This window comes from Rouxiella badensis (assembly GCF_026967515.2).
Taxonomy (GTDB): Bacteria; Pseudomonadota; Gammaproteobacteria; order Enterobacterales; family Enterobacteriaceae; genus Rouxiella; species Rouxiella badensis.
Map to the genome: position 1 here is coordinate 3041164 of NZ_CP114062.1, position 57214 is coordinate 3098377.

Genomic DNA, 57214 nt, shown 5'->3' on the forward strand with positions numbered 1-57214 from the left:
TGATTGCCGCGTCGATACGCGGTCTGAGCAACGACGTTTACTTCCAGGTCGGGCTATTAACGACCATCGGGCTGTCGGCGAAGAACGCCATTTTGATTGTCGAGTTCGCCAAGGACCTGATGGATAAAGAAGGTAAAGGACTGATTGAGGCGACGCTAGAGGCGGTACGTATGCGTCTGCGCCCTATCCTCATGACCTCGCTAGCCTTTATCCTCGGCGTTATGCCGCTGGTTATCAGCACCGGCGCGGGTTCTGGCGCACAGAACGCGGTCGGTACCGGCGTAATGGGCGGGATGATTACCGCGACGCTGCTGGCTATCTTCTTCGTGCCAGTGTTCTTCGTGGTGGTTCGCCGCCGCTTTGGTAAGAAGAATGAAGATATGGAGCACAACCCTAAGGTTGAGACCCCACATCATTAATCAAGACAGACAAGTTAGTCCTGCAAAGGCCGCGTAAGCGGCCTTTTTTATGGCCTGAATTCCCTGCCCGGTTAGCAGGTTGCCCCCTACTCCGATAAAAAAACTTAAAAATGAGGCTTGAAGCGACGGGTTAATACGCGCATAATAATTGTTATAGTATAACATTACATTTTAGGATTTATTATGAGAGAGAACATTCATCCTGCTTATCGCACCGTGGTTTTTCATGACACCAGCGTTGATGAGTATTTCCACGTCGGCTCCACCATAAAGACCGACCGCACCATTGAACTGGAGGGCAAAACCTTCCCGTACGTGACGCTGGACATCTCCTCTGCTTCCCATCCGTATTACACCGGCAAGCAGAAAGAGTTCTCGAAAGAAGGCAGCACCGCGCGCTTCCAGCAGCGTTTCGGCAGCTTCCTCGGAAAAAAATAAGTTTGTTTTTGGAGGGATAAATGCAGGTATTGAGTTCGTTAAAATCAGCAAAAAACAGGCACCCTGACTGCCGCATCGTGAAACGCAAGGGCAGACTGTACGTGATTTGTAAAAGTAACCCGCGTTTTAAAGCCGTACAGGGCGGGAAGAAGAAACGCTGATCCTCAGCGTGGAATGAAAGCTTAGCCAGCCATAAAAAAAGCCCCGTCGCTTGCCCGACGGGGCTTTGTTACGTCATAAAGAAGGGGAGAATTACCTCCCCGTTGGCCATTGCCAGCGGGGAGGTAACGGATTTATTTCATGCTGCCTACAATCGCTTCCACGTTGTGGGTGAAGGCTTTCTCATAGGTTGTTGCCGGGCCTTGCGGGCCAGAAAGTGATTCAGGATAAAGCTCGCCGCCAGGCTGTGCACCCGTGGCCGCAGCAATCTGTTTCACCAGACGCGGATCGGTCTGATTCTCGATGAAGTAGGTTTTCACCTTCTCGTCTTTAATCTGCTTGATAAGTGAGGCAACGCCGCTGGCGCTAGCTTCCGACTCCGTCGAGAAGCCGACCGGTGCCAGGAAGGTCACGTTGTACTCTTTGCCGAAATAACCAAAGGCATCGTGACTGGTGAGCACCTTACGTTTCGCGACCGGAATACCGCTGAACTCTTGCTTGGCCCAGGCATCCAGCTTCTTGAGCTGCTCGATGTACGCACCGCCGTGCTGGCGATAGTAGTCGGCGTCTTCAGGGTCGGCGGCAATCAGCGCGTTCATCACGTTAGTGGCATAAATGACGCCGTTCGCCATGCTGTTCCAGGCGTGCGGATCGGTCACTGTCTTGCCCTCTTCGTCCATCTGGCGCGAGTCTACGCCCTGCGAGGCGACAACGACCTTGCCGTGATAGCCGGAGGCAGTGATCAGGCGATCCATCCAGCCTTCCATGCCCAATCCACTGACAAAGACGACGTCAGACGCGGCCAGCGACTTGCTGTCTCTCGGCGCAGGTTCAAAGCTGTGCGGATCGCCGTTTGGGCCGACCAGGCTGGTGACCTTAACGTGGTCTCCACCCACTTCCTTCACGATATCCCCAAGGATTGAGAAACTGGCGACGGCATTAACCGTCTTGGCCATCGCCAGTGGGCTCGACAGCAGGGCAGCTACTGACAGAGCAACAGGTAAAAGTTTCATTTCCACTCCTTTATAAGTACTTCTTTATTTTCACGACTAACGTCGCGAGGCAGTCAACATCCCACCACGCGTTCCAAACAGAACCGAGATAAAGAAAATGACGTTGGCGCTGAGCACGATGGCTGGGCCAGCAGGCAGCGAGGCGTAGTAGGACCAGATGAGCCCGATAACGCTCGACAGCATGCCAATCAGCATGGCGATCAGCAGGGTGTGCGGTAAATCACGCCCCCAGAAACGGGCACTGGCGGCGGGAAGCATCATCAGGCCTACCGACATCAGGGTTCCGAGAATTTGGAAACCGGCGACCAGATTCACCACCACCAAGGCCAAAAATATACCTTGGATAACCGCCAGCCACTTGCCCGAACTGACGCGTAGGAATAGCGCATCAAAGGACTCAATCACCAACGCACGATAAATGCAGGCGAGGATGATCATCGACACGCTGCTAATAGAACCGACCATCAGCAGGGCGTGAGAATCGATGGCGAGTATTGAGCCAAATAGCACGTGGAGCAGGTCTACGCTGGAACCTTTAAGGGAAACCAGCGTGACGCCGAGCGCCAGAGAACCAAGATAGAAGCCGGCAAAGCTAGCGTCTTCTTTAAGCTGGGTGCGGCGGCTGACGACGCCGGAAAGCATGGCGACCGCCAGACCGGCAATAAAGCCGCCGACGCCCATTGCCACCAGCGACATACCGGAAATCAGATAGCCAATAGCGGCACCGGGCAGCACCGCGTGGCTGAGTGCGTCGCCGACCAGACTCATGCGGCGTAACAGCAGGAAAACGCCCAGCGGCGTCGCGCTAATGGACAACGCGAGGCAGGCAATCAGCGCACGGCGCATAAATCCAAATTGAACAAAGGGGTCGACTAACAGGTGGAATAACATCATGAGATGACTCTCCGCTGCTCGCTGAACTCGTCGGCCAGGATGCAGGCATGATCGCGATGGGGAAAATGGCACAGAACTTCGTCGGCCGTTCCCCAAATATTTTGCTGTTGGCTCAGGAACAGGACCTGAGGGAAATGACGCGCCACCATGGCAATGTCGTGCAGAACGGCGATCACCGTTTTCCCCTGCTCATGCCACTGGCGGATCACTTTTAAAAGCAGTTCGGTGGTCTGGCTGTCGATACCGGTGAAAGGCTCATCGAGCATGATGAGCGGCGCTTGCTGAATCAGCAGTCGCGCGAACAGCGTTCTTTGTAGCTGACCGCCGGAGAGCTCGCCGACCGCAAAGTTGCGCATCTCGCTCATCCCTACGGTTTGCAGCGCATCAAGTACCTGACGCTCAGACTCACGGCTGATGCCACCAAACAGACCACTCTGCGGCCAGCATCCCATTGCCACCAGGTCAAACACGCTGATAGGGAACTGTCGGTCCAGCTCGGCCTGCTGAGGGAGATAAGCCAGCTGCGGACGTTTGTTTTTCGAAGAGGAGCCGCTGAATTCGATTGAACCAGAAATGGCCGGTTGCAAACCTGCGAGGGTCTTCAGGAAGGTCGACTTACCCGCGCCGTTGGCGCCGATAACCGCCGTCAATGAGCCTGCGACGATGCGTCCGCTCAACGGCATGGCAACCGGACGGCGTTCATAGCCCACTTCAAGCTTTGAAATGTTAATCATGGTAACGAGATGGCCCAGTAGATCCCTGACCACAAAATTGCTAATAAAATTAAAGCAATAGCACAGCGGGAGAAAGCAGAAAGGGTAAATAGCGTCTTAGTCATAATGGATTGCTCTAGAGATGTTATAATATAACACCACATTTTGAACGATTTTTCAAGGTAGCAGGTTGTAATCATTCATAAACACGTTGAGTAAACTTCGCTCATTGATCTGGCTCCCAATTTGCAACATTGCTGTCATCATCCTCCGTCAGGAAAGCGTAATTAAATATTAAAAACACATGAAAATACTTTTAAATCATTATGTTAGTAAATTTTCCGTACGGCAATTATTTTGCTCTCATTTCGCACATTAACTAAAAAATATGCAATAATTAATCCTGAAGGCTTTTGTTGCCAATAGCTCTTATGAAAATAGAAAGCATCTATGAAAAAATTGATCCCTTGCGATACTCAGGGAAAAAAACCCGGCATTACGGAACTAAAGCAGATAATAGAATCTAATATCGAAGTGATTGAAGACGCATTAACTGCGGGTTTAGGTTATTATTCCCCTAATGCTCGGTACACACCCGGCTCGCTGGTCATAAAATCCATTGAGCACAGAAATAATCAATCTTATTCAATGACTTACACTTATGACTGGACCATCTTCAATGGTTGCCTTGATCTCAACTCAGCGGAAGACGCTAAAGAGTCCGTATCATTTCTTGTTAAACCCGAAGGATTGGAGTTTGATATAATAGATTTTGATTCGGCCACGACAGAGAATGAATTGTAAGTTTCCGTAATAGGTTTACGCAAGTTTCAGAAATTGGATTATATTTAAATTACAGATTGAAAATGGTCGTTTAAATTTAATAGGGTAATAACGTTTTTACTTAGCAGTCCCTGGTTTAGCACGGATTTTGTTGTTTATTTACAGATTTTGTTTACTCACAGAGTGTTATCACACCGAATAACCATTACGGAGGGGATGATATGGATGAGTACTCGCCTAAGCGACATGATATTGCGCAACTGCGGTTCCTCAACGAAAGTTTGTACGACGAAGGAATTGCAACCCTGGGAGACAGCCATCACGGCTGGGTCAATGATCCAACTTCAGCAGTCAATCTGCAGTTGAATGACCTGATTGAGCATATTGCTTCTTTCGTCATGAGCTTTAAAATAAAATACCCGGATGAAACAAACCTCAGCGACCTGGTGGAAGAGTATCTCGACGATACCTACACCTTGTTCAGCAATTATGGAATAAACGATTCTGATTTACGTCAATGGCAAAAAACCAAGAAACGACTATTCAGAATGTTCTCAGGGGATTATGTCTGTACCCTGATGAAAACATAAAAGATAATTTAATAAAGAAATTAGCTACAGTTGAAAAGGCCATGATGAACAAAATCGACTATTTGATGCGTTTAAGAAAATGCACCACTATTGATACACTTGAACGTGTTATTGAGAAGAATAAGTACGAACTCTCTAATGATGAGTTGGAGCTGTTTTACTCTGCGGCCGATCACCGTCTCGCCGAGCTGACGATGAATAAGCTGTACGATAAAATCCCAACCTCCGTCTGGAAATTCGTACGCTAACGACTTGCTCATGACCTCATTGAGCCGATATTCGTATCGGCTCAATGCGCGTCTGTCACTCTGCCCATTCCCGTCATTAATGACTCACCGTCGAAGGGATAATACATTTATCCTCCTAATGAGTTCCGTTTATTGAAACCATCCTTAATCTTCATTTCCCCTCACTAACGCAGCGGGTTTATTTCACTCTGTCACGAAACGCCTGCAGCAAATATTGAAAACATTGTTCAGTCTGCGGCGAACGAAATGGCGAAGGCGTGCGCAACATCGCAACCGTTCGCGTTAATTCTGGCTGTTGTAGATGCACAATGGTTAATTCATCGTCATTAAGCGTCGACGTATATAATTCGGGAAGAATAGCCAACGCCAGCCTTGAACGCACCAGCCCATAGAGCGTTTCCTGAAAATCGACCCGATAGGCGATATCCAAACTTAAGCGATGGCTCTCAATTAAAGAATTAACCAGACGGCTACCGTTCCCTTTCTGGAACATGGCTATTGGCCGCCGCGAAAGATGACGCCAGGGCAGATGGTGCGCATCTGCCAGCGGGTCGTCCTTGCGCATCACCACCACAAAAGGGTCTTCGAGCAGCGGATACGATTCGATTTGCGGCGGTACCGAGCTGTCGAGAGAACCCAGTCCAAAATCGATCGCCCCTTTCTCCAGCTCAATCAGCAGACGATCGTTGGTCAAGTCATGAAACTCGACGCGCATCGACGGAAATCGCGTGGCGAGCAACTCGGGAACCGCAGGAAACAGCAGCGTACTGACCGACGGAATCAGCCCGATGCGCAGCGTGCCGTCGCCGCCCTGCGCCATGATCTGCTGCATATCGTCAAAGGTGTTGTGCGCGATGTTTAGCATTCTTTCGGCATAGGGCAGAATGGCCAACCCCTGCTCGGTCAGCGTGACCGACTGCGCGGTGCGGTTCACCAGTTTGCCCCCCAATACCGACTCTATCTGGCGCAGTGCGCTACTCAACGCAGGCTGACTGATAGCCAGTCGATGCGCTGTGCCAGTGAAGCTGCGCAGCTCGGCCAGCGTCACGAAATACTGGATCTGTTTAAGCGATAACGCAGGGAGCCTGCGCCAGGGTTCAGACATAATGCCCCGTTGATTCAATGATGCTTAATAAAGTGTTATCCAGCATAACCCCATCTTATCCAGTGATAAAATAAATCATCTGTCAAATGCCCGCCGCCCTGCCTACAGTAAGCCATTCCCCTTTTTAAAGACGATAGTTAATCATGACCACAGACAGTTCAGCCCTCCCTCTGCGGCGACGCGCGGTTCAGGCCGCTATGGGAAAAACGCCCTTCGACAAGCTGCTAAAAAATGCCAATCTGCTGGATATGGTGACCGGTGAAATCCGCCTCGTCGATATTGGCCTGACTGGCTCGATGATTGCCAGCGTTCATCCATGCAGTGACGCATTTGAGGCGGTTGAAACGCTGGATTTAGCCGGTGCCTATCTTTCGCCAGGCCTGATTGATACCCACGTTCACGTCGAAAGCTCGCACCTTTCCGCAGACCGCTACGCGCAGATTGTGGTCGCTCAAGGCACTACAACGATTTACTGGGACCCGCACGAGCTTGCCAACGTACTCGGCGTCGCGGGTGTGCGTTACGCCGTCGAGTCGAGCAGGGGGCTGTCCCTGCGCGTTATCTGCGCTGCGCCTTCAAGCGTCCCTTCTACGCCGGGTCTTGAAACCTCGGGGGCCGATTTCAGAGGGGCTGAGATGCAGACCATGCTCGACTGGCCGGAAGTAGCAGGTGTCGCCGAGATGATGGACATGCACGGAGTGATTAACGGCAGCGAACGGATGCTCGAAATCCTCCAGGCCGGTCTGCAAAGTGGCAAACTGATTGAAGGCCACGCCCGCGGACTCAAGGGAAAAACGCTACAGGCCTATCTGGCGGCGGGCGTTGGCTCTGACCATGAACTGACCTCGGCCGAAGACGCGCTGGAAAAACTCCGCGCGGGTCTTAATTTGCAAATCCGTGGGTCGCACCCTTACCTGCTGCCTGATATTGTTGCCGCACTCAACGCTCTGCCGCACCTGTCGTCGCAAATTACCCTGTGCACCGACGACGTGCCCCCTGATTTTCTGATGGAAAGAGGTGGGATGATTGCGTTGGTCAATACATTGATCGACTGCGGGCTGCGTGCCGAAGACGTGCTGCGGATGGCGTCCTTCAATGCCGCGCTGCGCCTCAAGCGTGACGACCTGGGGCTGATTGCCGCAGGCAGAACCGCTGACTTCTTCACCTTCGATTCACTACAGCATATCCGCCCTGCTCGCGTATTTGTTAACGGAGAATGCGTCGCCGAGGCAGGCCACATGCTGCGTGAAGAAAGCGCGCCACCCAGCGCGATGCAACCGCCTCGCGCCACCGTTCACCTCAACGCGCTACAGGCCACGGATTTCCAGTTACGCATTCCGGGCATTAAAAACGGCAAGGCCACTCTACGCCATATCAAAGGTGCGCGCTTCACTCAATGGAATGAGACCACGGTGGAGGTACGCGACGGCATTGCTCAACTGCCTGCCGGATTTAGTCTGATCTGGGTGCAGCATCGCCACGGCAAATCTCCGGCAAAACCACAGATGGCGCTGCTTGAAGGCTGGGGAGAGCTACGCGGCGCGATTGCTACCACCTATTCCCACGATTCACATAATTTAGTGGTGCTTGGGCGAAACCCGGCCGATATGGTGCGTGCAGCCAATCATCTGATTGCCTGCGGCGGCGGCATGGCGTTGGCGCAGAACGCCGAACTGCTGGCCAGCGTCGAGATGCCGATTGCCGGCATGCTCTCGGATTTACCGGCCAGCGAACTGGCGGCGCAGTTTAAAAACCTGCGAGAGCTTAGCGCACAGATTGCCGACTGGGAGCCGCCTTACCGCGTCTTCAAGGCGATTGAGGGGACCTGTCTGGCCTGTAACGCGGGTCCACATCTGACCGATTTAGGGCTGACCGACGGCGGTACCCGGCAAATTATCAACCCACTGGTCGCCGCGTGGGAAATTGAGTAAACGCGCAAAAGCAGAAATAATCTTTTGATAATCATAAATATTTTATTTTTCAGGGGAACACAGCATGGCAGACACCTCCGTTAAAAGTACCTCACCGCAGGCCGAAGGCAGCTGGTTGCAGAGGCGCTTTAAACTTAATCACCGTCAGACCACGGTTAAAACCGAGTGTCTGGCCGGGGTCACCGGTTTTCTGGCCGCTGCCTATCTTCTGGTGGTGATCCCCGGCTTGCTCTCTGTCGGGGGGATCGACAAAGGCGCAGCGCTCACTGGCACCATTATTATCCTGGTCGTCGGCAGCCTGCTGATGGCCTTCTATGCCAATCTACCGTTTATGGTTGGGCCGGGTATAGGCGGCTCGGTGCTGGTTGGCATCACGCTGGCGGGTGACGGTATCAGCTGGCCGATAGGCCTGGGAATAGCCTGCTGGTCGGGTATTCTGTTCTTTGTGCTCACCGTACTCGGGCTGCGCGAGGTAGTGACGCGCTCGGTGCCCCAGTCGATCAAGCTGGGTCTGACCGCCTCCATCGGCATCTTTGTGGCGCTGCTAGGCTTTCGTAATGCCGGGCTGGTGATAGCCAATGCCAAAACGCACGCCCTTGGCCTCGGCGATTTTACGGCACCGGGTGCGCTGATTGCGCTGCTGGGATTAATGGTCGCCATTGGGCTACAGGCGCGCCGCGTGCCGGGGGCGCTTCTGTGGGCTATCCTGCTGGCGACGCTGGCCGGTATTCCCTTTGGCATCACTCATCTTCCAGGCGAATGGATAGCGCTCCCGCACTCCGTTGGCCCCTTGCTGGGCAAGATTGACCTGTTTGGAGCATTGAATATTGCCTTCCTGCCCTTCCTGTTTATCTTCTTCGCTTCGGAGTTTTTCTCGACCATGGGCACCACGCTGGCGGTGGGTGGCGAGGCAGGACTGCTCGACGAAAAGGGCAACATGAACAATATCAACCGCCCGTTCGTGGTCGACTCCATTGCCGCCGCGCTCGGTCCTATTTTCGGCATTCCTGCGGCAACGGCGCTAATTGAGTCGGCCGCCGCCGCTGAGGCAGGAGGCAAAACGGGTCTGACCGCATTGGCGGCGGCGTTGATGTTCCTGCTGACGCTGCTGTTGACGCCGGTGGCGTTGATGATCCCTAAAGAGGCGACCTCGCCGGCTCTCATCCTTATCGGCCTGAATATGTTCAGCGGGCTGCGCAAGGTGGATCTGGCCAATTTCACCGAGGGTCTGCCGGTATTAATGATGGTGATGGCGACGCTGATTTCGAACAGTTTCGGAACGGGGATTGCGGCGGGTCTGCTGTTTTACGTGGCCATTAAGGTGGTGGCAGGCAAGGCGCGCGAAGTGCCGATCGGTCTGTACGTGCTGGCAATTCCGCTGGTGTACTACTTTGCGACGCTGACGCATCACTGAGAATTTTGGGAGAATGAGCAAAGCGGTAGGGCTGAAATGGTGGAGGCCCTGCCAGCTACATCCCGGCACACACGACACCTGCTATGGCTGCTTCCTTCCGGACCTGACCTGGTTAACAAGTTAGCGTTGCGGGAGAACCAACAGGGCCCCCATTGACGTTGACGGCTTCAGTACTGCGAAGCGGTGGGCATTATCAGGGATGACCATAACAAAAGCAAGTTAACTGCCGACAACCGTTGTTTTCTTATACAATCAACGGCGAATAATTTTAAGAAAGGTGATCGGCATGTCAGAAGTGGACAATTTTCGCCAACGGGTATTTCAGATTCTTGCGGCCATTCCGGAAGGTCAGGTCACGACCTACGGCGACGTCGCGAAGCTCGCAGGCTCTCCGCGTGCGGCGAGACAGGTAGGCGGCGTGCTCAAGAAACTGCCGGAAGGCAGCACTCTGCCATGGTATCGGGTGGTCAATCGTCACGGTGAGATTTCTCTTCAGGGCGAAGATTTTAAAAGACAGCGCCAGGCACTGTTGGCCGAGGGGATTATCTTTCAGAAAGGCAAAATTGATTTACTGAAGTACGGATGGAAGCTTTAAAAACTTCCCCTGCATGCAGGGGAAGTGAGCAGATTAATAGGCTGGCTGGCTAGAGGCCGGAGGGGGAACCGGTGCATCAGCGCCTGCGGAATATGGGTTACCCATAGGGCCAAGGCCGGTTGGCTTGGTCGCAACCGGAACCGATGTGACTGGCACCAACTGCAGGTCCGCACGCGTACCCATCGCGTTATTAATCACTTCTTTGATGTCCTGAGTAATGAACATCAGGCGACCGTTTTCGGATACTGCCGCACTCAGGATGATACGCGCATTCGGTTTAATATCCTGCGGGTTATACGGCAAGATAAAGCTGAATGGCGCCTGTTTGCCTTCTGTACGCGCGACTTTCTGCGCGATGACGCGAGAAGGTGCGTCCGCCATTGACGCATCTGACAGCGTCACGGTTAATACTGCATCAGGCGGCAGAGCGACACGTTGAGAGATATTCACTACACCGGAGACGTTCGGTCCGGTAATCGCTGGCCTCATTGATGGGCTAGCAGTCGAATTGGGTGAATCGGGTGGTGGCATCTGCTGATGTGTAGCACAACCTGCCAGAGCAAAAGACAGTGCGGTCCCACCTACTATCTGCCAAAGTTTCATAATTGATCACTCCTTTATAGTCATCTGCACGGCACCGGTTTTCTACATGCCGATTTGATTGGAATAGTTAATTTAACCACTCGTATAAATAACTATGGCACATAAATCCGAATTATTCCTACCGCAGGTACAAAGCCCTCTTCTGCTGATAAAAAGTATCCACTATCATAAAGTCTATAAATCCTGTTGAGACAGCATAGTAGAATGGATTTCGTCCTCTTTTTACATGGATTTATGAGAACAATCCGACGGGAAAAAACCCTACTTTCGCGAGGCCAGCTATGAGTCAGGCACTAAAGAATTTATTGGATTTGTTGAATCTGGAAGAGATAGAAGAAGGGCTATTTCGGGGGGAAAGTGAAGATCTCGGCCTGCGCCAGGTGTTCGGTGGACAGGTCGTCGGCCAAGCGCTGTATGCCGCCAAGCAGACCGTGCCGAGCGACCGCGGTATTCACTCTTTCCACAGCTATTTTCTGCGTCCCGGCGACAGCACCAAGCCTATCGTCTACGACGTTGAGATCCTGCGAGACGGCAACAGCTTCAGCGCCCGTCGCGTTAAGGCGGTGCAAGGCGGCAAGCCGATTTTCTACATGACGGCCTCGTTCCAGAGCCTTGAGGAAGGTTTTGAGCATCAAAATACCATGCCACAGGTACCTGCTCCCGAGACCCTGATTTCGGAATCTGACATCGCAAAGCAGTTTATCCATATGATCCCCAAGCGTTTTCACGAGAAATTTACCGGCGAGCGGCCGATTGAAATGCGTCCGGTTAAGTTTCACAATCCGCTGCAAGGCAAACATGAAGCCCCTGAGCGCGCCGTGTGGATCAGGGCAAACGGCGCGATGCCGGACGATTTACGCATTCATCAGTATTTGCTGGGCTACGCCTCAGACTTCAACTTCCTGCCTACCGCACTGCAACCCCACGGCGTGGGCTTCCTTGAAGAAGGAATGCAGGTTGCCACCATCGACCATTCAATGTGGTTCCACCGTCCGTTCCGCATTGATGAGTGGCTGCTTTACAGCATTGAGAGCCCGTCAGCCTCAGGCGCGCGCGGCTTCGTGAGAGGACAGTTCTACACCCGCGAGGGCGTGCTGGTAGCGTCGACAGTACAGGAAGGCGTGATGCGCCAGAGAAAGCCGGAATAACCCACGCAGAGCAAAAAAGAAGGGAGACGATAAAATCGTCCCCCTTTTGCGCTATGTCATCATTATCCGTTTGTACGGGATTTTTTTGTTGGCAATCGATATTACTGGTTGTAGGCGTTTTCGCCGTGGCTGTTTACGTCCAGACCTTCACGTTCCTGCTCTTCAGGAACACGCAGACCCACCGCCATGTCAGCAATTTTGTAAGCGATAAAGGCAACTACGCTTGACCACACCAGCGTAACCAGGATGCTCAGCAGCTGGATCCACACCTGATGGCCCATGGTCACGCCTTCTGCATAACCCGTGCCGCCCAGAGAGCTGGCGCTGAAGATGCCGGTCAGGATACAACCCACGATGCCGCATACGCCGTGAACGCCGAACACGTCACAGGTATCGTCAACGTTGAGCCATTTTTTCAGGGTAACAACGCCCCACAGGCCAGCAACACCCCCGACCAGACCAATTATCAGAGCACCACCAACGCCGACCGTACCACAGGCTGGGGTGATAGCAACCAGACCCGCGATAGCACCGGAACATGCACCCAGCAGAGAAGGTTTACCGCGAACCATCCACTCGACCAGCACCCATGACAGGATTGCGCCTGCGGTTGCCATAACGGTGTTCAAGAACGCTAGCGCCGCGATAGAGCTTGCCGCACTTGCTGAACCGGCGTTGAAGCCGAACCAGCCAACGTAGAGGATTGATGCACCGGTGAAGACCATCGGCAGGTTGTGAGGTTTGAACGCTTCTTTACCGAAGCCCGCACGTTTACCCAGCAGATAAGCACCGACCAGACCTGCGCTCGCCGCGTTGATGTGAACCACGGTGCCGCCTGCGAAGTCCAGTGCGCCATCGGCCGCCAGGAAACCGCCAGCCCAGACCATGTGCGCAATCGGCACATAGGAGAAGGTCAGCCAGATAACGGTGAAGATAAGCACGGCTGAGAAACGTACGCGTTCAGCGATACCGCCAACCACCAGCGCAACCGTAATGGCAGCGAAGGAACACTGGAAGGCCACGTGAATCAGCTGAGAGAAAGTGCCGGTCACTGAGGTCAAACCGATGCCTTTCAGCATCGCGTTGCTGAAACCGCCGAAGAAGGCGTTGCCGGTGCTAAACGCCAGGCTGTAGCCGTAGAGCATCCACAGCACGCAAACCAGCGCGAAGGTGACAATGACCTGAGTCAGCATCGACAGCACGTTTTTAGAACGCAACAAACCGCCGTAGAACAGCGCCACGCCTGGAACGGTCATAAACAGCACCAGAGCAGTACAAATCATCATGAAGGCATTATCAGCGCCATTGGCTACCGGGTCGGCAGCCATTGCCAGCGTTGGCAGCATCGCTACCGCAGCAAGCCCCATCATGGATAAAAGTTTTTTCATTATCAATCTACCCCTGTTTCTCAAATTACAGTGCTGCTTCGTCGGTTTCGCCGGTACGGATGCGAATAACGCGTTGCAATTCGGCAACGAAAATTTTGCCATCACCGATCTTGCCGGTGTAGGCCGCTTTGCTAATCACGTCGATGACTTCATCAAGCTGATCGTCAGCGATGGCGATATCTATTTTTACTTTTGGCAGGAAGTTGACGCTGTATTCAGCACCACGATACAACTCCGCATGACCTTTTTGGCGACCAAAACCTTTAACTTCCGTTACGGTCAGCCCTTGAATGCCCACAGCAGACAATGCTTCACGCACGTCTTCCAGCTTGAAAGGTTTGATCACCACAGTAACCAGCTTCATTTTGCCACTCCTTAAATTAAGAGCTTATCGTGATGCGACTCACGCCCGATACGAAGTGGTTAAAGCAAAGGCTGTGCCAAATGTGTCTAAAATTATCGATTCAGCTCATTAACCGCGGGCAGCGCCATTTTCAGATAAACGTTAGGGTTTTTTGGCAAGGAACCTGCGGGGAACAATAAGAAAAGCGTAGCAGAGGAAGCACCAATTTGGTGCGCTGCGTTCAGAAAAGGTGCAAGACGATGAGAGCATGCTGAGGCATTGCATGAAGTTGGTGCGAGCCATCGGCAAAAGGGAAGATAACAAGTTGAAAAAAACGCCGCGTAAAACCGTATCGGCCAGGGTTTTACGCGGAGGGATCAAGGCGTAGTCAGCGCCTCTCCTTGTTCGGCAGTGGCAAGCTCTTCGCCCGCCAGCTGCAACTGATACATCTGATAATAGCGGCCTTTTTCCTGAAGAAGTTGCAGGTGATTCCCCTGCTCTACCGCCTGACCGCGATGCAATACCAGAATATTATCGGCGTCAACGATGGTAGACAAACGGTGGGCAATCACCACCAGCGTGGTTTGCTGCCGAATAGCCCGCAAAGCACGCGAAATTGCCTGCTCGGTCCCGGAGTCGATATTTGCCGTTGCCTCGTCAAGGATCAAAATCTCGGGCGCTTGCACCAGAACGCGCGCCATCGCCAGCAGTTGCTTTTGCCCCACCGAGAGGTTATTTCCCTGCTCGCCAAGACGGGTGTGGACGCCTTCCGGCATCGCCTTAACCAGCGGCGCAAGCTGCACCGTTTCCAGTGCATGCCACACCTGTTCTTCGTCTACGTCACGACCGAGGGTGACGTTAGCCAGCACGGTTTCGGCCAGCACCACGGGGTCTTGTTGAACCATCGCCACGCCTTTGCGCAGGCAGGCGTGAGAAAGCGAGGTTAGTGAACGGCCGTCGATCAGAATATCGCCCCGGTTTAACGGGTAATAGCCCATTAGCAGGTTGGCGAGCGTACTTTTGCCGCTGCCGGTGTGTCCAACCAGCGCGACGAATCCTCGCGAAGGCACGTGCAGGGAGATATTTTCCAGCACCCATTTATCCTGGCGATAGGCAAAGCTCACGTCACGAAAATCTATCTCGCCGCTGGTCAGCGGTTTTTCATCTTCGCCGTACTCCTGCTGAGCACGGTCCATCAGGTCAAAGATACGCTCACCGGCAACCACCGCCTGTTGCAGTATCGACTGCTGGGAGGTCAAGGCAATCAACGGCTCATTAAGGCGTGAAAGGTAGTTAATGAAGGCATAGAGCACGCCGACGCCGATACTGCCCTCCTCACTAAAACCAAACAGCACCAGCAGGCCGCAGAGAATGAGCGACCCGAACAGGCTGAGCAGAGGACGCAGCAAAAAGCCTTCAAGCTTCAACGTTTTCATCCGCGCCAGATAGTGTGACTGACTGGCCCGCGCCAGGCGATCGCCAAAACGTTTCTGCTGGCGGAACTGCTGCACCACGCCCATGCCGTTAATCACTTCGTTGAAACCGTCGTTGATATCAGCAAGGTAACTGCGTACCTCACGTACGATAGGCGTGCTGTAGACCTGATACAGCGCCATCACCACCAGCACCGCCGGGAAAATACAGATGGCAATCAGGGCCATACGCCAGTCGAGCAGGAACATCGCCACCAGCATGGCACCGATCAGCGCAATACTGCGCAGCACGGTGGAAACTACGGTGACGTAAAGGTCGCGGATGACCTCGGTATCGTTGGTCACTCGGGAAATCAGCTGGCCAACCGGCTGGGTATCGAAGGCGCTAAGCGGCTGTCGCAGCGCGGCGTCCATCACGTCAGTGCGCAAACGTTGCACCACACCCACTGCGGCACGATTAAACAACAGCGCCTGCGAATAGTGAAGACAGGCAGCCAAGATTTGCAGCACGATAAAAGTGACAGCCAGCAGGCTGACCTTCCCCAACGGCATCGTGCCCCTGGAGACAAAGTTGTCGATGAAATAGCTGATGAGGATCGGGCCAAGCACTTCGGCGGCGGCGGCAACCCACAGCATGATGACGGCAATCGACAGCGGCTTGCGGTACGATTTTCCATAAACCAGCAGGCGCTTGAGCGTTGGCCACAGTTTTATCTTCTTAGCCGGCGGCGCCTTGGACAAAATTTTACTCATGATCAGACGGGCTCCTCTTGGGCAGGAACGTCATCCAATGCCGCTTCAAGCTGTTGATAACGGTTCATATCACGATACCAGCCGGCGCTGGCGGCCAGCGTTTCATGGTTACCGCGTTGCACCACGGTACCTTTGTTGAACACCAGAATTTCGGCGGCATCTATCAGAGCGGAAAGCCGGTGTGCGCTGATAATCACCGTCTTGTTGTTGCCCCACTGACGCAGATTTTGCAGAATCTGATGTTCGGTGCGGCCATCGACCGCGCTGAGAGCGTCATCGAGGATCAAAATTTCGGCGTCGAGCAGCAGTGCGCGCGCAATGGAGATACGCTGTTTCTGACCGCCGGAAAGCATCACGCCGCGCTCGCCAACCTCGGTTTCATACCCTTGAGGCAGGCGTAAAATATCATCATGCACGCAGGCCATCTTCGCCGCTTGCTCTATCTGCTCGGGCGTCGCGTCCGGTTGCCCCAGCGCAATGTTTTGCGCCACGGTATCGGAGAACAGGAATGGCGTCTGGCTCACCACCGCCATTCGAGCACGCCAGTCGTCGAGCACCACGTCGCTCAACGCTTTCCCCTGATAGGTAATACTGCCCTGAGTCACATCAAACTGACGTTGCAGCAGCGCCAGAAGCGTACTCTTGCCCGAACCTGTCGGTCCACAGAGGCCCAGCATGTTGCCCGGCGCGAGATTGAAATGTACGTCTTGCAGCGCCGAGGCGCTATTTACCGGATAATGGAAGCTGTCGATATTGACCTCCAGCACGCTGCGCTCCGGCGACAGAGGCACCGTGCCGTCAACCACACACGGCGCTTCCTGAAGCAGACTGCGGATACGGCTGTAGGCCGCGCTTCCACGTTCAACTATGTTAAACATCCAGGCCAGCGCCAGCATTGGCCAAATCATCAGCCCCAGATACATCACGAAACTGGTCAGTTGACCCAGCGTCAGATGACCGTTGACCACCATCCAACTGCCGCCCCCGATGGCAATCATGTTTGCCATGCCGATAGAGACATAAATAGTGGGATCGAAACGGGCATCGACGCGGGCGACGCGCATGTTTTTGAGGCCAGTGTCCTGTGCGACCTCGGCAAACTGTGAGGACTGGTGATTCTCCAAACCGAAGGCCTTGATCATGCGAATACTGGTCAGACTTTCCTGCGCCTGATCGTTTAAAGACGAGAATGCCGCCTGAGCGACCTTGAATCGCTGGTGCAGTTGGTCACCGTAGCGTTTGATGACCGCGGCCATAATGGGCATTGGCACCAGCGAGAGCAGCGTCAGCTCCCAGCTTATCTGCGTCGCCATGACAATCAGCACCGCCAGCCCCATCACCAGAGAGTCAACCAGCGTTAATACGCCCTCACCCGCGGCGAAAACCACGCGGTCGACGTCGTTGGTCGCGCGGGCAATCAGGTCACCGGTGCGATGACGCAAATAGAAGGCAGGATGCTGACGACTGAGCTGACGGTAGAAATTCTGGCGCAGTTCAACGGCGAGTTTATAGGATGCCCCAAACAGCAGCACGCGCCAGACATAGCGCAGCAGATAGACCAGAATTGCGGTGCCAAGAATCAGGCCGAGCCAGCCAAACAGCTTCCCTTCGGACAGGGTTTTATTAGTGACGCCATCAATGATGATGCCCACGAGCTTTGGCGGTAATAATTGCAGGATGGCGATGATAATAAGCAGAGCGACAGCTCCGAGGTACCGTTGCCATTCGCGGCGAAAGTACCAGGCCAGTTGGGCAAACAGTCTCACGCAGATTTTTCCATGATTTTAGTTTTTAAATTCTCTTATTTCCTGCGCTAGGATAACACCGATAAGCGCCCATTCTTATGAAACTTTTTTGCCTAAAGAGGCAAATGGGTGGTGGACTTTATTCGTTCCATCGCAAAATTAGAGGTGACGTCAAGCAGCCCCGGCACGGCACTGACCAACTTTTTATAGAAGTTATCGTAGCTCTTCATGTCTGCCACCTGGACCTGCATCAGATAATCATATTCGCCGGCCATTCTATAAAATGACAACACTTCGGGAAAAGACTCGATCTGTTCGACAAAATTCTGATACCACTGGCTGCTATGCTGCTGGGTTTTGATCCTCACAAATGCGGTCAGGCTCAGGCCCAGTTTGTCACCATCCAGAAGCGCCACTTTGCCGAGGATAACTCCCTCCTCTTCGAGTTTTTTGATTCGCTTCCAGCACGGCGTAGAAGTGAGATTCACCGCCTCGGCCAGCTCATTGAGTGACAGCGTGCAGTCCTGCTGCAAAAGCGCTAAAAGTTTACGGTCAGTTTTATCTATCATTTGGCTCCCCAGAAGAAAAATTTTCTCTAAATTGGTTTTTGTACGTTAAAAATAGCAACTTTTTTCCTCGCTGACCAAGGTAAGCTACTGCACATCAACTCAAATATTTTCGGAAGCACGCAATGAACGACTGTTGGGTAAAAAACGCTATTAAAGAGATCGACGCCGATTTTCAACGCTCAGCAGATACCCATCTGATTCGATTGAATATTGCGGACTTTCCAGGCATTTCGCTGTATCTGAAAGACGAAAGCACCCATCCGACCGGCAGCCTGAAGCACAGATTGGCGCGTTCGCTGTTTTTATACGGACTGTGCAACGGCTGGATTAAGGAAAATACGCCGATCATCGAGTCATCGTCAGGCAGCACGGCCATCTCTGAAGCCTACTTCGCCCGCCTGTTGGGCCTGCCGTTTATTGCGGTAATGCCCGCCTGCACAGCGCCGAGAAAAATTCAGCAGATCGAATTTTACGGCGGTCGCTGCCATTTTGTTGAGAACTCAAGCCAAATTTACGCCGCCTCGGAACAGTTGGCCAAAGAGCTTAACGGCCACTATATGGACCAGTTCACCTACGCCGAGCGCGCCACCGACTGGCGCGGCAATAACAACATCGCCGACAGCATTTATCGCCAGATGACGCTCGAGCCGCACCCGGTCCCGCGCTATCTGGTCATGAGTGCTGGAACCGGAGGCACCTCGGCCACGCTGGGCCGCTACATCCGCTATCAGGGGCATCAGACCGAACTGGTGGTGGTTGACCCGGAAAACTCGGTGTTTTACGACTGCTTCCACCAGAGTAATAGAGATTTAGTGGCGCAGTGCAGCAGCCGTATTGAAGGCATCGGCCGCCCGCGCGTTGAGCCGTCTTTCATTCCGAGCGTGATTGACCGCATGGTGCAGGTGCCTGATGCCGCGAGCGTCGCCACCGTGCACTGGCTTGAAACCATGCTGGGCCGCAAGGTCGGCGGTTCGACCGGTACCAATGTCTGGGGTGCGCTGCAGCTGGCCGAAGAGATGCGTGAAAGGGGCGAGACAGGCTCGATTGTTACGCTGATTTGCGACAGCGGAGAGCGCTACCAGCACACCTATTTCAACCCACATTGGGTGGCTGAAAATTTAGGCGACCTCTCGCCTTTCCGCGAAAAACTGCTGGGTCTGCGCTGATAAAACATCAGGCTCGGTGAGCGGCAAAAAATGAAAAAAGCCGACGTTTGGACGTCGGCTGGCCGCAAGACCTTAGTATTCGGGGGAATAACTCAGGTTTGGTGAGTTCAGCCAATGTTGTAAAAAGTGTGACACCGCCTGATCTTTGCAGTGCCCAATGACCGGCAAATGCGCCACGTACTGCTTCAACAGCGGCAGCGCATTGCCCATCACCAGTCCCCGCCCGACGCTTTGCAGCATCTCACGGTCGTTCATCGCATCGCCAAACGCCATACAGTCTTCCAGAGAAATCCCCAAGTCCGAGGTTAACAGCGCCAGCGCACTGCCTTTATTGCTGCCCTTGGGCATAACATCGAGACAGTCGTGGGCAGAGAAACAAACGTCCAGCCGATCGCTAAAATGCTGCTCTAATCTGGGTAACAGGGCCAGCAAGGTTTCGTGGGACGCACAGAAGCAGACTTTGCTATTGCCGCTTTTTGGCACCTGCGCCAGCTTTTTCAGCTGATAGGCAAAACCGCTGAACTGGTGCGCCAACAACAGGTCAGGATTATCGAATTCGGTTACCCACCCTTCGTCCCGAAACACATGCAGACTGGCCGAGGTTTTCCAGTCGCGGCCCACCAGCTCGGAAAATACCTCTTCGGACAGATTACTGGCGTGGAGCAGAGTACCCTCGAGACCATGTACACGGGTGCCGTTGCCGGTAATCAGGTAGCCGGGGATATCGAGGTTGGCGAGGATCTGTTTCATCTCGAGATAATGGCGACCGGTCGCGAACGTCAGCGTAACGCCACGTTCTGCAAGCTGCCGCAGGCTGGAAAGCGTTTTCTCGCCCAGTTGATGATTTGGCATCAACAGCGTGCCGTCCATATCGAACGCCGCCAGACGCACCGCACCGCTCGCTTTCTCAAATCCTTTCTCTTTCAACATTCCGGCTCCTTAATGCCTCGCCTAAATCTGCAAGACGTACTACTGACCCGTCATTAACGGAATAAAAATCTGTAAAAAGTATCGCCTGATATATGCTGAACAAATAGTGACGACTTTGAGAAAAGACTTCCGGATTTATTATGCGCCTGCAAAATCGCCTCAACCAATATCAGCGGCTGTACAACAAGACCGGCCTTGTGCCACAGGCGATCACCGTATCTGCGTTGGCCGCTATTTTTTGCTGTAGCGAACGCCACACGCGAACCCTGCTGGCTCTATTTCAACAGGCCGGATGGATCCGTTGGTCGTCACAGGCCGGGCGCGGCAAACGCGCCGAAATCGCCTGTCTAAAAACGCCGGAAAGCCTGCGCGAATCCTACCTGCAAAAGCTGCTTGATGAGGGCGAACATTCGGCCGCGCTTCAGCTGAGTCAGTTAGACTCACAGCATCTTAATACGCTGTTGGCACCACATCTTGGTGGTCAATGGCAGGAAGACGCCCCGACTCTGCGCATTCCTTATTATCGCGCGATGCAAACATTAGACCCACAGACGCTGACTGGGCGCGCAGAGCAGCACATCGCTCACACCCTTCATGCCGGACTGACGCGTTTCGTCACCGGAGAATCCGCACCGCAGCCGGATCTCGCACACCATTGGCAAATCAGTCATGAGGGTAAGGTGTGGCAGTTCTTTTTGCGCAGCCACCTTTACTGGCACAACGGCGAGCCGCTGTTGACCCGCCAGATTTGCCAGCTGTTTGAAACTTTTCGGCAGTCGCCGCGCAGCCGACACAGCCTCGACAACGTCGAAGCCATTTCGCAGCCGCACGCGCTGTGCCTGCAATTTCAGCTCCAAAAACCCGACTATTGGTTCGCTCATCGGCTCGCCGACCTCAGTTGCCTGCTGTTTCATCCGCATGCGCCCACGGTCGGCGCGGGACCGTTCAAGCTCGCACATTTTGCGCCCGAGCGCGTTCGGCTGGAACAGCATCCTTATTATCATCTGCAGCGCCCCTATCTTTCTGCCATCGAGTACTGGATAACGCCGCATCTGTTCGACAGCGAAATAAAAAACAAGGTGAGCTGCCAGCATCCGGTTCGGATAACCCTGGGAGAAAAAAATCAGATGGCGCTCGTCAGACCGGTGAAGCGCAGTACCAGCCTGGGGTTTTGCTATCTGGCCATCAATCTGCGCAAAAATGCGCTAAGTCCTGCACAGGCTCAAAAAATCGTCGCGCTAATTCGCCACTCCGGCCTGCTCAACAATCTGCCCATCGATCATTCGCTGGTTAAACGCAGCCGAGAGATGCTGCCAGGCTGGCCGCTGCCTGTCGCGTCGACGGAAGCGTTGGAAACACACGATGGTGTACAGCTTCCGAAAAAACTTTCGCTGCTGTTTCACCCACCGATGGAGCTGGAACTGGTCGCCGGAGCGCTGAAGACCCTTCTTGCTGACGAGGGTTGCGAATTAGAAACGCATTATCATCCGGGTCGGCTCTGGAACGACGCCGCACAGCTTACTGCCGTTGACCTGATGCTTGGCGATCGTCTGATTGGTGAAGCACCGGTTGCAACACTGGAGAACTGGCTGCGTCAGGACCCGCTGTGGCCCGCCATCCTCAGTGACGACGCCCTTGACCAACAAAACCAGCGCTTGCTGTCGATTCAGCAGCATCCCTCCGAGTCACTGCGGGAAGAGAAGCTACGGGCGCATTTTTACCAGCTGATGGAACACGGCAGCATTACGCCGCTGTTCAACTATCAATACCAGGTTAGCGCGCCTCCAGGCGTTAACGGCGTTCAGCTTACCGCCTGGGGCTGGTTTGATTTCTGTCGGGCATGGTTACCTCCGCCGGTCAGCCAGCCCGATTGATTTTTGCTATTAACGTGCGTGAAACGCCAGTAACATACCGCCATTAGCCGCAGTTTGGCGGGTAGAGACTTTGAACAGCAGCCTTAATCGCGCTGCTTAAACAGCATATAAAGGGTTTAGAAATGAAAAGAGCCGTTGTGGTCTTTAGTGGCGGACAGGACTCAACCACCTGTCTGGTGCAGGCGCTCACGCAGTATGACGAAGTGCACTGCATCACCTTCGACTATGGACAGCGTCACCGCGCCGAAATCGACATTGCACAAAAGCTGTCCGTCGAGCTTGGCGCGAAAGCGCACAAAGTACTGGACGTCGGCCTACTCAATGAACTGGCCGTTAGCAGCCTGACCCGTGATAACATTCCGGTGCCGCAGTTTGGCGAAAATGCCGAGAACGGCTTACCAAGCACCTTCGTGCCGGGACGCAACATTCTGTTCCTTACGCTGGCGGCTATCTATGCCTATCAGGTTCAGGCAGAAGCGGTGATTACCGGTGTCTGTGAAACCGACTTCTCAGGGTATCCTGACTGCCGCGACGAATTCGTTAAAGCGCTCAACCACGCCGTCACGCTGGGCATCGCGCGCGACATCCGCTTTGAAACGCCGCTGATGTGGCTCAACAAGGCCGAGACCTGGGCGTTGGCTGACTACTATGGCAAACTGCCGCTGGTACGTAATCAGACCCTGACCTGCTATAACGGTATCGCCGGCGACGGCTGTGGTGAGTGTGCAGCCTGCCACCTGCGCGCCAAAGGGTTAGAAGAATACCAACAGGCTCCGGAAGCCATTAATGCCAGCCTGAAAGAAAAAACCGGGCTGGTATAAGAGGCTGGCATCCAAATAGCCAAGTCATTCGTGCTGTAGCAAGGCGGCAACCGAACGAGTCCCCAGGAGCTGACATAAGCCAATGACTGGGGTGAGCGAGGGTAGCCAACGCTGCTGCGGTGCGAAGTACGACGGCTATTCTTCTAACTCACGCAGCTTTTCGAGTAACTCTCCCTCAAGCGGTAACGCCTTTTGGCTGCGTAAGTCGATGCATACAAAGGTTAATATTGCATCGACCACCGTTTCGCCATTGCAGGTGATTATCTGCTTGAGCACGCCGCTCTTATTGTTCAGCTGCTCGAGTCGGCTGTCGATTTGCAGCAGGTCACCCAATACCGCCGGCCTGCGATAATTGATATTTATGTTGACCAGAATAAAAGCAATTTTGTTTTGCGCCATCCATTGGAAACCTTCCTTATTGTCCAGCCACTCCCAACGCGCCGTTTCGAGAAACTCAAGATAACGGGCATTGTTAACGTGCTGGTAAACATCAATGTGAAATCCACGAACTTTAATCAACGTTTGCATAGCGTTACACCTGCTGCTTAAGAAGTTTGTTAACTGGTCAGACTTCTTTCAGATTAGCAGAAGAACGCGGCGACAAAAGTCTTCGCCTCATCGCCGCGATCCGTATCACAATTTCAAACGGTTCTGATTACGCTGGAATAATGACGGTCCAATGCCTGGGACTTCCTGCAATTGCTCAATTTTGGTGAAGGGCCCCATCTCGCTACGGTATTCAACGATGGTCTGCCCTTTCTTAATGCCGACACCGTTTAACGCCTTGGCCAGTTCTTCGGCACTGGCGTTATTGAGGCTGACCTTTTCTTCTTCGGCCAGCCCCTTTTCCGTTTCTTTTGCGGATGCCTTACCGGCCGACTTCTCTTTCCCCACCGACTTTTCTACGCTGCTGGACGCCGTGTTTTTTGCACCGCCGTCGCTCGCGGCCTGAATGCTCAGCGGCATCACCGCCAGACCTAATGCTAATACCATTGTCGTGATTGATAATCTTTGCATGCTGTAATCCTCCATGTTGTTGACAGCACCAACAGAGTGGCGCAGCGCGCTGAAGAGTACAAATGGCAGAATTCAGATGTGGAAAAGGCCGCGAAAGCGGCCTTTGGGTATTGCAGATAGTTACACTACGGCTCCGTGAAGCCTCGCACTTTTACTGGTTCTGTGCGGCGCTGCCAAACTTCACTTTGGCCTGGTGGCGCAGGTTTGCAAGCAGTGCATCAAAGGTGTTGTTTGATGAAGTCTGCTGCAGCTGCTGATTGAACTGTGCGGCTTCGGCATCGGTCAATTTGCCTGGGTTTACGGCGGTCAGCTTGATTATCACGGTATTGCCCCGATCATCCTGAGAAATACCGTAGCTTGGCTTGCCGTTTTGCGGCTGTGGCAGGGCATAAACGTTCTGCTCGAAGTCAGAAGGCTGAGCGGTACGCTGAACCTTCTGCACGTCGCCAAAGCTCAAACCGGCCGCTTTCAGCGCATCGTCGCCTTTACCTTCTTTCAGAGCGATCAGCAGTTTCTGCGCATCAACGCGTGACTGGTCTTCGGCCTTCTGGCGCTTCACAAGCTGAGTCACCTGATCTTTCACTTCGGCAAAAGGTTTCACGCCAGCGGCTTTGTGTGCATCAACACGCACAACAAATGCACGATCGCCGTCAACGGTGATAACGTCAGAGTTACTGCCCGGTGTGCCGTCGTGACCAATCAGTGAACCGTCAAACAACGCCTGTACAACCGGCTTGAAGTTGATGGCAGCAGGCACATTTTGCTGAGTAAAGAAGTCAGTGTGTGAAGCCTTGGTGCCAGCCGCTTGCTCGGCCGATGCCAGAGACTCATTGTCATTGCTGGCCGCATCACTCACTTTCTGCTGCAACGCGTAGTAAGCGTCCAGCGCTTTTTCCTGCTTCAGCTTGTCAACGATACCGTCATGCACTTCTGCCAAAGGTTTAACCTGTTCTGGCATAATGTCATCAAGACGCAGAATGAAGTAGCCGCTGTCAGACTTAATAACGCCTGACATCTGACCTTTGCTGGTCAGGTTGGCGCTCTTGAATTCTGGCAACGTGGTTTCAGGCTCCATCCAACCCAAATCACCGCCCTTCTTGCCGCTGAGAGTATCAACAGATTTGGTTTTTGCCAGGTCAGCAAAATCCGCACCTGCCTTCAGCTGTGCATCGATAGCCTGTGCATCCGCCTGGTCTTTCGCCACAATCACGCTGTAACGACGGCGTTCTGGCTGGCCAAACTCGCTTTTGTGCTGGTCGTAATAGGCTGAAACGTCGGCGTCGGTAACCTGAGTCTTGGCCTGCATGGCCGCTGCATCCATTTCGATGTAGCTAACTTTAATCTCTTCAGGAGCCACAAACATGTTTTTGTTTTGGTCGTAGAACGCCTGTAGTTCGCTGTCGCTTGCCTGCTGCTTGGCGGCAAGGGCGCTGGCGTTGAAGGTCGCCGTGTGAACATCACGTTCTTGCAGAACCAGCTCAGACATGGATTTGGTTTCAATCGGCAGCACGAAATCGCTCTCGCCGTACGCTTGAGCAAGCTGCTGGCTCACCAGCTGTTGCTTCATCAACTGCGCGAAGTTGTCTGCGGTATAACCCATACCCTGAATAGTTTGCAGGTATTTGGCGTTATCGAATTGATTGTTAGTCTGGAACTGCGGTGTGGCAAGAATCGCGTCTTTGATCTGTTGATCGCTAACGGTCACGCCTAATTTTTTGGAGTATTGCTCCAGCAGAGTCACGTCAATCAGGTTGTTGAGCGACTGCTGGCGCAGCTGCTGCATATAACCGTCGCTGCCTGCCAGTGCGGCAAACTGATCGCCTAGCTGTTGCTGTAAACGGCTGCGCTGGTTTTGTACGGCGTCGTCAAGCTGGGCACGGCTGATTTCCTGGCCGTTCACTTTCGCTGCGTAGTCGCTTGACCCACCAATTAAGTAATTGCCTACACCGGTCAAAACAAAAGATAAAACGATCAAACCAAGAATGATTTTGAGCACGACGTGGTTAGCTGCCGCGCGTAAGTTGTCCATCATAGTGAAGCAACACTCCGCTGTATTTGGGGTTTAAAACTTGGGCCGCGTGTAGGATACCAACGATCCCTGTGACACCCATAGGGTGCAGCACAATAAACTGCGTGTTTACACTGACACTTCGTTTTGAGTGGTGTTCAAAAGAATCACTGTTAACAGGCAACATTTAAAACTTTCGGCACGCATAAGTATTTCGGTACACATAAGAAAAAAAGCGCATCTCTTCGATGCGCCCTATATATTACCTTACCAACCCTGAGACGTCAGGTTATTGTTAGTAATTATCCGTTTACTGCATCTTTCAAAGATTTACCCGCGCGGAAGCCAGGTACTTTGGCAGCCGGAATACTGATTTCTTTACCGGTTTGCGGGTTACGACCTGTGCGAGCTGAGCGCTCACGAACTGCAAAGGTACCGAAACCAACCAGTGCAACTTCTTCTCCGGCTTTCAGAGAATCAGTTACGGATGCAAGCACCGCGTCCAGCACACGTCCAGCGGCCGCTTTAGAAATATCCGCACCGGCTGCAATTTTGTCGATCAGTTGTGACTTATTCACGTTTTCATCCCCTCTTAAAATTCTATCGTCACGCCGAAAAATCCCTACGGACGCGACAGCGCAGCTGTTATATCAAGCTTGTCAGGGGTATGCAAGCGACCCAGAACGCGTTACACCCTTCTGACAGGTTTACTAACTTAACGGCACAAAAAAAAGCTGGCAAGTAGGTTTTCACTTGCCAGCCTCAGTTTCGCTTACACTTTATGCATCAGGTCACTATTTTGCCGCCACAGGCAGTGCACCAAACGCCGGATTTTGCAACGCGAGGTTCAGAACGTCGTCGATGCGTTTAACCGGGTGGATCTCCAGGTCGGCCAACACGTTGTCTGGGATCTCTTCCAGGTCACGTTTGTTTTCGTCAGGGATAAGCACCACTTTGATGCCGCCACGGTGTGCTGCCAGCAGTTTTTCTTTCAAACCGCCGATAGGCAATACCTGACCACGCAGAGTTATCTCACCGGTCATCGCCACATCGGCGCGAACCGGGTTACCGGTCAGGCAAGACACCAGCGCAGTGCACATCGCGATACCGGCGCTTGGGCCGTCTTTCGGCGTCGCCCCTTCCGGTACGTGAACGTGAATATCACGTTTCTCGTAGAAGTCAGGGTTGATGCCCAGCTTTTCAGCACGCGCACGAACTACGGTCAGCGCAGCCTGAATCGACTCCTGCATCACTTCACCCAGAGAACCGGTGTAGGTCAGCTTGCCTTTACCCGGCACGCAGGCGGTTTCGATAGTCAGCAGTTCGCCACCCACTTCCGTCCACGCCAGGCCAGTCACCTGACCGACGCGGTTTTCGGTGTCAGCACGGCCGTAATCGACTTTCTGCACGCCCAGATAGTCTTTCAGGTTGTCGCCGTTGATAACAATGTGCTTCAGGGTTTTATCCAGCAGCAGCTGTTTCACCGCTTTACGACACAGTTTGGAAATTTCGCGTTCCAGACTACGAACACCCGCCTCACGAGTATAGAAGCGGATAATGCCGATAATGGCGCTATCTTCAACGGTCAGCTCGTTTTTCTTCAGCGCGTTACGCTCGATTTGTTTCGGCAACAGGTGCTGTTTGGCGATGTTCAGCTTTTCGTCTTCGGTATAACCCGACAGACGAATCACTTCCATACGGTCAAGCAACGGTGCCGGAATGTTCATCGAGTTCGAGGTCGCCACGAACATCACGTCAGACAGGTCGTAGTCAACTTCCAGATAGTGGTCGTTGAAAGCGACGTTCTGTTCTGGATCCAGCACTTCAAGCAGAGCCGAAGCCGGATCACCGCGCATGTCGGAAGACATCTTGTCGATTTCATCGAGCAGGAACAGCGGGTTCTTCACGCCAACTTTAGCCATCTTCTGGATAAGTTTACCCGGCATGGAACCGATGTAAGTACGACGGTGACCGCGGATTTCCGCCTCATCGCGCACGCCACCCAGCGCCATACGGACGTATTCACGGCCGGTAGCACGGGCAATGGACTGCCCCAGAGAGGTTTTACCCACCCCCGGCGGTCCTACCAGGCACAGGATCGGCCCTTTGATTTTGCTGACGCGAGTCTGCACCGCGAGGTACTCAAGGATGCGGTCTTTCACGCGTTCCAGACCGAAGTGGTCGGTATCAAGGACTTCCTGCGCCTTACGCAGGTCTTTTTTCACTTTACTGCGTGCGTTCCACGGCACCTGAAGCATCCAGTCGATATAACCACGAACAACCGTGGCTTCGGCGGACATCGGTGACATCATTTTCAGCTTCTGCAGCTCGGCTTCGGTTTTTTCACGCGCATCTTTCGGCATTTTTGCCGCGTCGATTTTGCGTTTCAGCGCCTCATGTTCGTCCGGCGCATCATCCATCTCGCCCAACTCTTTCTGAATCGCCTTCATCTGTTCGTTCAGATAGTATTCGCGCTGACTTTTTTCCATCTGCTTTTTGACGCGATTGCGAATACGTTTCTCAACCTGCAACAGGTCGATTTCGGATTCCATCATCGCCATCAGGTACTCAAGGCGTTCGGTAATGTCGAACATCTCGAGCACAGACTGTTTGTCGGCCAGTTTCAGCGGCATGTGGGCGGCAATGGTATCTGCCAGACGTGCAGCGTCCTCGATGCTGTTCAGAGAGGTCAGCACCTCAGGCGGGATCTTTTTATTCAGTTTGATGTAGCCTTCAAACTGATTGATTGCCGTTCTTACCAGAACTTCCTGCTCGCGCTCGTCAACCGCCGGCGACTCAAGGTACTCGGCGTGTGCGGCAAAATGCTCGCCGCTGTCGGACAAGGTAGTGATTCGCGCACGCTGCAAGCCTTCAACCAGAACTTTTACTGTTCCATCAGGAAGTTTCAGCATCTGCAAAATAGAGGCTACGGTACCCACTGAGAACAAATCGTTGATACCAGGTTCATCCGTCGAGGCCTCTTTCTGCGCAACGAGCATGATTTTCTTATCATTGTCCATTGCAGCTTCAAGGCAGCGAATTGATTTCTCCCGGCCAACGAACAACGGGATCACCATATGCGGATAAACCACCACATCGCGCAGAGGCAATACGGGGATTTCTATGCGTTCGGAACGCTCAGGGTTCATAGAGCTCTCTCTTAGTTTAGCTTCCGCCAGGTTAAGGAAATCTCGTGAAACACGAGTCAGCGGGTTTCAGCAAGTAGTTAACTGAGTATATGGGGATGAATATCCGACATTCAACGACAAGAATGCGAGGAAAAAAAAATGGGGGAAAAAATCCCCCATTTTTAGTCTAAACCGCTGTAAAACTGGCTAATTATTCACCAGAAGCTTGTTGCGCCTCAGGTTTGCCATAAATCATCAGAGGTTCGGACTGCCCGGCAATCACGGACTCGTCAACCACGACTTTGTCCACGCTGTCAAGAGATGGCAGATCGTACATCGTATCCAGTAAAGCGGCTTCAACAATAGAACGCAGACCACGAGCACCCGTTTTGCGTTCCATTGCTTTCTTAGCGATAGCGGTTAAGGCTTCATCGCGGAACTCAAGCTCTACGCCTTCCAGATTGAACAGCGCCTGGTACTGCTTGGTCAGCGCGTTCTTAGGCTCTTTAAGGATTTGAATCAGGGCTTCTTCGCTCAGTTCGCTCAGCGTTGCCACAACCGGCAGACGACCGATGAACTCAGGGATCAGACCAAATTTGATCAAATCTTCAGGTTCGGCCTGAGCCAGCAGCTGACCTTCGGTTGCTTTCTCGGTCTTGCCTTTCACTTCTGCACCAAAGCCGATACCGGTGCTGGTGTTCAGACGTTGGCCAATCACTTTATCGAGACCGGCAAAGGCGCCGCCGCAGATAAACAGAATCTTGGAGGTATCAACCTGCAGGAACTCCTGCTGTGGATGCTTACGTCCGCCCTGAGGAGGAACAGCGGCCACGGTACCTTCAATCAGCTTCAACAGCGCCTGCTGCACGCCCTCACCTGAAACGTCACGGGTGATGGACGGGTTGTCTGACTTACGAGAAATCTTGTCGATTTCATCGATGTAGACAATGCCGCGCTGTGCTTTCTGTACATCGTAATCACATTTTTGCAGCAGCTTCTGGATGATGTTTTCAACGTCTTCCCCCACATAACCGGCTTCGGTCAGCGTGGTGGCATCAGCCATAGTGAATGGCACATCCAGGAAACGCGCCAGCGTTTCTGCCAGCAGCGTTTTACCGCTACCGGTTGGGCCGATCAGCAAAATGTTGCTCTTGCCCAACTCGATACCGTTGCTGGTATCACCGTTACGCAAGCGCTTGTAGTGGTTATAAACCGCAACAGCCAGAACTTTTTTCGCAGGCTCTTGACCGATAACATAGTCATCGAGGTGTTCACGGATTTCGTGTGGTGTCGGCAGCGCGCTGCGTTCGCGATGCGGTGCGACTTCTTTAATCTCTTCGCGAATAATGTCGTTACACAAGTCGACACATTCATCGCAGATATACACTGACGGCCCGGCAATCAGCTTACGCACTTCATGCTGGCTTTTGCCGCAAAAAGAGCAGTACAGCAGCTTTCCTGAACCGTCTTTGCGCTTATCTGTCATCAGTAAACCTCTTCTTTAATCTCAGTCCCGCGGACAACACACGGCGGTACGACCATTTAACTCAACAGACATGTCACTGACTGACGCTTGGCTGTGTCTATTGAAACAATTCACTCATATCTCATGCTTCAGGTAAAGCATAGGGCGGCGATTTTCACGCCGCCGCACTCAAAAAACATCCGTATGAGTTTAACTATAGACCATCGCGTCAGCAGAAAATTGCCGATTAGAGTTCGCCGCGATGAGTCATTACCTTATCGACTAAGCCATACTCTACAGCTTCGTCGGCTGACAGGAAACGATCTCGCTCAGTGTCACGCTCTATTTCTTCAAGAGATTTGCCCGTATGTTGCGCCATCAGCGTATTCATACGGTTTTTAACCTTCAGGATCTCTCTGGCGTGGATGTCGATGTCCGTCGCCTGGCCCTGGAAACCGCCCAATGGCTGGTGAATCATCACGCGCGAGTTTGGCAGCGCGAAACGCTTGCCCTTGGCACCTGCGGTCAGCAGGAACGAGCCCATAGAGCACGCCTGGCCTAGACAGATGGTGCTGACATCGGGCTTGATGAATTGCATGGTGTCATAAATAGACATCCCTGCGGTGATAACGCCGCCCGGTGAGTTGATATAAAGGTAAATATCTTTCTCCGGGTTTTCGGCTTCCAGAAACAGCATCTGGGCCACAATCAGGTTAGCCATTTGGTCTTCAACCTGTCCGGTCAGGAAGATGATACGTTCCTTCAGCAGACGGGAAAAAATATCATAAGAGCGCTCACCACGTGAAGTCTGCTCTACAACCATCGGTACTAAGGCCATGTTTGGCGCAAATTGTTCTCTTTCACCACTGTATGACATAACCGTCTCCTAATAGAATTCTCTTTAGCGCGAGTTGAAACCGATTCTACTTGAGATAAGCGATGATGACTATGCTCAAGCGGCCAAGTCGCCACATACACGGCTGACGGTTGTTATCAGTCAGAAGCTAACAGCAAAGTTACCCTTGTAGCACAAGACAATTGGGGGGCAAGGACAAGATTTCAAGCCTCTGGTGAAATTCTTTTCTCCTCGCGAATCATTGAGTGATCAAACAGCTCAATTATTGTACTGGCTGGCGATTTTTCGGTTATCACGCTGATAAATATAGTGCAAAGCGAAGAAAATGTAGTGCACGAAAGAGCTAAAAATTACCTTTCAGCTTTGAACATGCAATAAAAAAGCCCGTAGTGCAAACTACGGGCTTGATACCAGGATAAAACAGTTAACCGCAGCGAAAACTTAAGCTGGGGTAGTCTGGTTCATCAGTTCGGTAAAGGTCGTGGCTTTCTCAGTCACTTTAGCTTTAGACAGCAGGGTCTCGACGGCTTGTTCTTCCAGCGCGACGTTACGCATGTTGTTCATCAGCTCTTTGTTTTTGCTGTAGAACTCGATAACTTCTGACGGTTCTTCGTACGCAGAAGCCATCTCTTCGATCAGCGCTTTAACGCGATCTTCGTCAGCTTTCAGTTCGTGCTGGCTGATAACTTCACCCAACAGCAGGCCAACAACAACGCGTTGCTTAGCTTGCTCTTCGAACAGCTCACGTGGCAGTTCCAGAGCCTGTTTCTCGTTGCCACCGAAACGCTGTGCAGCCTGGCGACGCAGAACGTCGATTTCGCTGTCGATCAGGGCAGCAGGCACGTCGATTTCGTTAGCTTTAACCAGACCTTCGATTGCCTGAGACTTGATGCGGTTACGCACTGCGCCTTTCAGCTCACGGTCCATGTTTTTACGCACTTCAGCACGCAGACCTTCTACAGAACCATCAGCCACGCCGAAACGCTTGATGAATTCTTCAGTCAGTTCTGGCAGCTCACGCTCTTCAACTTTCTTCAGAACGATAGTGAACTTGGCCGCTTTACCTTTCAGGTTTTCAGCGTGGTAATCTTCTGGGAAGTTTACGTCGATGGTGAATTCTTCACCGGCTTTATGACCTACCAGACCTTCTTCGAAGCCTGGGATCATGCGGCCCTGGCCCATTGCCAGTACGAAGTCAGAGGCTTTGCCGCCTTCGAATTCTTCACCGTCGATGGAACCAGAGAAATCAACGGTAACGCGATCTTCAGCCTGAACGGCTGCGTCGGTTTCTTTCCAATCAGCCTGCTGCTTGCGCAGAGTTTCCAGCATGGTGTCAACGTCAGATTCGTTAACTTCAACAACTGGTTTTTCTACTTCGATGCTTTCCAGATCTTTCAGTTCAACTTCTGGATAAACTTCGAATTCAACGGTGAAGTTGAAATCTTCGCCCAGTTTGTATTCGCCCGGAACATAGTTCGGTGCGCCAGCCGGGTTGATTTTTTCTTTGATGATTGCATCAACGAAGCTGCGCTGCATCAGATCGCTCAGAACGTCCTGGCGAACGCTTGCGCCATAACGTTGTTCGATGATGTGGTGTGGTACTTTGCCCTTGCGGAAGCCGTCAATACGTACAGTTTTAGACGCTTTAGCCAGCTCGCTTTTTACTGCTTTCTCAATGCTTTCAGCAGGAACAGTAATAGCGATACGGCGACCAAGGCCTTGAGTGGTTTCAACAGAAACTTGCATCTTGTTACCTCAAAAAAATCACAGTGCTCGGTCAACCCCGAACCGGCTCGCTTCATGCAGAACCCTGATTCAGTATTCGAGGAAGTCCCGAAACCATTCCGGAAAAATAAGACGCGACATTATAGCGGCGCAACCGCTGCGAGTCGAGGACGCGTGTCTTAAAACCAAAAACCTCAACAACAAACCCCAAAATAAAAAACGGCCCGCAGGCCGTTTCAAAATTCGCCTCTACTAATACCGCATCTCGGGGGCAAAGTTCCAGAGATACTGTCGATTAATAGGGTTTTAGTGACGATTTTGCTGAAAATACGCTATTTCAGGCAAGTGTGCCTGCACCTCGGCACGGCGGAGAAGCTGGCACCGTATCCTGCAGGCCTTCCCACTCTTTCAGCGTGTAGGTGTGTAGCGCCAGCGCGTGAACGCTGCCCGCCAGTTCTTCCGTTAGAACTGAATAAATTGAACGATGGCGCGACAAAAAGCGTTCGCCAACGAACTTATCGCTCACCATCACCACCTTAAAGTGGCTTTCGGATCCTGCCGGAACATTGTGGCGATAACTCTCATCGGTTACGTCCAAGTGCGTTGGTTCAAACGCTGCAGCTAACTTTGCTTCTATTTGCTCGCGAATCATAGCCATCTCCTTAAAACACGTCTTACAGAGAACTGCGCCCAACTATTTCGCCGTCTGATACTAAATAATAGGCTGTTTTCTGTATTATTCTTACTTTCACCAAGAAAATATTACTTATGTGAACAAAATAGTCGTTTGAGATGCAGATTAGAACTTCTTATGACTATTTTTTTGCTCACCGGCGATAAATTACCTATTTCCGAGGTCCAATCCCATGGCACGCTAAACGGTGGCAATGCTATGATGCTGCCCATTCTACAATCAAAACACGCTAACTTTTTATCTTGAAAAGATGGAAAATTGAGAAAATGACCATGTTGAAGAAAATTCTTTTCCCTGTACTGGCAGTCTTTATGCTTGCAGGTTGTGCTACCAGCAGCAACACACTGAACATTTCCCCGAAAATTGCCCTGCCAACGCAGGATCCAACCCTGATGGGTGTGACTATCAGCATTAACGGCGCCGACATGCGTCAAGACAAGGCACTCGCGAAAGTGAACCGCGACGGCCAGCTGGTCTCCCTGACACCGTCACGCGATCTGCGTTTCCTGCTGCAAGAAGCGCTGGAAAAACAGATGACCGCACGCGGCTACATGATTGGTCCTGATGGCGCGGTAGACCTGCAAATCGTGGTTAACCGCCTGTATGCCGACGTTCAGGAAGGCAACCTACGCTACAACATCACCACCAAGGCCGACATTTCCATCATCGCTACCGCGAAGAATGGCAACAAACAGGTCAAGAACTACAACACGACTTATAACGTGCAGGGCGCATTCACTGCGACCGACGCTAAAATCACCAACGTCGTTAACACTGCGTTGGGTGACGTCATCTCCGACATGGCACAGGACACCAGCGTGAGCGACTTTATCAAAGCCAACTCGCACTAATCCTGCCCTCTGCCCGGCCATGCCGGGCAGAACCTTTTGATTCCTCTGCCCAATCCCTCCTTTATTCTCCGCGTTTATCCTTTATGATGCCCTCAGCCCCCCTCTTTAACGGCCTGCAGGAACACGGATGCCATGCTAAAACAGTACTTCACTATCTTTACCCAACGTAATACCGCGATTTTGCTCCTTTTAGGCTTTGCATCCGGCTTACCGCTCGCGCTGACCTCGGGCACCCTTCAGGCGTGGATGACGGTCGAAAACCTCGACCTCAAGACTATCGGCATTTTCTCCCTGGTCGGTCAGGCCTATGTGTTCAAATTCCTCTGGTCGCCGATGATGGACCGCTACACGCCGTCGTTCTTTGGCCGACGCCGCGGCTGGCTCATCATCACTCAGCTGTTACTGGTGCTGGCTATTTTTGCCATGGGTTACATGGATCCTAAAAGCAGCCTGTTCTGGCTGGCAGCGCTGGCGGTGCTGATTGCCTTCGCGTCGGCGTCGCAGGATATTGTGTTCGACGCCTATAAAACTGACCTGCTGAGCGCGGAAGAGCGCGGCAACGGTGCGGCGGTGTCGGTGCTCGGCTATCGGTTGGCCATGCTGGTGTCGGGCGGGCTGGCGCTGTGGCTGGCCGACCGTTATCTGGGTTGGCAACATACCTACTGGCTGATGGCCGTGCTGATGCTGATTGGCGTCGCGGCAACGCTGTTTGCCCCTGAGCCTGATATTCATCAGCCCGTACCCGCGACGCTCGAGATGGCGGTCGTCGCCCCGCTGAAAGACTTTTTCGGGCGCAATAACGCCTGGCTCATCCTGCTGCTTATCGTGATGTACAAGCTGGGTGACGCCTTCGCCGGTAGCCTGAGCACCACGTTCCTGATTCGCGGCGTCGGCTTTGACGCCGGAGAAGTCGGGCTGGTCAACAAGACGCTGGGATTACTGGCGACTATCTTCGGTGCACTGCTTGGCGGCGTACTGATGCAGCGTCTCAGCCTGTTTCGCGCATTAATGCTGTTCGGGATTTTACAGGGCGCGTCGAACGCCGGTTACTGGATACTCGCCGTCACCGACAAACATCTCTATTCGATGGGCACCGCCATCTTTTTCGAAAACCTGTGCGGTGGCATGGGCACGGCAGCCTTCGTCGCACTATTGATGGCACTGTGCAACAAATCGTTTTCGGCGACGCAGTTCGCGTTGCTGTCGGCGCTTTCGGCGGTGGGTAGGGTCTACGTAGGCCCGATTGCCGGATGGTTTGTCGAGGCGAACGGCTGGTCGGCGTTTTATCTCTTCTCAATTGTTGCCGCCGTTCCTGGCTTGCTGTTGCTGGCTATGTGTCGTCAGACGCTGGAATATACCCAGCGCACGGACAGCTTCTTGCCGCGAGTGCATTTCGCAGGCTCATATCGTTGGGCGTTACGTTTGTTGCTGACGGGCAGTTTATTGTTAGCGCTGTGGGTGGTCATGCTGATTACCGACGGATTAGACTGGACGCATCTGGCGACGCTTGCCGGTAAAACCGTCCAGCTGGGCGCCCTGCTTTGCCTGCTTGGCATCGTACTCGGCAGCGTGCTGGACTTCCTCGCCCTGCGCCGCCAGGAAAAAATTTAGCGTTTGCCTGGCACGATCCATAATCTCCTCTACACTGTTTTTGTCATTCGCGTCCAAAACGCCATCAATCCCCCCTTCTCCAGGCGACATAAATGTTGTGTATCCTGGGGAATTCTTGTTGTTATTTGGTTAATATCCTGATTTACCCTGATCTGGATCAATAAACCTCTTAACATAAATAAAAAAATATTAACCATTTACACCTTGTTTCATTCTGACCTTTTTTTAATCTTTTTATTAAATTTAATTTCACTCAATTTCAACATTCTGTTTACATAATTTATACCTAGCATAAACATTTAAAAAAGGCACTAAATATCCATTCCCTTGCTACGCCTTGTTTTTTCTCGTCATAGCGAATGAAAATAGCGCAAGGCATTGTTGCCATTCAGAAATTGTCACTTCACGTAACATGTGTGACCACGTTAACATAAAGTGTGGGACGGGCATTTACACAGCTTTAAGCGTGTTTACAGTACCGTAACCTTCCCGTAAAATGCCCGTACACATGAAGCGACAATAGAGCCCTGTTATTGAGGTCGTTAGATGAGACTTAAGAAATACAATAAAAGTATTGGGATGTTGTCTATATTTGCATCCACTGTAATGTTAAGTGGTTGCAATACGGCAATTATGGATCCCAAGGGAGCAATTGGACTGGAGCAGCGGACGCTGATACTGACAGCCATCGGCTTAATGCTGATCGTCGTTATACCAGTGATCGTGATGGCTTTTGCTTTTGCATGGAAGTATCGCGCTTCTAATACAAACGCTAAGTACAGTCCAAATTGGTCACACTCCAACAAAGTGGAAGCCGTGGTATGGACCATTCCAATTATCATTATTGCCATCCTGGCAACGATAACCTGGAAAACCACACACCAGCTTGATCCTTTCAAACCTATCGTTAGCAATGAAAAACAAATGACCGTAGAAGTCGTCTCACTCGACTGGAAATGGTTGTTTATTTATCCAGAGCAGGGTATCGCAACGGTTAATGAACTGGTTATTCCTAAAGATGTGCCTGTTCAGTTCAAAGTAACGTCTAACTCTGTTATGAACTCCTTCTTTATCCCGCAGTTAGGTGGACAGATTTACGCGATGGCCGGTATGCAGACTCAGTTGCACTTGATTGCAAACGAGGCTGGTACCTATAAAGGCATCTCGGCAAACTACAGTGGTCGCGGCTTCTCTGGTATGAAGTTCAACGCTATTGCAACACCTACCCGTGCCGATTTTGATGCGTGGGTTGCGAAAGTTAAGCAAGCTCCGAATCAGCTCGCAACACCAGATGATTTCAAGAAATTGGCCGCGGACAGTATCGACAACCCAGTCGAATACTTCTCTACCGTTCAGCCAGACTTGTTTAAAGAGATCATTCATCAATATTCACATGACATGAACATGTCAACAGGCCAGACAATGCCTATGCCAGCAGGCACAGACATGAAGGGCATGGATATGGGTGATAAGTCTCACACTGCCGGAGCCGGGGAATAATAAGATGTTCGGAAAACTAACGCTAAGTGACATTCCATTTGACGTACCAATCGTTATGGTCACCGTTGGCGCTATCATCGTGGGCGGTCTCGCCCTGTTAGCGGCAATTACCTATTTCGGTAAATGGAAATATCTGTGGTCAGAGTGGATTACCTCTGTTGACCATAAAAAACTGGGTATCATGTACATCATCCTTGCGATTGTCATGCTTATCCGTGGCTTTGCCGATGCCATCATGATGCGTAGCCAGCAGGTGCTGGCATCTGAGGGTAGTCCCGGCTTCCTGCCGCCGCACCACTACGACCAGATCTTTACCGCGCACGGCGTAATCATGATCTTCTTCATGGCGATGCCTTTCGTTATCGGTCTAATGAACGTAGTTGTACCGCTACAAATCGGTGCGCGCGACGTTGCTTTCCCGTTCCTGAACAACATCAGCTTCTGGTTCACCGCCGTTGCTGTGGTACTGATCAACATCTCTCTGGGTATTGGTGAGTTCGCACAGACTGGCTGGCTGGCCTATCCGCCGTTGTCAGGTAAGGAATACAGCCCTGGCGTGGGGGTCGACTACTGGATATGGAGTCTACAGATATCCGGTATCGGGACCTTGTTGACCGGCGTTAACTTCTTCACCACTATTCTGAAGATGCGCGCGCCAGGCATGCCTCTGATGAAGATGCCAGTGTTCACCTGGGCCGCGCTGTGTACTAACGTCCTGATCATCATTTCGTTCCCGATCCTGACTGTGACTATTGCACTGCTGACTCTTGACCGCTACGTGGGCACCCATTTCTTCACCAATGATATGGGCGGCAACATGATGATGTACATCAACCTGATTTGGGCCTGGGGCCATCCGGAAGTGTACATTCTGATTCTGCCTGTGTTCGGTGTGTTCTCTGAAGTTACTGCGACCTTCTCCAAGAAACGCCTGTTTGGTTACACCTCATTAGTATGGGCAACCATTGCCATTACTTTGCTGGCGTTCATTGTTTGGCTGCACCACTTCTTCACCATGGGTTCAGGCGCTAACGTCAATGCCTTCTTCGGTATCATGACGATGATCATTTCTATCCCAACAGGGGTAAAAATCTTCAACTGGCTGTTCACCATGTACCAGGGTCGTATTACGCTGAACGCAGCAATGTTGTGGACCATCGGCTTCATCATCACCTTCTCTGTGGGTGGTATGACCGGCGTTCTGCTGGCAGTACCTGGCGCTGACTTCGTATTGCACAACAGTCTGTTCCTGATTGCTCACTTCCATAACGTTATTATCGGCGGTGTGGTATTTGGTTGCTTCGCAGGTCTGACTTACTGGTTCCCTAAATCCTTCGGCTTCACGCTGAACGAGAAATGGGGCGTGCGTGCGTTCTGGTTCTGGATTATCGGTTTCTTCGTTGCCTTTATGCCGCTGTATGCACTGGGCTTTATGGGGATGACCCGTCGTCTGAGCCAAAACATTGACCCGCAGTTCCACACCTTGCTGGTTGTGGCCGCTGGCGGTGCAGCACTGATCGCCTGTGGTATCGCGTGTATCTTCATCATGTTCTACGTTTCTATCCGTGACCGTGAGCAGAACCGTGACCTGACCGGTGACCCGTGGGGTGCACGTACCCTGGAGTGGGCAACCTCTTCTCCTCCTCCGTTCTACAACTTCGCTATCGTGCCACACGTACACGACCGTGATGAGTTCTGGGACATGAAAGAGAAAGGCACTGCTTACAAGAAACCGGCTAAATATGAAAAAATTCATATGCCTAAAAACAGCGGCGCGGGCTTTGTTATCTCCGTGTTCAGCCTGGCCTTCGGTTTCGCAGCAATCTGGGACATGTGGTGGTTAGTCGTCGTTGGCCTGCTTGGCATCGTCATCACCTGGATCTGGAAAAGCTTCGACGAGGATGTTGATTACTACGTTCCAGTTGAAGAAGTTGAACGTATCGAAAACCAACATTATGAAAATATCAGCAAAGCGGGCGTGAAACATGTCAACTGATTCTCTGACTAACCATGCGGCCCATGACGATCATGGGCACCACGATGCGGGTGAGACCAAAGTCTTCGGCTTCTGGATCTACCTGATGAGCGACTGCGTGTTGTTTGCAAGCCTGTTTGCAACCTACGCAGTACTGATGAACGGGACCGCTGGCGGTCCCTCTGGTAAAGACATTTTCGACCTGAAGTTTGTGTTGGTTGAAACCTTCTGCCTGCTGTTAAGTTCTATTACTTACGGCTTCGCAATGCTGAACATGAGCAAAGGTAAAGCAGGCGCCGTTAAAGGCTGGCTGTTCATCACCTTCCTGTTTGGTCTCGGCTTTATCGGGATGGAGCTCACCGAGTTCCACCACCTGATTGTCGAAGGTTACGGCCCGCAGCGCAGTGGTTTCCTGTCTGCATTCTTTACCCTGGTTGCCACGCACGGTCTGCACGTAACCGTCGGTCTGATTTGGATAATCACCATGATTGTTCAAGTTAGCCGCCGCGGTCTGACCGCCGTGAACCAAACGCGCCTGATGTGTCTGAGCCTGTTCTGGCACTTCCTTGACGTAGTCTGGATTTGTGTATTCACCGTTGTCTATCTGTTGGGAGTCCTGTCATGAGTCATTCAGCAACCTCTCACGGCGGTGCAAGCCACGGTAGCGTCAAGTCGTACATGATTGGCTTTGTGCTGTCGGTAATTTTGACGGTTATCCCATTTGCGATGGTAATGAGCGGTACTGCCTCTCACTCACTCATCCTGGGGACAGTCGTTGCGTCGGCAGTAATCCAGATCGTTGTTCACCTGGTGTATTTCCTGCACATGAATACATCATCTGAAGGACGTTGGAACCTGATTGCGTTCCTGTTCACCGCTGTGATTATCTTTATCGTCGTTGTGGGCTCACTGTGGATTATGTATAACCTCAACCTCAATATGATGGTCAGTTAAAAGCCGAGCTGCATGTGATGATTAAGAAATACCTGCAAGTAACTAAGCCAGGAATTATTTTCGGTAATTTAATTTCTGTCGTCGGGGGATTCCTCCTTGCTTCCAAAGGAAGCATCGACTTCCCTCTCTTTCTCGCTGCGTTTGTTGGCGTCTCGTTGGTCGTCGCATCGGGCTGTGTGTTTAACAACTACATAGACCGCGACATTGACAAGGTAATGGAAAGAACGAAGAACCGAGTTCTGGTAAAAGGACTTATACCGCCGAAAACCACCCTGGTTTACGCTACTCTCCTGGGTATTTTAGGCTTTGCGTTGCTGTATGTTGGTGCTAACCCGCTGTCTATGTGGTTAGCAGTGATGGGCTTTGTGGTTTATGTTGGGATTTATAGCCTGTACATGAAACGCAAATCCGTCTACGGCACGCTGATTGGTAGCTTATCCGGCGCTGCGCCGCCGGTTATCGGATACTGTGCCGTCAGCGGCCAGTTCGATACCGGTGCGTTGATCCTGTTACTGATCTTTAGCCTGTGGCAGATGCCGCATTCCTATGCGATTGCCATCTTCCGCTTCAAAGATTATCAGGCAGCGAATATCCCGGTTCTTCCGGTTGTTAAAGGCGTTGCGGTTGCCAAGCATCATATTACGGTCTGGATCCTGGCCTTTATGATTGCCACACTGATGCTGACCCTGAGTGGCTACGCAGGTTATAAATACCTGATTGTTGCAGCAGCGGTAAGCGTTTGGTGGCTGGGCATGGCACTGCGCGGATACAAAACTGAAAATGACATCGTATGGGCAAGAAAGCTGTTTGTTTTCTCCATCGTTGCCATCACGTCACTGAGTGTCATGATGTCTATCGACTTTAACGCGGCAGCACCGAGCAGCTTACTGACCTACGTTTGGTAAGCTCGGCGGTTAACGTCAAATGAGAAATGGCCGGTCTTGACCGGCCATTTTTTTTAAGCTTTTTTAGTCCCCTCTTTACCTGTGCGTTTCGTTGTATAATTAATTTTTCAGCCCTCCTTGAGAAACCTGAAATATCTGCTAAACATCCAGCAATTTACCTGCACACAAAAAAGACACTACAATGTCGTTGTTTGTAATTTTGAGGTAGCAATGAACGATAACCAAATGACCCGTCAGGAAAGTCGGGCGACCTGGGGACTAGGGACAGTATTTTCACTTCGCATGCTCGGCATGTTTATGGTTCTCCCGGTTCTAACCACTTACGGCATGTCATTAGCCGGCGCAAGCGAAACACTCATCGGTATTGCCATCGGTATCTACGGACTGGCCCAGGCCATCTTCCAGATCCCGTTCGGCCTGCTTTCTGACCGCATCGGGCGCAAACCGCTTATCGTATTCGGGCTGCTTATCTTCACCGCCGGTAGCGTGATAGCAGCCAGCACCCACTCTATCTGGGGCGTCATTATCGGACGCGCACTCCAGGGCTCCGGGGCGATAGCCGCTGCCGTGATGGCGCTGATGTCCGACCTGACCCGCGAGCAGAACCGGACCAAAGCAATGGCGTTCATCGGCATCAGCTTCGGGATTACTTTCGCCATTGCGATGGTACTCGGCCCGATCATTACCCATGCCTGGGGCCTGCACGCACTGTTTTGGGCGATTGCGGTTCTGACCCTTTGTGGCATCGTCATTACTCTGACCGTGGTCCCCTCCCCTGCGACTCACCTGCTCAATCGTGAATCGAGCGTGGTGAAAGGCAGCTTCGGCAAGGTGCTGACCAACGGGAAACTGCTGAAACTCAACTTTGGCATCCTTTGCCTGCACATCCTGTTGATGTCGAGCTTCGTGGTCCTACCGCAGGTGATGGAAAAGGCTGGATTCCCACCGAGTGAACACTGGCGCGTCTATCTGGTCACCATGCTGACCTCATTCGTTGCCGTGATCCCGGTTATCATTTACGCCGAGAAAAAGCGCCACATGAAGCAGGTGTTCATGGGCTGCGTCGCGGTGCTGCTGCTGGCAGAGCTGGTGCTGTGGGCTGCCGGTCTTCATCTGTGGGCGATCATTACCGGGATTCAGCTGTTCTTCCTGGCCTTCAACGTGATGGAAGCCATTCTGCCGTCGCTTATCAGTAAGGAATCCCCTGCGGGCTATAAAGGTACCGCGATGGGTCTTTACTCGACGAGCCAGTTTATCGGCGTGGCAATCGGCGGTAGCCTCGGCGGCTTTATCTTCGGTCATGCCGGTGCCGGTGCCGTATTCATGGCCTGTGCGGCGATTGCCGTAGTCTGGTTCTTTGTGAGTGCCACGATGTCTGAACCGCCTTACGTCAGCAGCCTGCGTATTACGCTGTCTGAAGATGTGGCGAAAGACGCAACGCTGGCAACGCGCATGAAATCGCAGCCGGGCGTAGCCGACGTGGTCGTGGTAGCGGAAGAGCTGAGCGCCTACGTGAAGGTGGATACCAAGCAGACAAATCGACAGGCATTAGAGGCGTTCGTTAGCCAGGCCTGATGAGAGATAAAGGGGGGAGCCGCGCTGAAACAGCGTCTCCCCCTTCTACTTTCCCCCGCAGAATAAAGGCGGGGAAAGCCCGTTTTAGTCGCGGAAGTTCTTGAACTGGAACGGCTGTCCCAAATCCCCACCGCGCACCAGCGCCATCACGGCCTGCAAATCATCGCGCGCCTTACCGGTTACGCGAACTTCGTCACCCTGAATCTGCGCCTGAACCTTCAGCTTGCTGTCTTTAATCAGCTTTACAATCTTCTTCGCCAGCGCACTTTCGATGCCGGAATGCAGCTTGGCATCAACGCTGTAGGTTTTGCCGCTGTGGGTCATCTCTTTCGGAATCTCCAACGCACCGCCTTCAATGCTGCGCTTCAGCAAGGCAGCGCGCAGGATGTCTAGCAGCTGCTCAACCTGAAAATCAGAAACGCTGGCAACCTTGATGCTCTCGTCTTTCTCGTTTAACTCGAAGCTGGCTTCGACATTACGAAAATCCCAACGGTTAGCCAGGTCGCGGGTCGCGTTTTCGACCGCGTTGCGAACTTCCTGCATATCAATTTCAGAAACAATATCGAAAGATGGCATTGTCGCTTCTCCCTTAAATTTATTTGTACGTACTCTGCGATGGCAGACATGATACCGTCTTCCCTGAACATTGCCAAAAGCAGGCGACACAAACTGACGTCGTTAGCAGTTTTTAGGACTATTTTAAGCCAATTTGGCGCAGTCCAGCGCTCACGGCTGCGGCAACCAGAATCACCACAATCAACGGCTTTTTACGCCAGGCAAGAAATGCGGCGACCGCCACGCCGACAGGACGGGCATACCCCGCGAATCCGCCCCCCTCATAAAGGGTTGCTACCGCGGCTACCGCCAATAATAACGTCGTCGCCGCGTCGCCAAGCAATGCGTTCGCCCCAGGGGAGAGCGTCAGGCGACTGCCGAGACGAAATCCCGCCAGTCGTAGCAGATAGGTTCCGGTCGCCAACACCGCAATTCCGGCGATAATCAGGCCATGTTCGGTCATTTGTGTCGCCTCCACAGCGCCAGGCCAAACAGTGAAAACAGCACCGGCAGGCCCGCGGGCACCAGCGGCACCGCAGCCAGAGACAACGCCATGCCGGTCAGAGCACGGCGCAGCGTTTGCCGATGTTTAAGTGCCGATGCCGTCAAGGCAACCAGAATGGCGGGGAACACCGCATCGAGGCCAATCACCTTGATATCAGGAATCATTGTGCCGAGGGTTCCACCAATCAATACCCCAAGCGGCCAGCAAACTACGATCCCCAACCCGCAGAGCCAATAGGCGGCACGGCTTTTCGCCGGACTTTTCTGCGACACGCCAAACACCACGCTTTCATCGTTCATGATGTGGCACCCCAGCAGTCGATAGGCCAGCCCTTGACGCGCTGCGTCCTCACTGTCAATCAAATCTTTTACCGCCATGCCAAACGGCAGATGACGCGCATTGACTAAGAGCCCGGCCGCCGCTGCCGCAAACGGGCTACCGCCGCCCGCGACGATACTGATAAACAGAAACTCCGAGGCACCGGCCAGCACCAACAGCGACAGCGTCATTGGCACCCACAGCGGGAAACCAACGGCCGTCGCCATCGAGCCATAAGAAATGCCAACAATTCCGTCGGCCAGACACACCAGTGCAATGGCCTTGATAACATCACCGCCCAGCGGTGAAATCCAGCTAACACGCATCATACCTATCCCATATCGAACGCGAAGGCTGTTATAATGAACAATTCACAGCAAACTTACAAGACGAACGATCGTTCGATATAAAAAACACCGGTGGCCACTATGACGCAACCCATCAGCATTATTGCCAAAGCACTCGTACGCGAACGCCAGCGCACCGGCCTGTCGCTGGCCGAGATCTCTCGCCGCGCCGGGATAGCAAAATCCACGCTGTCACAGCTGGAGTCAGGGAACGGCAATCCCAGCATCGAGACCCTGTGGTCCCTGTGCGTGGCGTTGGATATTCCCTTCGCCCGCTTGATGGAACAGGAAGTCAGCACTTCGCAAGTGATTCGTTTTGGCGAAGGACCGTCGGTGACCGCAGAGATGGCGCATTACAAGGCGATACTCTTAGCCACCTGCCCACCGGGTGCGAGAAGAGATATCTATCAACTGATCACCCAGCCGGGTGAAGACCGCCATTCGCATCCGCACTCTCCCGGCTCGATTGAACATCTGATCGTGACTCAGGGCCGGGCGCTGGTTGGCCCAACCGATTCAGCTACCGAACTGAATCCCGGCGACTATATCTGTTACCCAGGCGATCAACCTCACGTTTTCAAAGCGTTAGAACCCAACACCCATGCCATCCTCATCTCCGAGCAGAATTAATGTTTGCAGCAAAAGTGTGACCTGGCCCACAAAAGACTATACTTGAGGTATAGATTTAACGTTTTGGCAACATTCCAACGTCTCTTTTGATTTTGGGACACTGTCTGTACTCCGGTAGATTTTGTGTGGCGGCAAGGCGGCGGCGCGAAAGCTGCGGGGGTAAATAGGAGCAAAGATGAAGATTAGTGTTTTGGGGTGTGGCGCGCTGGGCCAACTCTGGCTCTCGACGCTGTACCAGCAGGGGCACGACGTGCAAGGATGGGTACGCATTCCACAACCGTTCTGCGCCGTCAACGTCATCTCTCCCGACGGCACCGCGTTCAATCGTAATTTGCCGACCAACGATCCCCAGCATTTAGCCGACAGCGAGTTGCTTATCGTGACGCTGAAAGCCTGGCAGGTATCCAGCGCGCTCGGTACGCTGCTGCCAAAGCTCAACGAAAACTGCAGCGTACTGCTGCTGCACAACGGTATGGGAACCGTCGATGAACTCCCAGCACATCGCCAGCCGATTCTACTGGGAGCGACGACCCACGCGGCGCGACACGAAGGAAATGCGATTATTCACGTCGCGGCGGGCATCACGCATATCGGTCCGGCAAATCAGCGCGGTGCGGGGGCAAGCTACCTGGCCGATCCTCTGCACAGCGCCCTGCCTGACGTCGCGTGGCACGACAATATTCTGCCGTCACTGTGGAATAAACTGGCGGTAAACTGCGTGATCAATCCTTTGACTGCGGTGTATAACTGTACCAACGGCGACCTCATAGCGCACGGTGAGATGATTGAAAGCATCTGCGGTGAAGTGGCAGAAGTCATGGCAATTGAAGGCTATCAGACCCACAAAGAGTCGCTGCTGAGCTATGTTTATCAGGTTATCGATACTACCTCGGCCAACCATTCCTCGATGTTGCAGGACATTCGCACCCAACGTCACACCGAGGTTGACTACATCACCGGTTACGTTTTGCGTCGTGGTCGCAGCCACGGTTTGCAGCTGCCGATGAACAATAAATTATTCGAAATGATTAAAAGAAAGGAAAGTGATTATGAGCGTTTCGGCTCTGGTATGTCTGGCACCTGGCAGTGAAGAACTGGAAGCCGTCACCGCGATAGACCTGCTGGTTCGCGCCGGGGTTAACGTCACCACCGCCAGCGTGGCGGGTGATGGCAACCTTGAGATCCGCTGTTCGCGCGGCGTGAAAATCCTCGCCGACGTCGCACTGGTTGACGTCGCAGACGAAGAATTTGACGCCATCGTGCTGCCCGGTGGCCTGAAAGGTGCAGAATGTTTTCGCGACAGTCCGCTGCTGGTCGAAAAGGTACGCCACGTTAACGTCACCGGAAAACTGGTTGCCGCTATCTGCGCCGCACCCGCGCTGGTGCTGGAATATCATGACCTTTTCCCGGTCGGCAATATGACCGGTTTCCCCGGCCTGAAGGACAAGGTGTCACCTGATAAGTGGATGGATAAACGCGTAATGTTCGACCCGCGCGTCAACCTGCTGACCAGCCAGGGGCCGGGCACGTCGATCGAATTCGCGCTTAAAATGATTGACTTGCTGATGGGCAAAGCTAAAGCCGCCGAGGTCGCCTCGCAGTTGGTGCTTTACCCGGGTGTACACAACTATCAAGACTGAATCTTGATCCGCAGCGCCATGCTCTGGCGCTGCGGATTAACTGATTTTGAGGATTGAGCGAAAGATAAAAGCGACTCAATATAAAGGGATTATAATTATCTCTTTTCAAGAGGTTATCGTGATGATTATCCCCCCTATTCTCCCCTCCTCTTTGCCGGACTGCCCCAATCCTCCAGGCTATTTTAATTCCGAGATAGCTCAGACGTGCATCCTGATGACCGCCAGAATCGACGGACTGTATCTCAGCATGGCGGCCATACACAGCAACACACAAAACCTTCAGAAAAAATGCACCCGCGCGAAAGAGGTGCTGAAAAACATCGAAATTGTTGCCTGCAAAAACAATTTGCTTGCGACATCTAGCTGGGGCACAAAACTGGTCAAAAAGATTGATAGCGTGAGTAGAGAAGCCTACATGCTGGGCCAAAATGAAGCGCTAATACAGGAATTTACCGAAGTTTCTAACGCTCTTATGTGGTGCTACGTGGATCTGATTAAGCAGCAAATTTGGCCTGATACTGCCATAGAGTAGAAACATAAACCGGTTAACGGGAGCGCCATCACAATCAATAGTCTTCTCCGTTGCAGTAAGTCTGGCGGTTGATATCATTTTATTTCCAAATGTTTCGAAATTTAAAGCATCTTTTAAACACGATAGGGAAATAAAACGTGATAAAACTGACCTCTGCCCTGTTAATCAGTCTGGTACTGACCGGCTACGTGCAGGCCGCTGACAAGCATTATCTGACGCTGCAAGACACCGCCGACAGCGTGCAGCTACTCCCGCCGCCTCCGGCCTTTGACAGCGTGGCCTTCCAGGCCGATAAAGCTGCCTACGAGCAGGGCAAATACCTGCGTAACACCCCACGCGGCACACAAGCCTACAGCGACGCCGACTCGTCGGCCGATAACGTCACCAAAAACTTCTCCACCCCGTTCGGCTTCGAGATAACCGAGCAGAATACCCCGGCAATCTATGAGCTCATCGCCACCATGAAGGAAGACGCCGGAGACTATGCCACCAAATCCGCCAAGGAAAAATATAACCGTATTCGTCCTTTCGCCTTCTTCCACGAACCTACCTGCCGCCCGGATGATGAAAGCAAGCTCGCCAAGAACGGATCCTACCCGTCAGGCCATACCGCCATCGGCTGGTCGATTGCGTTGGTGCTGGCAGAAATTAATCCAACGCGCCAAAACGAGATCCTCAAACGTGGCTTCGAACTGGGCCAAAGCCGCGTGATTTGCGGCTATCACTGGCAGAGTGACGTCGATGCGGCGCGCGTCGTGTCGTCGGCGGTCGTCGCCCGACTGCACAACAACCCACAGTTCGTCAGCCAGCTGGCGAAAGCTAAAGAAGAAATCGCCAAACTGCGGCAAAACGCAAAGTAACCCTGCCCGGGACCGGATTGCTAAAATCTGCGCATAAAAAAGGGATTGCCACGGCAATCCCTTTTTCTACCTCGTTATCGCACTCAGCGCTGATGGCCTATGGACGATAAACCTTCACATTTTTATAGCCCTGCTCGTGCAGATAAAGCGCCTGTAGGCGGCTCATCACCCCACGATCGCAGTAAAGCAGGTAGGTCTTACTCTGGTCGAGCGAGCCAAAAGCGCCGCCGAGTTTGTAGAACGGAAGCACCGCTGTTTCAACCCCTTCAAGCTGCAGCGGATTCTCTTCCTGTTCGTCCGGTGCTCGGATATCCAGCACGACGTCGGTCGCGGCAAAATCGGCCACGGTTTCGACTTCGGCCACTTCCTGCTGCGACTCTTCGGCAATGGTGCGAATATCCTGATTCTTGGCTTCGGAAATGACTTTTTCCAGAATCGAGAAATCAAATAGCGCTTCTTCGGCTTCGATTTTTGCTTTAATCGCTTTTACGGTCGGGCTTTTGGAAATCACGCCGCAGTATTCAGGCATGGTTTTCGCAAAGTCCTCGGTGCCGATTTCGCGGGCGATATCGATGATGTGCTGCTTGTCATGAGAAATTAGCGGGCGCAGGATAAGGGTATCGGTCGCGTTATCGATCAGTCGCAGGTTGGACAACGTTTGGCTTGATACCTGGCCAAGTGCTTCCCCTGTCACCAAGGCCTGCACACCGTAGCGCTCGGCAATGGCAGAGGCGGCGCGAACCATCATACGCTTGAGCACGACGCCCATCTGACCGTCTTCGATCTTTTCGAGGATTTCGCCAACCACCGGTTCGAAATCGATAGAGATAAAGCGTACGCGGTGCGAGCTGCCGAAGCGGTTCCACAGATAATAAGCGACCTGTTTCACACCGATTTCATGCGCGGAACCGCCCAGATTAAAGAAGCAGTAATGCACGCGGCTGCCGCGACGCATCAGCATGTAGCTAGAGACGCCGGAGTCAAAGCCACCGGAAATCAGTGACATGACGTCTTCCTGCGTGCCGATAGGGTATCCGCTCAGGCCCTGATAGCGGCGCTTGATAAGCACCAGCTGGTCATCGTTGATTTCGAGCTTAACGGTGACTTGCGGGCTGGTCAGATCAACCTTGGCCGACGCGATATGCTGATTCAGGCCGCCGCCGACGTAGCGCTCTACGTCGCCAGAGCTGAAACTGTGCTTGCCACGACGTTTAACGCGCACGCAGAAGGTTTTACCTTCGAGCTCTTCGCGGTAGGCTTCCAGCGTCTGCTCGAAAATATGGTGAACATCATTAAACGGGCGGTCTTCGACCTCCAGTACGTGATGGATACCGGGAATGCGGCAGAGCAATTCAACAATCTGGTCATGTTTGCTTTCGTCTTTGCTGCGAACTTCGATATGATCCCAGTGGCGCACGACGGCCAGGGTCTCATCGCTGCTCTTCACAACGTTACGAATGCTGCTTGCAAGTATCTTAATGAAGCGCAAACGCACAGATTGGCTCTTGATGGTGATTTCTGGGAACAATTTAATGATAAACTTCATGGCATTCTTTTGTTAGCGGGTGAGAATACTGGGTCGTAAGTGTGAGAATAAGGATCTAGAATCAACTATTGGTAAACGTATGATTCACGAATACTGCGCTTACCAATATATTCTGCGGCGCGGAGTATAGCACTTTAATCGGGTACTTTGCGCGCAAAAGGATGCATCATAATAGCTGGTTACCTGCGCCGACGTTATCATAGGGATATCCTACGGCTCCCAGACCTTCGATATTGAAAGAGAATTATGCCAAAAAAAGCTGCACCACCTGCCAATTTCGAAACTGCATTGGCTGAACTTGAACAAATCGTCGCTCGCCTTGAATCAGGAGAACTTCCGCTGGAGGACGCGCTGAATGAGTTTGAACAGGGCGTACAGCTTGCCCGTCAGGGACAACAAAAGTTACAGCAGGCAGAGCAGCGCGTGCAGATCCTGCTCGACAGCGATAACGATGCCCCTTTGCAACCTTTTACACCGGAAGCTGAGTAATTCCTGATGTCCCAAATAGAACAACAAAGCGAAGCGAAAAGCTTCAGTCATCAGCTCCGTGAGCTGCAAAAGCGTGTCGATGGCGTTCTTGAAGGCTATGTCGCCGAACTGCCATTTTCCGACACGCCGCTGGTTGCCGCGATGCACCATGGTTCATTGCTGGGTGGAAAGCGCCTGCGTCCTTATTTAGTGTATGCCAGCGGACAACTTTTTGGCCTGCAATTAACCAGCCTGGACGCGCCTGCCGCTGCCATCGAATGCATTCACGCTTATTCACTCATTCACGATGACCTGCCTGCGATGGACGACGACGACCTGCGTCGCGGCCAGCCGACCTGCCACGTGAAATTCGGTGAAGCCAATGCCATTTTGGCCGGTGATGCCCTGCAAACGCTGGCGTTTTCGATTCTGGCCGACGTAGAGATGCCCGAGGTCGCGGTGAGCGATCGCTTGTCGATGATCTCCGAACTGGCGCGCGCCAGCGGCGTAGCGGGCATGTGTGCGGGTCAGGCCTTAGACCTCGAGGCCGAAGGCAAGCAGGTTGATTTACAGGCGCTGGAGCGTATCCATCGCCATAAAACCGGCGCGCTCATTCGCGCCGCCGTTCGCATCGGCGCTCTGGCAGCCGGTGCTCGCGGTCGAGCTGCGCTACCGCTGCTTGACCGTTACGCCGAGGCCATCGGTCTCGCCTTCCAGGTTCAGGACGATATTCTGGATGTCATTGGTGATACCCACACGCTGGGCAAGCGTCAGGGTGCAGATCAACAGCTTGGTAAAAGTACTTATCCCGCCCTGCTTGGGCTGGAAGGCGCACAGACCAAAGCCAAAGACCTTTATCAGGAAGCCGTTGCCGCCCTGGACGAGCTGGCCACACATTCTTACAACACGGCCCCATTGCTGGCATTAGCCCGCTTTGTTATTGAGCGTGACAGCTGATTGCCCGTAAACCGCTGTCGTCGCGATATTTCCATACTGCTTGGATGAGCCTCTTATATGAGTAACCAATGAGTCTTGATATAGCCAAATACCCCATGCTGGCACTGGCGGAGAACCCCGAAGAACTCCGCTCGCTTCCGAAAGAAAGCTTACCGAAGCTCTGTGACGAGCTGCGCCAGTACCTGCTGGACAGCGTGAGCAAGTCGAGCGGCCACTTTGCGTCCGGTCTCGGCGTCGTAGAGCTGACTGTCGCCATGCACTACGTCTACAACACCCCTTTCGACCATCTGGTTTGGGACGTAGGCCATCAGGCCTATCCCCATAAAATTCTGACCGGCCGTCGCGACAAGATTTCGACCATCCGCCAGAAAGAGGGTCTGCACCCGTTCCCGTGGCGCAGCGAGAGTGAGTACGACGTACTGTCGGTCGGCCACTCCTCAACCTCCATTAGCGCGGGGCTCGGCATGGCCGTTGCCGCCGAACGCGAAGGTAAAGGCCGTCGAACGATCTGTGTTATTGGTGACGGTGCCATCACCGCCGGTATGGCCTTCGAAGCGATGAACCACGCCGGAGATATCAAATCTGACATGCTGGTTGTGCTTAACGATAACGAAATGTCGATTTCCGAAAACGTTGGCGCACTGAACAACCACCTGGCGCAGCTGCTGTCGGGCAAGCTCTATTCGCGCCTGCGCGAAGGCGGAAAAAAGGTGCTGTCGGGTGTTCCACCTATCAAGGAGCTCATCCGTCGTACCGAAGAGCACCTGAAAGGCATGGTCGTGCCGGGTACGCTGTTTGAAGAGCTGGGCTTTAACTACATCGGACCGGTTGACGGCCACGACGTGGTGGCGTTGACCCAGACGCTGAAAAACATGCGCGACCTGCAAGGCCCTCAGCTGCTGCACGTCATGACCCGCAAGGGCAAAGGCTATGCGCCAGCCGAGAATGACCCCATCAGCTTCCATGCGGTACCGAAATTCGACCCGGCCAGCGGAACGCTGCCTAAGAGCAAAGAAGGCCTGCCGAGCTATTCGAAAGTCTTCGGCGACTGGCTGTGTGAAACGGCCGCCGGAGACAGCAAGCTGATGGCCGTCACGCCTGCGATGCGCGAAGGCTCAGGCATGGTCAAATTCTCCAAGACCTATCCGCAGCAATATTTTGACGTGGCGATCGCCGAGCAACACGCGGTGACTTTCGCGGCAGGTCTGGCCATCGGCGGCTACAAACCGGTGGTGGCGATTTATTCGACCTTCTTGCAACGTGGCTACGATCAGGTGATCCACGACGTCGCTATCCAGAATCTGCCGGTGCTGTTCGCCATCGACCGCGGCGGCATTGTCGGCGCAGACGGACAAACCCATCAGGGCGCATTCGACCTGTCGTTCCTACGCTGCATCCCGAATATGATAATCATGACGCCAAGCGATGAGAACGAGTGCCGTCAGATGCTGCACACTGGTTACCACCACCAGCAGGGTCCGGTCGCGGTGCGTTATCCGCGCGGTACCGGCACCGGTGCAACCTGTGAGCCGCTGGCCTCGCTGCCTATCGGTAAGGGCGTGGTTCGCCGTGAGGGTGAGAAGATTGCCATTCTCAACTTCGGTACCCTTTTGCCGGAGGCGCGAGAAGCCGCAGAGCAGCTTAACGCTACGCTGGTCGATATGCGCTTCGTCAAACCACTGGATAACGAACTCATCCTTTCTCTGGCTGCCAGCCACGATTCACTGGTGACCGTAGAAGAGAACGCTATCATGGGCGGTGCGGGCAGCGGCGTTAACGAACTGCTAATGTCTAAACGTGTCTGTGTCCCGGTGCTGAACATCGGTCTGCCTGACCTGTTTGTGCCGCAGGGTACGCAGGAAGAGATCCGCAGCGACCTCGGTCTCGATGCCGCAGGCATTGTGCGCCAGATAAACGACTGGCTCGCCTGATAACTCCCCGCTAATAGGCCGTCATCCTCCCCCTTTTTCTTTAGCAAAAAGGGGGATTTACCTTCCCCCGCGGTGCCCCTTTCCTCGCGCCCTCTCAGACTGAGCTACAGTTAAGGCTTAACTTTATGCGTAAGTTTTTAAGCTGATGCGGGAGAAATCATGCAATTTACACAATTTGGAACCACCGGGCTGAACGTGTCGCGCCTGTGCCTCGGCTGTATGACCTACGGTGAACCTTCACGCGGGAAACACGCCTGGACACTGCCGGAAGAGAGCAGCCGCCCTCTCATCAAACAGGCGATAGACGCCGGCATCAATTTCTTCGACACCGCCAACAGTTATTCCGACGGCAGCAGCGAAGAAATCGTCGGTAGAGTCCTGGGTGAATACTTGAAGCGTGACCAGTACGTGCTGGCGACCAAGGTGTTCTTCCCGCTTTCCAACCTCAAGGGCGGACTGTCGCGTGCGTCGATTATGCAATCCATCGACGACAGCCTGAAACGACTGGGCACCGACTACGTTGACCTGCTGCAAATCCACCGCTGGGATTACGACACGCCTATCGAAGAGACGCTGGAGGCGCTCAACGACGTGGTTAAGGCCGGGAAGGCACGTTTTATTGGCGCATCATCGATGCACGCAGCGCAGTTCAGGCAGGCACTGGATCTGCAGCAACAGCACGGCTTTGCCTCATTCGTTTCGATGCAGGACCAGTACAATCTTATCCAGCGCGAGGAAGAAAAAGAGATGCATCCGCTGTGCCTCGAGAGAAACATCGCGGTGCTGCCCTGGAGCCCGCTGGCACGCGGACGACTCACTCGCCCATGGGGTGAAAGCACCGCGCGTTCCGTTTCCGATGAGGTGATCCCAACGCTGTACGGCGATACCGAAGAGGCGGATGCCAAAATTGCCGAACGGGTTGCCAAAATCGCCGAAGACCACGGCGTTCCCCGTGCCCAAATCGCCCTGGCGTGGATCCTGAGCAAACCGGTGGTCACCGCACCCATTATCGGAGCATCACGCGCCGGGCATTTGGAAGATGCAATAGCCGCACTGGACGTGGTGTTGAGTATTGAAGAGATTGCCGAGCTGGAGATGGCCTATCAGCCACATCAGGCGACAGGCTTTAAATAATTTCAAGACTCGTTAAAAGCAAAACGGGCGTCGGGGAAAACCCCAGACGCCCGTTTTTTATTGCGCTACCGACTAAAGCAGGCCGGTTGGCCAGTGATGTCCGATGAAATAGATAATCGCCGCGCCGATGACCCCGGCCACCACGTCATCAATCATGATACCCATACCGCCCTGCACGTTGCGGTCGAACCAGCGGATCGGCCACGGCTTCCAGATATCCAGCACGCGGAATACCACGAAACCTATCACCACCCACTGCCAATCGTTGGTCGGCAACGCCATGAGGGTTATCCACATGCCGACAAACTCATCCCATACGATGCTGCCGTGGTCGTGAACCCGCATGTCTTTTGCCGTCTGGCGACACAGGTATACGCCGATACAGATGCTGAACATCACCACCAGCGAGTAAACCTGCCACGGTAAATAGGTCAGCACAATCCAGAACGGGATTGCCGCAATCGACCCTGCGGTACCCGGTCCCACCGGGAACAGACCGCTGCCGAAACCGGTCGCCAACAGGTGCCACGGGTTGCGCAGGTTCAGCCTTTTTTTTGCTGCCGCCATATCCACTGCGTCATTGCCGGTGCGGCCCTTGTGGCGCATCGGACGTTTCTTGCTTCCTGCGTTGCCGCGAGCGTTATTTTCGACGGTCATGAGGCAACCTCCTGTGCGAAATGATCGAATCCCTGCCATTCAAGCTCTACGGTTTCACCGGAGCGCTGATATTTAATGCCTTCGGAAAGCGGCGCAATTTGGCCGACGCAGGTGAAGCGCACGCCCAGCTGTGCCAGCGCAACTTCCAGCGCTCCTCGGTTGATTTCCGGCACCGTGAAGCACAGTTCGTAATCTTCTCCCCCGGTAAGCGCCCACTTCACCGCTTGCTCAGGGTCGACGTACTGCTGCATCTCCTGCGAGTATGGCAGCAAATCGAGGTCGATACGTGCACCACAGTCGCTGGCCTTGAGAATATGGCGTAGATCAGAGATAAGGCCGTCGGAAATATCAATAGCAGAGTTCGCCAGCTGACGTAGCGCCTGGCCTTGTAAAACGCGGGGCTGGGGACGCAGATGACGTTTAATTAATGCCTGACTCGCCTTGTCGTCATTGACCGCGAGGCGGTCCTGCAGGATGGCGAGTCCGGCGGCACTGTCACCGAGGGTGCCGGTGACGAAGATCCAGTCGCCTACCCGTGCGCCGCTGCGCAACAGCGCGCGTCCTGCCGGAACCAGGCCCTGAATGGTCAGCGTCATGCTTAACGGGCCGCGCGTCGTATCGCCGCCAATCAGCTGCATGCCGTAATAATCGAGTTGTTCAAACAGGCTGTCACTGAAGGCTTCAAGCCAGTCGGTATTGACCTCCGGCAGCGTTAACGCCAGTGAAACCCAGGCCGGATCGGCACCCATCGCGGCCAAATCGCTGAGGTTAACGGCCAGCGCTTTATAGCCTAAATCGGCGGGTGAAATGGTTTTGAGGAAGTGAATGCCTTCGACAAGGGTGTCGGTACTGACTGCTATTTGCTGCTTGTCAGTGACGGTCAGCAGGGCGCAGTCATCGCCAATGCCTAACTGTACATCCTGACGAGCCGTTCTATAACGGTTGAAATAGCGCGCAATTAAATCAAATTCGCCGCATGCCATAGTATTATTCCAAAAAATTTCGATCCTGCGTTTTACAATGCATTAAGGCCGGATATCCGGCCTTAATGAAACGCGTTCTTTGATGAGGAACGTTACTTCTTACGAATGTGCGGGCCTGCTTTGTCCAGCACACCGTTGACAAACTTGTGGCTGTCTTCTGCACCGAAGGTTTTAGCCAGTTCGATAGCTTCGTTGATAGCCACTTTGTAAGGAACGTCCTGACGCTTGCTCAACTCAAACAGTGCCAGACGCAGAATTGCACGTTCAACCTGACCCAGTTCATCAAGCTGACGAGACAAATACGGAGCCATCAGCGCGTCGAGCTTGTCGGCCGTGGTGGCAACACCAGACAGCAGCTCACGGAAATAGGTAATGTCGACATCTTTGACATCCTGCTCGGTCAGGAACTGTAATTCAACATCGGCGATGTCGTTTTTAGACAACTGCCAAGAGTAAAGCGCCTGAACGGCACATTCACGGGCGCGGCGACGAGCAGCAGGTTTCACGGAATTCCCCTTAACTAGATTCAGGCCTTGATGGCCTTGATAACGTTGATCATTTCAAGCGCGGTAAGGGCAGCTTCTGCACCTTTGTTACCGGCTTTGGTTCCCGCGCGTTCGATGGCTTGTTCAATGCTTTCTGTTGTCAGCACACCAAAGGCAACCGGAATTTCACTGTTCATCGCAACGCTGGACAGGCCAGAGCTGCATTCGCCAGCAACGAATTCAAAATGGGCGGTACCCCCACGGATAACAGTGCCCAGCGCGATGACGGCGTCATACTTTTTGCTGTTAGCCAGCGCACGTGTCGCA

At 53.0% G+C, this 57214-nt stretch carries 58 protein-coding genes and 1 other RNA gene (2 of these 59 running past the window's edge); 30 read left to right on the plus strand and 29 right to left on the minus strand.

What is annotated here, in order from left to right:
• The 3 genes from acrB to ykgO form a co-directional block, all read left to right on the plus strand.
• On the plus strand, window positions 1-419 hold the final stretch of the coding sequence (gene acrB, locus O1V65_RS14080; RefSeq protein WP_017492286.1) for a multidrug efflux RND transporter permease subunit AcrB. The gene continues 2731 nt to the left of window position 1, outside the view; only the last 419 of its 3150 coding nucleotides appear in the window; its start codon lies off the left edge, out of view; the stop codon is at window positions 417-419.
• Between the two features lie 183 nt (window positions 420-602).
• Window positions 603-857, plus strand: coding sequence for a type B 50S ribosomal protein L31 (locus O1V65_RS14085; protein WP_009639086.1), 255 nt, complete (start codon window positions 603-605; stop codon window positions 855-857).
• A gap of 20 nt (window positions 858-877) precedes the next feature.
• Window positions 878-1018, plus strand: a complete 141-nt coding sequence (gene ykgO, locus O1V65_RS14090; protein WP_009639085.1) for a type B 50S ribosomal protein L36 — start codon at window positions 878-880, stop codon at window positions 1016-1018.
• Window positions 1019-1150: 132 nt separating this feature from the next.
• On the opposite strand, the gene O1V65_RS14095 is transcribed toward ykgO, so the two are convergent.
• Genes O1V65_RS14095 through O1V65_RS14105 form a run of 3 tightly spaced genes read right to left on the minus strand, consistent with a single transcriptional unit; the run spans window position 1151 to window position 3657 of the window.
• The gene (locus O1V65_RS14095) at window positions 1151-2029 is read right to left on the minus strand and encodes a metal ABC transporter substrate-binding protein (RefSeq protein ID WP_017492284.1); all 879 of its coding nucleotides are present in this window, start codon (window positions 2027-2029) and stop codon (window positions 1151-1153) included.
• Window positions 2030-2065: 36 nt separating this feature from the next.
• Complete coding sequence (locus O1V65_RS14100) at window positions 2066-2923, minus strand: metal ABC transporter permease (RefSeq protein ID WP_017492283.1); 858 nt, start codon at window positions 2921-2923, stop codon at window positions 2066-2068.
• Window positions 2920-3657, minus strand: coding sequence for a metal ABC transporter ATP-binding protein (locus O1V65_RS14105; protein WP_017492282.1), 738 nt, complete (start codon window positions 3655-3657; stop codon window positions 2920-2922). Before O1V65_RS14105 ends, O1V65_RS14100 begins: the two co-directional genes overlap by 4 nt.
• A gap of 429 nt (window positions 3658-4086) precedes the next feature.
• Here O1V65_RS14105 and O1V65_RS14110 point away from each other — a divergent pair, with 429 nt between their 5' ends.
• The 3 genes from O1V65_RS14110 (at window position 4087) to O1V65_RS14120 (ending at window position 5257) form a co-directional block, all read left to right on the plus strand.
• Window positions 4087-4440 (plus strand): hypothetical protein, encoded by a 354-nt coding sequence (locus O1V65_RS14110; protein WP_017492281.1) that lies wholly within the window; start codon window positions 4087-4089, stop codon window positions 4438-4440.
• Window positions 4441-4640: 200 nt separating this feature from the next.
• Window positions 4641-5009 (plus strand): Hha toxicity modulator TomB, encoded by a 369-nt coding sequence (gene tomB, locus O1V65_RS14115; protein ID WP_017492280.1) that lies wholly within the window; start codon window positions 4641-4643, stop codon window positions 5007-5009.
• 44 nt (window positions 5010-5053) lie between these two features.
• The gene (locus tag O1V65_RS14120; RefSeq protein WP_026110585.1) at window positions 5054-5257 is read left to right on the plus strand and encodes an HHA domain-containing protein; all 204 of its coding nucleotides are present in this window, start codon (window positions 5054-5056) and stop codon (window positions 5255-5257) included.
• Window positions 5258-5435: 178 nt separating this feature from the next.
• Here the strand turns inward: O1V65_RS14120 and O1V65_RS14125 are convergent, their stop codons facing one another.
• Window positions 5436-6362: a LysR family transcriptional regulator gene (locus tag O1V65_RS14125; protein ID WP_017492278.1), complete on the minus strand. Its 927-nt coding sequence runs from the start codon at window positions 6360-6362 to the stop codon at window positions 5436-5438.
• 143 nt (window positions 6363-6505) lie between these two features.
• On the opposite strand from O1V65_RS14125, the gene O1V65_RS14130 reads away from it, so the two are divergent.
• Window positions 6506-8293 carry an adenine deaminase gene (locus tag O1V65_RS14130; RefSeq protein WP_165429737.1) on the plus strand — a complete coding sequence of 596 codons (1788 nt, stop codon included), beginning with the start codon at window positions 6506-6508 and terminating at the stop codon, window positions 8291-8293.
• 64 nt (window positions 8294-8357) lie between these two features.
• Complete coding sequence (locus tag O1V65_RS14135; protein WP_269129821.1) at window positions 8358-9707, plus strand: NCS2 family permease; 1350 nt, start codon at window positions 8358-8360, stop codon at window positions 9705-9707.
• A 46-nt stretch (window positions 9708-9753) separates the two neighbouring features.
• Here the strand turns inward: O1V65_RS14135 and ffs are convergent.
• Window positions 9754-9850: signal recognition particle sRNA small type (gene ffs / locus O1V65_RS14140), an RNA gene on the minus strand.
• 143 nt (window positions 9851-9993) lie between these two features.
• Between ffs and O1V65_RS14145 the strand changes: the two genes are divergently transcribed.
• A complete protein-coding gene (locus O1V65_RS14145; RefSeq protein ID WP_017492275.1) occupies window positions 9994-10302 on the plus strand; it encodes an MGMT family protein in 309 nt (102 codons plus the stop codon).
• Between the two features lie 33 nt (window positions 10303-10335).
• Here the strand turns inward: O1V65_RS14145 and O1V65_RS14150 are convergent, their stop codons facing one another.
• On the minus strand, window positions 10336-10905 hold the full coding sequence (locus tag O1V65_RS14150) for a YbaY family lipoprotein (RefSeq protein ID WP_026110583.1): 570 nt from the start codon (window positions 10903-10905) through the stop codon (window positions 10336-10338).
• Window positions 10906-11186: 281 nt separating this feature from the next.
• On the opposite strand from O1V65_RS14150, the gene tesB reads away from it, so the two are divergent.
• The gene (gene tesB / locus O1V65_RS14155; protein ID WP_269129822.1) at window positions 11187-12053 is read left to right on the plus strand and encodes an acyl-CoA thioesterase II; all 867 of its coding nucleotides are present in this window, start codon (window positions 11187-11189) and stop codon (window positions 12051-12053) included.
• 101 nt (window positions 12054-12154) lie between these two features.
• On the opposite strand, the gene amtB is transcribed toward tesB, so the two are convergent.
• The 5 genes from amtB to O1V65_RS14180 form a co-directional block, all read right to left on the minus strand.
• Window positions 12155-13441: an ammonium transporter AmtB gene (gene amtB / locus O1V65_RS14160; RefSeq protein ID WP_084911934.1), complete on the minus strand. Its 1287-nt coding sequence runs from the start codon at window positions 13439-13441 to the stop codon at window positions 12155-12157.
• Between the two features lie 25 nt (window positions 13442-13466).
• Window positions 13467-13805 (minus strand): P-II family nitrogen regulator, encoded by a 339-nt coding sequence (gene glnK / locus O1V65_RS14165; protein ID WP_009639071.1) that lies wholly within the window; start codon window positions 13803-13805, stop codon window positions 13467-13469.
• A 356-nt stretch (window positions 13806-14161) separates the two neighbouring features.
• The gene (locus O1V65_RS14170; RefSeq protein ID WP_084911937.1) at window positions 14162-15970 is read right to left on the minus strand and encodes a SmdB family multidrug efflux ABC transporter permease/ATP-binding protein; all 1809 of its coding nucleotides are present in this window, start codon (window positions 15968-15970) and stop codon (window positions 14162-14164) included.
• Between the two features lie 2 nt (window positions 15971-15972).
• A complete protein-coding gene (locus tag O1V65_RS14175) occupies window positions 15973-17736 on the minus strand; it encodes a SmdA family multidrug ABC transporter permease/ATP-binding protein (RefSeq protein ID WP_017489792.1) in 1764 nt (587 codons plus the stop codon).
• 92 nt (window positions 17737-17828) lie between these two features.
• Entirely contained in the window at window positions 17829-18284 is a 456-nt protein-coding gene (locus O1V65_RS14180; protein WP_017489793.1) for an Lrp/AsnC family transcriptional regulator, read from the minus strand.
• A 122-nt stretch (window positions 18285-18406) separates the two neighbouring features.
• Between O1V65_RS14180 and O1V65_RS14185 the strand changes: the two genes are divergently transcribed.
• Window positions 18407-19450 (plus strand): PLP-dependent cysteine synthase family protein, encoded by a 1044-nt coding sequence (locus O1V65_RS14185; RefSeq protein WP_017489794.1) that lies wholly within the window; start codon window positions 18407-18409, stop codon window positions 19448-19450.
• A gap of 72 nt (window positions 19451-19522) precedes the next feature.
• Here O1V65_RS14185 and cof read toward each other — a convergent pair whose 3' ends face one another.
• On the minus strand, window positions 19523-20380 hold the full coding sequence (gene cof, locus O1V65_RS14190; RefSeq protein ID WP_017489795.1) for an HMP-PP phosphatase: 858 nt from the start codon (window positions 20378-20380) through the stop codon (window positions 19523-19525).
• Between the two features lie 140 nt (window positions 20381-20520).
• On the opposite strand from cof, the gene O1V65_RS14195 reads away from it, so the two are divergent.
• Together O1V65_RS14195 and queC are read left to right on the plus strand one after the other, a co-directional pair.
• Window positions 20521-22254 (plus strand): SgrR family transcriptional regulator, encoded by a 1734-nt coding sequence (locus O1V65_RS14195; RefSeq protein ID WP_165429740.1) that lies wholly within the window; start codon window positions 20521-20523, stop codon window positions 22252-22254.
• Window positions 22255-22376: 122 nt separating this feature from the next.
• Window positions 22377-23075 (plus strand): 7-cyano-7-deazaguanine synthase QueC, encoded by a 699-nt coding sequence (gene queC, locus O1V65_RS14200; RefSeq protein WP_017489797.1) that lies wholly within the window; start codon window positions 22377-22379, stop codon window positions 23073-23075.
• Window positions 23076-23210: 135 nt separating this feature from the next.
• Here the strand turns inward: queC and O1V65_RS14205 are convergent, their stop codons facing one another.
• The 9 genes from O1V65_RS14205 to bolA form a co-directional block, all read right to left on the minus strand.
• Window positions 23211-23603 (minus strand): YbgC/FadM family acyl-CoA thioesterase, encoded by a 393-nt coding sequence (locus tag O1V65_RS14205; RefSeq protein WP_017489798.1) that lies wholly within the window; start codon window positions 23601-23603, stop codon window positions 23211-23213.
• Between the two features lie 105 nt (window positions 23604-23708).
• Window positions 23709-24092, minus strand: coding sequence for a ComEA family DNA-binding protein (locus tag O1V65_RS14210; RefSeq protein WP_165429741.1), 384 nt, complete (start codon window positions 24090-24092; stop codon window positions 23709-23711).
• Window positions 24093-24243: 151 nt separating this feature from the next.
• Window positions 24244-26124 carry a peptidylprolyl isomerase gene (gene ppiD / locus O1V65_RS14215; RefSeq protein WP_017489800.1) on the minus strand — a complete coding sequence of 627 codons (1881 nt, stop codon included), beginning with the start codon at window positions 26122-26124 and terminating at the stop codon, window positions 24244-24246.
• 278 nt (window positions 26125-26402) lie between these two features.
• Window positions 26403-26678 (minus strand): nucleoid-associated protein HU-beta, encoded by a 276-nt coding sequence (hupB, locus tag O1V65_RS14220; protein WP_009638628.1) that lies wholly within the window; start codon window positions 26676-26678, stop codon window positions 26403-26405.
• Window positions 26679-26894: 216 nt separating this feature from the next.
• Complete coding sequence (lon, locus tag O1V65_RS14225) at window positions 26895-29249, minus strand: endopeptidase La (protein ID WP_017489801.1); 2355 nt, start codon at window positions 29247-29249, stop codon at window positions 26895-26897.
• A gap of 190 nt (window positions 29250-29439) precedes the next feature.
• Window positions 29440-30714 (minus strand): ATP-dependent protease ATP-binding subunit ClpX, encoded by a 1275-nt coding sequence (clpX, locus tag O1V65_RS14230; protein WP_017489802.1) that lies wholly within the window; start codon window positions 30712-30714, stop codon window positions 29440-29442.
• Between the two features lie 226 nt (window positions 30715-30940).
• The gene (gene clpP / locus O1V65_RS14235) at window positions 30941-31570 is read right to left on the minus strand and encodes an ATP-dependent Clp endopeptidase proteolytic subunit ClpP (RefSeq protein ID WP_017489803.1); all 630 of its coding nucleotides are present in this window, start codon (window positions 31568-31570) and stop codon (window positions 30941-30943) included.
• Between the two features lie 420 nt (window positions 31571-31990).
• Window positions 31991-33295 carry a trigger factor gene (gene tig, locus O1V65_RS14240; RefSeq protein WP_269129823.1) on the minus strand — a complete coding sequence of 435 codons (1305 nt, stop codon included), beginning with the start codon at window positions 33293-33295 and terminating at the stop codon, window positions 31991-31993.
• A 316-nt stretch (window positions 33296-33611) separates the two neighbouring features.
• Window positions 33612-33926: a transcriptional regulator BolA gene (gene bolA, locus O1V65_RS14245; RefSeq protein WP_017489805.1), complete on the minus strand. Its 315-nt coding sequence runs from the start codon at window positions 33924-33926 to the stop codon at window positions 33612-33614.
• Between the two features lie 314 nt (window positions 33927-34240).
• Between bolA and O1V65_RS14250 the strand changes: the two genes are divergently transcribed.
• The 8 genes from O1V65_RS14250 (at window position 34241) to O1V65_RS14285 (ending at window position 43339) form a co-directional block, all read left to right on the plus strand.
• Window positions 34241-34819: a lipoprotein gene (locus tag O1V65_RS14250; RefSeq protein WP_026110240.1), complete on the plus strand. Its 579-nt coding sequence runs from the start codon at window positions 34241-34243 to the stop codon at window positions 34817-34819.
• A gap of 132 nt (window positions 34820-34951) precedes the next feature.
• The gene (ampG, locus tag O1V65_RS14255) at window positions 34952-36430 is read left to right on the plus strand and encodes a muropeptide MFS transporter AmpG (protein WP_017489807.1); all 1479 of its coding nucleotides are present in this window, start codon (window positions 34952-34954) and stop codon (window positions 36428-36430) included.
• Window positions 36431-36976: 546 nt separating this feature from the next.
• The gene (cyoA, locus tag O1V65_RS14260; RefSeq protein ID WP_017489808.1) at window positions 36977-37930 is read left to right on the plus strand and encodes a cytochrome o ubiquinol oxidase subunit II; all 954 of its coding nucleotides are present in this window, start codon (window positions 36977-36979) and stop codon (window positions 37928-37930) included.
• Window positions 37931-37934: 4 nt separating this feature from the next.
• On the plus strand, window positions 37935-39926 hold the full coding sequence (cyoB, locus tag O1V65_RS14265) for a cytochrome o ubiquinol oxidase subunit I (protein WP_017489809.1): 1992 nt from the start codon (window positions 37935-37937) through the stop codon (window positions 39924-39926).
• Window positions 39916-40530: a cytochrome o ubiquinol oxidase subunit III gene (locus O1V65_RS14270; RefSeq protein ID WP_017489810.1), complete on the plus strand. Its 615-nt coding sequence runs from the start codon at window positions 39916-39918 to the stop codon at window positions 40528-40530. The genes cyoB and O1V65_RS14270 overlap by 11 nt, the downstream gene beginning before the upstream one ends.
• Window positions 40527-40859, plus strand: coding sequence for a cytochrome o ubiquinol oxidase subunit IV (locus O1V65_RS14275; protein ID WP_017489811.1), 333 nt, complete (start codon window positions 40527-40529; stop codon window positions 40857-40859). The genes O1V65_RS14270 and O1V65_RS14275 overlap by 4 nt, the downstream gene beginning before the upstream one ends.
• Before the next feature lie 17 nt (window positions 40860-40876).
• Window positions 40877-41764, plus strand: coding sequence for a heme o synthase (gene cyoE, locus O1V65_RS14280; RefSeq protein WP_017489812.1), 888 nt, complete (start codon window positions 40877-40879; stop codon window positions 41762-41764).
• A 144-nt stretch (window positions 41765-41908) separates the two neighbouring features.
• Window positions 41909-43339: an MFS transporter gene (locus tag O1V65_RS14285; RefSeq protein WP_225741563.1), complete on the plus strand. Its 1431-nt coding sequence runs from the start codon at window positions 41909-41911 to the stop codon at window positions 43337-43339.
• An 84-nt stretch (window positions 43340-43423) separates the two neighbouring features.
• Here the strand turns inward: O1V65_RS14285 and O1V65_RS14290 are convergent, their stop codons facing one another.
• The 3 genes from O1V65_RS14290 to O1V65_RS14300 form a co-directional block, all read right to left on the minus strand.
• Window positions 43424-43915 (minus strand): YajQ family cyclic di-GMP-binding protein, encoded by a 492-nt coding sequence (locus O1V65_RS14290; RefSeq protein ID WP_017489814.1) that lies wholly within the window; start codon window positions 43913-43915, stop codon window positions 43424-43426.
• Window positions 43916-44033: 118 nt separating this feature from the next.
• On the minus strand, window positions 44034-44357 hold the full coding sequence (locus O1V65_RS14295; RefSeq protein ID WP_017489815.1) for an AzlD domain-containing protein: 324 nt from the start codon (window positions 44355-44357) through the stop codon (window positions 44034-44036).
• Window positions 44354-45043 (minus strand): AzlC family ABC transporter permease, encoded by a 690-nt coding sequence (locus O1V65_RS14300; protein WP_084912007.1) that lies wholly within the window; start codon window positions 45041-45043, stop codon window positions 44354-44356. The genes O1V65_RS14295 and O1V65_RS14300 overlap by 4 nt, the downstream gene beginning before the upstream one ends.
• A 102-nt stretch (window positions 45044-45145) precedes the next feature.
• On the opposite strand from O1V65_RS14300, the gene O1V65_RS14305 reads away from it, so the two are divergent.
• From O1V65_RS14305 to O1V65_RS14325, 5 genes are all read left to right on the plus strand, one after another.
• Window positions 45146-45694, plus strand: a complete 549-nt coding sequence (locus O1V65_RS14305) for a helix-turn-helix domain-containing protein (protein WP_017489817.1) — start codon at window positions 45146-45148, stop codon at window positions 45692-45694.
• Window positions 45695-45869: 175 nt separating this feature from the next.
• Window positions 45870-46784, plus strand: a complete 915-nt coding sequence (gene panE / locus O1V65_RS14310) for a 2-dehydropantoate 2-reductase (RefSeq protein WP_017489818.1) — start codon at window positions 45870-45872, stop codon at window positions 46782-46784.
• Entirely contained in the window at window positions 46744-47334 is a 591-nt protein-coding gene (gene yajL, locus O1V65_RS14315) for a protein deglycase YajL (RefSeq protein WP_017489819.1), read from the plus strand. Before panE ends, yajL begins: the two co-directional genes overlap by 41 nt.
• A gap of 118 nt (window positions 47335-47452) precedes the next feature.
• On the plus strand, window positions 47453-47866 hold the full coding sequence (locus O1V65_RS14320) for a hypothetical protein (protein ID WP_165429743.1): 414 nt from the start codon (window positions 47453-47455) through the stop codon (window positions 47864-47866).
• Between the two features lie 140 nt (window positions 47867-48006).
• Window positions 48007-48726, plus strand: coding sequence for an acid phosphatase (locus tag O1V65_RS14325; protein ID WP_420066655.1), 720 nt, complete (start codon window positions 48007-48009; stop codon window positions 48724-48726).
• A gap of 97 nt (window positions 48727-48823) precedes the next feature.
• On the opposite strand, the gene thiI is transcribed toward O1V65_RS14325, so the two are convergent.
• Window positions 48824-50272, minus strand: coding sequence for a tRNA uracil 4-sulfurtransferase ThiI (gene thiI, locus O1V65_RS14330; protein WP_017489822.1), 1449 nt, complete (start codon window positions 50270-50272; stop codon window positions 48824-48826).
• A gap of 246 nt (window positions 50273-50518) precedes the next feature.
• Here thiI and xseB point away from each other — a divergent pair, with 246 nt between their 5' ends.
• From xseB to O1V65_RS14350, 4 genes are all read left to right on the plus strand, one after another.
• Window positions 50519-50761 (plus strand): exodeoxyribonuclease VII small subunit, encoded by a 243-nt coding sequence (gene xseB, locus O1V65_RS14335; RefSeq protein WP_009638651.1) that lies wholly within the window; start codon window positions 50519-50521, stop codon window positions 50759-50761.
• Between the two features lie 6 nt (window positions 50762-50767).
• On the plus strand, window positions 50768-51697 hold the full coding sequence (ispA, locus tag O1V65_RS14340) for a (2E,6E)-farnesyl diphosphate synthase (RefSeq protein WP_017489823.1): 930 nt from the start codon (window positions 50768-50770) through the stop codon (window positions 51695-51697).
• Between the two features lie 68 nt (window positions 51698-51765).
• On the plus strand, window positions 51766-53628 hold the full coding sequence (dxs, locus tag O1V65_RS14345; protein ID WP_026110244.1) for a 1-deoxy-D-xylulose-5-phosphate synthase: 1863 nt from the start codon (window positions 51766-51768) through the stop codon (window positions 53626-53628).
• Window positions 53629-53787: 159 nt separating this feature from the next.
• Entirely contained in the window at window positions 53788-54762 is a 975-nt protein-coding gene (locus tag O1V65_RS14350; RefSeq protein WP_017489825.1) for an aldo/keto reductase, read from the plus strand.
• A 72-nt stretch (window positions 54763-54834) separates the two neighbouring features.
• Here the strand turns inward: O1V65_RS14350 and pgpA are convergent, their stop codons facing one another.
• The 4 genes from pgpA to ribH form a co-directional block, all read right to left on the minus strand.
• On the minus strand, window positions 54835-55329 hold the full coding sequence (gene pgpA, locus O1V65_RS14355; RefSeq protein ID WP_026110245.1) for a phosphatidylglycerophosphatase A: 495 nt from the start codon (window positions 55327-55329) through the stop codon (window positions 54835-54837).
• Window positions 55330-55415: 86 nt separating this feature from the next.
• Window positions 55416-56402 carry a thiamine-phosphate kinase gene (gene thiL / locus O1V65_RS14360; protein ID WP_017489827.1) on the minus strand — a complete coding sequence of 329 codons (987 nt, stop codon included), beginning with the start codon at window positions 56400-56402 and terminating at the stop codon, window positions 55416-55418.
• Window positions 56403-56494: 92 nt separating this feature from the next.
• Window positions 56495-56908, minus strand: coding sequence for a transcription antitermination factor NusB (nusB, locus tag O1V65_RS14365; RefSeq protein WP_017489828.1), 414 nt, complete (start codon window positions 56906-56908; stop codon window positions 56495-56497).
• Between the two features lie 20 nt (window positions 56909-56928).
• Window positions 56929-57214 carry the 3' portion of a 6,7-dimethyl-8-ribityllumazine synthase gene (ribH, locus tag O1V65_RS14370; protein ID WP_017489829.1) on the minus strand. 185 nt of this gene lie beyond the right edge of the window, so the window shows 286 of its 471 coding nt (coding positions 186-471); its start codon lies beyond the right edge, outside the window; the stop codon is at window positions 56929-56931.

Coding starts and splice junctions, on each gene's coding strand:
- clpX (WP_017489802.1), bottom strand. CDS start 30,714: ATGACAGATAAGCGCAAAGACGGTTCAGGAAAGCTGCTGTACTGCTCT.
- O1V65_RS14180 (WP_017489793.1), bottom strand. CDS start 18,284: ATGATAGATAAAACTGACCGTAAACTTTTAGCGCTTTTGCAGCAGGAC.
- O1V65_RS14095 (WP_017492284.1), bottom strand. CDS start 2,029: ATGAAACTTTTACCTGTTGCTCTGTCAGTAGCTGCCCTGCTGTCGAGC.
- O1V65_RS14110 (WP_017492281.1), top strand. CDS start 4,087: ATGAAAAAATTGATCCCTTGCGATACTCAGGGAAAAAAACCCGGCATT.
- yajL (WP_017489819.1), top strand. CDS start 46,744: ATGAGCGTTTCGGCTCTGGTATGTCTGGCACCTGGCAGTGAAGAACTG.
- pgpA (WP_026110245.1), bottom strand. CDS start 55,329: ATGGCGGCAGCAAAAAAAAGGCTGAACCTGCGCAACCCGTGGCACCTG.
- amtB (WP_084911934.1), bottom strand. CDS start 13,441: ATGAAAAAACTTTTATCCATGATGGGGCTTGCTGCGGTAGCGATGCTG.
- ppiD (WP_017489800.1), bottom strand. CDS start 26,124: ATGATGGACAACTTACGCGCGGCAGCTAACCACGTCGTGCTCAAAATC.
- bolA (WP_017489805.1), bottom strand. CDS start 33,926: ATGATTCGCGAGCAAATAGAAGCAAAGTTAGCTGCAGCGTTTGAACCA.
- ykgO (WP_009639085.1), top strand. CDS start 878: ATGCAGGTATTGAGTTCGTTAAAATCAGCAAAAAACAGGCACCCTGAC.
- O1V65_RS14170 (WP_084911937.1), bottom strand. CDS start 15,970: ATGAGTAAAATTTTGTCCAAGGCGCCGCCGGCTAAGAAGATAAAACTG.
- O1V65_RS14100 (WP_017492283.1), bottom strand. CDS start 2,923: ATGATGTTATTCCACCTGTTAGTCGACCCCTTTGTTCAATTTGGATTT.
- O1V65_RS14120 (WP_026110585.1), top strand. CDS start 5,054: ATGAACAAAATCGACTATTTGATGCGTTTAAGAAAATGCACCACTATT.
- O1V65_RS14270 (WP_017489810.1), top strand. CDS start 39,916: ATGTCAACTGATTCTCTGACTAACCATGCGGCCCATGACGATCATGGG.
- ispA (WP_017489823.1), top strand. CDS start 50,768: ATGTCCCAAATAGAACAACAAAGCGAAGCGAAAAGCTTCAGTCATCAG.
- xseB (WP_009638651.1), top strand. CDS start 50,519: ATGCCAAAAAAAGCTGCACCACCTGCCAATTTCGAAACTGCATTGGCT.
- thiI (WP_017489822.1), bottom strand. CDS start 50,272: ATGAAGTTTATCATTAAATTGTTCCCAGAAATCACCATCAAGAGCCAA.
- O1V65_RS14305 (WP_017489817.1), top strand. CDS start 45,146: ATGACGCAACCCATCAGCATTATTGCCAAAGCACTCGTACGCGAACGC.
- O1V65_RS14290 (WP_017489814.1), bottom strand. CDS start 43,915: ATGCCATCTTTCGATATTGTTTCTGAAATTGATATGCAGGAAGTTCGC.
- lon (WP_017489801.1), bottom strand. CDS start 29,249: ATGAACCCTGAGCGTTCCGAACGCATAGAAATCCCCGTATTGCCTCTG.
- clpP (WP_017489803.1), bottom strand. CDS start 31,570: ATGTCATACAGTGGTGAAAGAGAACAATTTGCGCCAAACATGGCCTTA.
- O1V65_RS14135 (WP_269129821.1), top strand. CDS start 8,358: ATGGCAGACACCTCCGTTAAAAGTACCTCACCGCAGGCCGAAGGCAGC.
- dxs (WP_026110244.1), top strand. CDS start 51,766: ATGAGTCTTGATATAGCCAAATACCCCATGCTGGCACTGGCGGAGAAC.
- queC (WP_017489797.1), top strand. CDS start 22,377: ATGAAAAGAGCCGTTGTGGTCTTTAGTGGCGGACAGGACTCAACCACC.
- O1V65_RS14210 (WP_165429741.1), bottom strand. CDS start 24,092: ATGCAAAGATTATCAATCACGACAATGGTATTAGCATTAGGTCTGGCG.
- panE (WP_017489818.1), top strand. CDS start 45,870: ATGAAGATTAGTGTTTTGGGGTGTGGCGCGCTGGGCCAACTCTGGCTC.
- O1V65_RS14350 (WP_017489825.1), top strand. CDS start 53,788: ATGCAATTTACACAATTTGGAACCACCGGGCTGAACGTGTCGCGCCTG.
- O1V65_RS14125 (WP_017492278.1), bottom strand. CDS start 6,362: ATGTCTGAACCCTGGCGCAGGCTCCCTGCGTTATCGCTTAAACAGATC.
- O1V65_RS14195 (WP_165429740.1), top strand. CDS start 20,521: ATGCGCCTGCAAAATCGCCTCAACCAATATCAGCGGCTGTACAACAAG.
- O1V65_RS14150 (WP_026110583.1), bottom strand. CDS start 10,905: ATGAAACTTTGGCAGATAGTAGGTGGGACCGCACTGTCTTTTGCTCTG.
- cof (WP_017489795.1), bottom strand. CDS start 20,380: ATGTTGAAAGAGAAAGGATTTGAGAAAGCGAGCGGTGCGGTGCGTCTG.
- cyoB (WP_017489809.1), top strand. CDS start 37,935: ATGTTCGGAAAACTAACGCTAAGTGACATTCCATTTGACGTACCAATC.
- O1V65_RS14250 (WP_026110240.1), top strand. CDS start 34,241: ATGTTGAAGAAAATTCTTTTCCCTGTACTGGCAGTCTTTATGCTTGCA.
- ampG (WP_017489807.1), top strand. CDS start 34,952: ATGCTAAAACAGTACTTCACTATCTTTACCCAACGTAATACCGCGATT.
- O1V65_RS14145 (WP_017492275.1), top strand. CDS start 9,994: ATGTCAGAAGTGGACAATTTTCGCCAACGGGTATTTCAGATTCTTGCG.
- tig (WP_269129823.1), bottom strand. CDS start 33,295: ATGCAAGTTTCTGTTGAAACCACTCAAGGCCTTGGTCGCCGTATCGCT.
- O1V65_RS14085 (WP_009639086.1), top strand. CDS start 603: ATGAGAGAGAACATTCATCCTGCTTATCGCACCGTGGTTTTTCATGAC.
- tesB (WP_269129822.1), top strand. CDS start 11,187: ATGAGTCAGGCACTAAAGAATTTATTGGATTTGTTGAATCTGGAAGAG.
- O1V65_RS14205 (WP_017489798.1), bottom strand. CDS start 23,603: ATGCAAACGTTGATTAAAGTTCGTGGATTTCACATTGATGTTTACCAG.
- glnK (WP_009639071.1), bottom strand. CDS start 13,805: ATGAAGCTGGTTACTGTGGTGATCAAACCTTTCAAGCTGGAAGACGTG.
- O1V65_RS14105 (WP_017492282.1), bottom strand. CDS start 3,657: ATGATTAACATTTCAAAGCTTGAAGTGGGCTATGAACGCCGTCCGGTT.
- cyoE (WP_017489812.1), top strand. CDS start 40,877: ATGATTAAGAAATACCTGCAAGTAACTAAGCCAGGAATTATTTTCGGT.
- O1V65_RS14300 (WP_084912007.1), bottom strand. CDS start 45,043: ATGCGTGTTAGCTGGATTTCACCGCTGGGCGGTGATGTTATCAAGGCC.
- O1V65_RS14295 (WP_017489815.1), bottom strand. CDS start 44,357: ATGACCGAACATGGCCTGATTATCGCCGGAATTGCGGTGTTGGCGACC.
- O1V65_RS14185 (WP_017489794.1), top strand. CDS start 18,407: ATGAACGACTGTTGGGTAAAAAACGCTATTAAAGAGATCGACGCCGAT.
- cyoA (WP_017489808.1), top strand. CDS start 36,977: ATGAGACTTAAGAAATACAATAAAAGTATTGGGATGTTGTCTATATTT.
- thiL (WP_017489827.1), bottom strand. CDS start 56,402: ATGGCATGCGGCGAATTTGATTTAATTGCGCGCTATTTCAACCGTTAT.
- tomB (WP_017492280.1), top strand. CDS start 4,641: ATGGATGAGTACTCGCCTAAGCGACATGATATTGCGCAACTGCGGTTC.
- O1V65_RS14130 (WP_165429737.1), top strand. CDS start 6,506: ATGACCACAGACAGTTCAGCCCTCCCTCTGCGGCGACGCGCGGTTCAG.
- O1V65_RS14275 (WP_017489811.1), top strand. CDS start 40,527: ATGAGTCATTCAGCAACCTCTCACGGCGGTGCAAGCCACGGTAGCGTC.